This is a genomic window from Collinsella sp. TF08-11AT, from assembly GCF_003437035.1.
In the GTDB taxonomy this organism is placed as follows: Bacteria; Actinomycetota; Coriobacteriia; order Coriobacteriales; family Coriobacteriaceae; genus Collinsella.
Map to the genome: position 1 here is coordinate 26353 of NZ_QSRL01000008.1, position 57671 is coordinate 84023.

Annotated in this window: 47 protein-coding genes and 1 pseudogene (1 of these 48 running past the window's edge); 16 read left to right on the forward strand and 32 right to left on the reverse strand. The window is 60.9% G+C overall.

The genetic code is table 11. From position 1 onward, the window contains the following. Positions 1–73 precede the first annotated feature (73 nt). The 7 genes from DXC79_RS06380 to DXC79_RS06410 form a co-directional block, all read right to left on the reverse strand. Positions 74–967, reverse strand: coding sequence for an aldose 1-epimerase family protein (locus DXC79_RS06380; protein ID WP_117635556.1), 894 nt, complete (start codon positions 965–967; stop codon positions 74–76). A gap of 79 nt (positions 968–1046) precedes the next feature. After that, entirely contained in the window at positions 1047–1922 is an 876-nt protein-coding gene (locus tag DXC79_RS06385; protein WP_117635557.1) for a hypothetical protein, read from the reverse strand. Between the two features lie 195 nt (positions 1923–2117). Further along, positions 2118–2987 carry a MerR family transcriptional regulator gene (locus tag DXC79_RS10110; RefSeq protein ID WP_199408659.1) on the reverse strand — a complete coding sequence of 290 codons (870 nt, stop codon included), beginning with the start codon at positions 2985–2987 and terminating at the stop codon, positions 2118–2120. Positions 2988–3078: 91 nt separating this feature from the next. Next, positions 3079–3657 (reverse strand): UbiX family flavin prenyltransferase, encoded by a 579-nt coding sequence (locus DXC79_RS06395; protein WP_117582985.1) that lies wholly within the window; start codon positions 3655–3657, stop codon positions 3079–3081. Positions 3658–3690: 33 nt separating this feature from the next. Next, a complete protein-coding gene (locus DXC79_RS06400) occupies positions 3691–5178 on the reverse strand; it encodes a UbiD family decarboxylase (protein WP_117635558.1) in 1488 nt (495 codons plus the stop codon). A 143-nt stretch (positions 5179–5321) separates the two neighbouring features. Continuing rightward, the gene (locus tag DXC79_RS06405; protein WP_199408660.1) at positions 5322–6779 is read right to left on the reverse strand and encodes an SLC13 family permease; all 1458 of its coding nucleotides are present in this window, start codon (positions 6777–6779) and stop codon (positions 5322–5324) included. 244 nt (positions 6780–7023) lie between these two features. Next, on the reverse strand, positions 7024–7971 hold the full coding sequence (locus tag DXC79_RS06410; RefSeq protein ID WP_158550981.1) for an isopentenyl-diphosphate delta-isomerase: 948 nt from the start codon (positions 7969–7971) through the stop codon (positions 7024–7026). A gap of 152 nt (positions 7972–8123) precedes the next feature. Here DXC79_RS06410 and DXC79_RS06415 point away from each other — a divergent pair, with 152 nt between their 5' ends. The 3 genes from DXC79_RS06415 (at position 8124) to DXC79_RS06425 (ending at position 11432) form a co-directional block, all read left to right on the forward strand. Next, a complete protein-coding gene (locus tag DXC79_RS06415) occupies positions 8124–9386 on the forward strand; it encodes an MFS transporter (protein ID WP_233503032.1) in 1263 nt (420 codons plus the stop codon). A gap of 195 nt (positions 9387–9581) precedes the next feature. After that, entirely contained in the window at positions 9582–10952 is a 1371-nt protein-coding gene (locus DXC79_RS06420; protein WP_117635560.1) for an ATP-binding protein, read from the forward strand. 33 nt (positions 10953–10985) lie between these two features. Beyond that, positions 10986–11432 carry a low molecular weight protein-tyrosine-phosphatase gene (locus DXC79_RS06425; RefSeq protein WP_117635561.1) on the forward strand — a complete coding sequence of 149 codons (447 nt, stop codon included), beginning with the start codon at positions 10986–10988 and terminating at the stop codon, positions 11430–11432. A 226-nt stretch (positions 11433–11658) separates the two neighbouring features. Here the strand turns inward: DXC79_RS06425 and DXC79_RS06430 are convergent, their stop codons facing one another. Both DXC79_RS06430 and DXC79_RS06435 read right to left on the reverse strand, forming a co-directional pair. Then, complete coding sequence (locus tag DXC79_RS06430; RefSeq protein WP_199408661.1) at positions 11659–11988, reverse strand: TIGR04076 family protein; 330 nt, start codon at positions 11986–11988, stop codon at positions 11659–11661. Continuing rightward, on the reverse strand, positions 11981–12805 hold the full coding sequence (locus tag DXC79_RS06435; RefSeq protein ID WP_117635562.1) for a PfkB family carbohydrate kinase: 825 nt from the start codon (positions 12803–12805) through the stop codon (positions 11981–11983). The genes DXC79_RS06430 and DXC79_RS06435 overlap by 8 nt, the downstream gene beginning before the upstream one ends. A 221-nt stretch (positions 12806–13026) precedes the next feature. Here DXC79_RS06435 and DXC79_RS06440 point away from each other — a divergent pair, with 221 nt between their 5' ends. From DXC79_RS06440 to DXC79_RS06455, 4 genes are all read left to right on the forward strand, one after another. Next, positions 13027–14199 (forward strand): Fic family protein, encoded by a 1173-nt coding sequence (locus DXC79_RS06440; protein WP_117582978.1) that lies wholly within the window; start codon positions 13027–13029, stop codon positions 14197–14199. 247 nt (positions 14200–14446) lie between these two features. Beyond that, entirely contained in the window at positions 14447–14953 is a 507-nt protein-coding gene (locus DXC79_RS06445; RefSeq protein WP_117582977.1) for a MarR family winged helix-turn-helix transcriptional regulator, read from the forward strand. Continuing rightward, positions 14946–16790, forward strand: coding sequence for an ABC transporter ATP-binding protein (locus DXC79_RS06450; RefSeq protein ID WP_233503034.1), 1845 nt, complete (start codon positions 14946–14948; stop codon positions 16788–16790). Before DXC79_RS06445 ends, DXC79_RS06450 begins: the two co-directional genes overlap by 8 nt. Further along, on the forward strand, positions 16783–18702 hold the full coding sequence (locus DXC79_RS06455) for an ABC transporter ATP-binding protein (RefSeq protein ID WP_117635563.1): 1920 nt from the start codon (positions 16783–16785) through the stop codon (positions 18700–18702). Before DXC79_RS06450 ends, DXC79_RS06455 begins: the two co-directional genes overlap by 8 nt. A gap of 309 nt (positions 18703–19011) precedes the next feature. On the opposite strand, the gene DXC79_RS06460 is transcribed toward DXC79_RS06455, so the two are convergent. Next, positions 19012–19890 carry a LysR family transcriptional regulator gene (locus DXC79_RS06460; RefSeq protein WP_233503035.1) on the reverse strand — a complete coding sequence of 293 codons (879 nt, stop codon included), beginning with the start codon at positions 19888–19890 and terminating at the stop codon, positions 19012–19014. 233 nt (positions 19891–20123) lie between these two features. Here DXC79_RS06460 and DXC79_RS06465 point away from each other — a divergent pair, with 233 nt between their 5' ends. The 4 genes from DXC79_RS06465 (at position 20124) to DXC79_RS06480 (ending at position 25994) form a co-directional block, all read left to right on the forward strand. Further along, complete coding sequence (locus tag DXC79_RS06465; protein ID WP_117635565.1) at positions 20124–21005, forward strand: SDR family NAD(P)-dependent oxidoreductase; 882 nt, start codon at positions 20124–20126, stop codon at positions 21003–21005. 64 nt (positions 21006–21069) lie between these two features. Then, complete coding sequence (locus DXC79_RS06470; RefSeq protein WP_117564355.1) at positions 21070–22326, forward strand: MFS transporter; 1257 nt, start codon at positions 21070–21072, stop codon at positions 22324–22326. A gap of 68 nt (positions 22327–22394) precedes the next feature. Continuing rightward, complete coding sequence (locus tag DXC79_RS06475; RefSeq protein WP_117635566.1) at positions 22395–23435, forward strand: Gfo/Idh/MocA family protein; 1041 nt, start codon at positions 22395–22397, stop codon at positions 23433–23435. A 411-nt stretch (positions 23436–23846) separates the two neighbouring features. Beyond that, on the forward strand, positions 23847–25994 hold the full coding sequence (locus DXC79_RS06480; protein WP_117635567.1) for a Tex family protein: 2148 nt from the start codon (positions 23847–23849) through the stop codon (positions 25992–25994). Positions 25995–26374: 380 nt separating this feature from the next. Here DXC79_RS06480 and DXC79_RS06485 read toward each other — a convergent pair whose 3' ends face one another. From DXC79_RS06485 to DXC79_RS06505, 5 genes are all read right to left on the reverse strand, one after another. After that, positions 26375–27079, reverse strand: coding sequence for a transaldolase (locus DXC79_RS06485; RefSeq protein WP_233503037.1), 705 nt, complete (start codon positions 27077–27079; stop codon positions 26375–26377). A gap of 324 nt (positions 27080–27403) precedes the next feature. Next, positions 27404–28795 (reverse strand): PTS ascorbate transporter subunit IIC, encoded by a 1392-nt coding sequence (locus DXC79_RS06490; RefSeq protein ID WP_117635569.1) that lies wholly within the window; start codon positions 28793–28795, stop codon positions 27404–27406. A gap of 71 nt (positions 28796–28866) precedes the next feature. Then, on the reverse strand, positions 28867–29142 hold the full coding sequence (locus tag DXC79_RS06495; RefSeq protein ID WP_022094539.1) for a PTS sugar transporter subunit IIB: 276 nt from the start codon (positions 29140–29142) through the stop codon (positions 28867–28869). Positions 29143–29217: 75 nt separating this feature from the next. Beyond that, the gene (locus DXC79_RS06500; RefSeq protein WP_117564351.1) at positions 29218–29664 is read right to left on the reverse strand and encodes a PTS sugar transporter subunit IIA; all 447 of its coding nucleotides are present in this window, start codon (positions 29662–29664) and stop codon (positions 29218–29220) included. Between the two features lie 9 nt (positions 29665–29673). Continuing rightward, a complete protein-coding gene (locus tag DXC79_RS06505) occupies positions 29674–30384 on the reverse strand; it encodes a transaldolase (RefSeq protein ID WP_117564350.1) in 711 nt (236 codons plus the stop codon). Between the two features lie 348 nt (positions 30385–30732). Between DXC79_RS06505 and DXC79_RS06510 the strand changes: the two genes are divergently transcribed. Next, positions 30733–31524: a DeoR/GlpR family DNA-binding transcription regulator gene (locus tag DXC79_RS06510; RefSeq protein ID WP_158548938.1), complete on the forward strand. Its 792-nt coding sequence runs from the start codon at positions 30733–30735 to the stop codon at positions 31522–31524. A 45-nt stretch (positions 31525–31569) separates the two neighbouring features. Here DXC79_RS06510 and DXC79_RS06515 read toward each other — a convergent pair. The 9 genes and pseudogenes from DXC79_RS06515 to DXC79_RS06555 all read right to left on the reverse strand — a co-directional run. Next, positions 31570–31821, reverse strand: a pseudogene (locus DXC79_RS06515) (HAD family hydrolase); the annotation flags it as partial. A 191-nt stretch (positions 31822–32012) separates the two neighbouring features. Then, positions 32013–33092 carry an alpha/beta hydrolase gene (locus tag DXC79_RS06520; RefSeq protein ID WP_117635571.1) on the reverse strand — a complete coding sequence of 360 codons (1080 nt, stop codon included), beginning with the start codon at positions 33090–33092 and terminating at the stop codon, positions 32013–32015. Between the two features lie 2 nt (positions 33093–33094). Further along, positions 33095–34039, reverse strand: a complete 945-nt coding sequence (locus tag DXC79_RS06525) for an aldo/keto reductase (protein ID WP_117635572.1) — start codon at positions 34037–34039, stop codon at positions 33095–33097. Positions 34040–34136: 97 nt separating this feature from the next. Then, positions 34137–34973 (reverse strand): PTS system mannose/fructose/sorbose family transporter subunit IID, encoded by an 837-nt coding sequence (locus tag DXC79_RS06530; protein WP_117635573.1) that lies wholly within the window; start codon positions 34971–34973, stop codon positions 34137–34139. Beyond that, entirely contained in the window at positions 34970–35764 is a 795-nt protein-coding gene (locus DXC79_RS06535; protein WP_199408662.1) for a PTS sugar transporter subunit IIC, read from the reverse strand. Before DXC79_RS06535 ends, DXC79_RS06530 begins: the two co-directional genes overlap by 4 nt. Before the next feature lie 64 nt (positions 35765–35828). After that, positions 35829–36332: a PTS sugar transporter subunit IIB gene (locus DXC79_RS06540; RefSeq protein ID WP_117635575.1), complete on the reverse strand. Its 504-nt coding sequence runs from the start codon at positions 36330–36332 to the stop codon at positions 35829–35831. Between the two features lie 29 nt (positions 36333–36361). Next, complete coding sequence (locus tag DXC79_RS06545; protein ID WP_117635576.1) at positions 36362–36790, reverse strand: PTS sugar transporter subunit IIA; 429 nt, start codon at positions 36788–36790, stop codon at positions 36362–36364. Positions 36791–36800: 10 nt separating this feature from the next. After that, positions 36801–37655, reverse strand: a complete 855-nt coding sequence (locus tag DXC79_RS06550; RefSeq protein WP_117635577.1) for a class II fructose-bisphosphate aldolase — start codon at positions 37653–37655, stop codon at positions 36801–36803. Between the two features lie 114 nt (positions 37656–37769). Then, entirely contained in the window at positions 37770–38972 is a 1203-nt protein-coding gene (locus DXC79_RS06555; RefSeq protein WP_117635578.1) for an MFS transporter, read from the reverse strand. Positions 38973–39272: 300 nt separating this feature from the next. On the opposite strand from DXC79_RS06555, the gene DXC79_RS06560 reads away from it, so the two are divergent. Then, entirely contained in the window at positions 39273–40136 is an 864-nt protein-coding gene (locus DXC79_RS06560; protein ID WP_117635579.1) for a MurR/RpiR family transcriptional regulator, read from the forward strand. Positions 40137–40185: 49 nt separating this feature from the next. Next, positions 40186–41013, forward strand: a complete 828-nt coding sequence (locus DXC79_RS06565) for an HAD hydrolase family protein (protein ID WP_158550982.1) — start codon at positions 40186–40188, stop codon at positions 41011–41013. Between the two features lie 52 nt (positions 41014–41065). Here the strand turns inward: DXC79_RS06565 and DXC79_RS10050 are convergent, their stop codons facing one another. Then, positions 41066–41215 (reverse strand): hypothetical protein, encoded by a 150-nt coding sequence (locus tag DXC79_RS10050; RefSeq protein WP_158549343.1) that lies wholly within the window; start codon positions 41213–41215, stop codon positions 41066–41068. Positions 41216–41466: 251 nt separating this feature from the next. On the opposite strand from DXC79_RS10050, the gene rlmKL reads away from it, so the two are divergent. Next, entirely contained in the window at positions 41467–44025 is a 2559-nt protein-coding gene (gene rlmKL, locus DXC79_RS06570) for a bifunctional 23S rRNA (guanine(2069)-N(7))-methyltransferase RlmK/23S rRNA (guanine(2445)-N(2))-methyltransferase RlmL (RefSeq protein WP_117635581.1), read from the forward strand. A gap of 94 nt (positions 44026–44119) precedes the next feature. On the opposite strand, the gene DXC79_RS06575 is transcribed toward rlmKL, so the two are convergent. The 4 genes from DXC79_RS06575 to DXC79_RS06590 all read right to left on the reverse strand — a co-directional run bounded on the left by DXC79_RS06575 (position 44120) and on the right by DXC79_RS06590 (position 49659). Then, positions 44120–44833: a response regulator gene (locus tag DXC79_RS06575; RefSeq protein WP_199665671.1), complete on the reverse strand. Its 714-nt coding sequence runs from the start codon at positions 44831–44833 to the stop codon at positions 44120–44122. A 4-nt stretch (positions 44834–44837) separates the two neighbouring features. Then, a complete protein-coding gene (locus DXC79_RS06580; protein ID WP_117635583.1) occupies positions 44838–46463 on the reverse strand; it encodes an ATP-binding protein in 1626 nt (541 codons plus the stop codon). A gap of 136 nt (positions 46464–46599) precedes the next feature. Beyond that, a complete protein-coding gene (locus DXC79_RS06585) occupies positions 46600–48627 on the reverse strand; it encodes a KUP/HAK/KT family potassium transporter (protein ID WP_117635584.1) in 2028 nt (675 codons plus the stop codon). 159 nt (positions 48628–48786) lie between these two features. Further along, positions 48787–49659, reverse strand: coding sequence for a nitroreductase family protein (locus tag DXC79_RS06590; protein ID WP_117635585.1), 873 nt, complete (start codon positions 49657–49659; stop codon positions 48787–48789). Between the two features lie 213 nt (positions 49660–49872). On the opposite strand from DXC79_RS06590, the gene DXC79_RS06595 reads away from it, so the two are divergent. Further along, positions 49873–52173 carry an LTA synthase family protein gene (locus tag DXC79_RS06595; RefSeq protein WP_117635586.1) on the forward strand — a complete coding sequence of 767 codons (2301 nt, stop codon included), beginning with the start codon at positions 49873–49875 and terminating at the stop codon, positions 52171–52173. Between the two features lie 703 nt (positions 52174–52876). Here the strand turns inward: DXC79_RS06595 and DXC79_RS06600 are convergent. The 3 genes in view from DXC79_RS06600 to DXC79_RS06610 are tightly spaced (at most 2 nt apart) and all read right to left on the reverse strand, a layout consistent with a single transcriptional unit that may run on beyond the window. Then, complete coding sequence (locus DXC79_RS06600; RefSeq protein WP_117635587.1) at positions 52877–53575, reverse strand: hypothetical protein; 699 nt, start codon at positions 53573–53575, stop codon at positions 52877–52879. Positions 53576–53577: 2 nt separating this feature from the next. After that, positions 53578–54147, reverse strand: coding sequence for a hypothetical protein (locus DXC79_RS06605; protein WP_117635588.1), 570 nt, complete (start codon positions 54145–54147; stop codon positions 53578–53580). Position 54148: 1 nt separating this feature from the next. After that, positions 54149–57671 carry the 3' portion of a hypothetical protein gene (locus DXC79_RS06610; protein WP_117635589.1) on the reverse strand. It continues 1976 nt past the right edge of the window, so 3523 of the gene's 5499 nt are visible here — the last part of the coding sequence; its start codon lies beyond the right edge, outside the window; it ends in the stop codon at positions 54149–54151.

Consider the following 57671-nt stretch of genomic DNA (forward strand, 5'->3'; position numbering starts at 1 on the left):
GCCGTTCGTCAGAACGGCGGAACCTAAGGGCGCAGCGTCGACCGGTCCGCCGTTCGCTAGAACGGCGGAACCTCTAGAGCAAGGTGACGCTAAAGCTGCGGACGTCTGTCTCGCCCGGCGCCAGCGCAATGGTGTTGACCTTGTGCTCAAAGACGTCGTCCTCGGTGTCCATGGTGGTGTGGCCGGACCAAGGCTCAAGCGCCACAAACGGGGCGTCGTTGGCGGCAGACCACACGCCGATGTACTTAAAGCCCTCAAAGTCGATCTTGACGCCGTGGCCCGACTTGCGACCGCGCAGCGTGAGCGTGGAGCCCGGGGTATCGGTGAACATGATGGCGTCGTTATCGAAGCTGCGGTGCGTGATGGGCAGCACGTCCGAGTTATCGGGCGCCCTGTAGCTGCCTTCGAACGTCATGAGACCATCGGGCGTGATGATGGGGGCCTCGTTGGTCCAAGCCTCGGTAAATGCCAGCTCGTAATCCTCGAACGTCTCGTCCTCGGCACCGGGGGCGGGCACGTTAAATGCAGGGTGGCCGCCCACCGAGAACGGCAGGTCCACGTCGCCGGTGTTGGTGACGGCAAAGGTCTGGGTAAGCGTGGCGTCGCCGGTTAGGGCATAGGTCATGTTGAGCTTAAAGTGGAAGGGGAAAGCCTTGAGCGACTCGGGCGTGTCGGTGATCTCGTAGGTGACGGACGAGCCGTCCTCGGAGACCTCGACCAGCTTGTGCTCGACGATGCGCGCGAGTCCGTGGCGCGGCATCTCGCAGGTGCCGGCCGCAGACGTTGCCGTGTTGTTGCGCAGCGATCCCACGATGGGGAACAGAATCGGCGCATGCTTGCCCCAAAAGGCGGGGTCGCCCTGCCACAGATACTCGTTGCCGTTGAGGGCAAGGCTCGTGAGCTGGGCACCCATGGAATCGATGGCCGCGGTGAGGCCGCCGCGCTTGATGGTAGTGACGGTGGACATGTTACTTCCTCCAAAAGTAAACAATAGTGTCGAGGGCTATTGTCCCACTCTTGGCGGCAAGGAGAAGCGACAGGCACAGTTATTGAACGATTGCGTAAAGGTCGAACCCGCCCTGCGGCGTGCTGTCGACCGTATCGGGCGCCTGTGAATTAAAACTCACCGGAACCATGCGCTTTGAGGCACGGTAACGCGTGCCGTCGGTGGCGACGGGCGGCTCATCGACCGTGAGCTCGTAGTCGCCGGGCTTGAGCTCGATGCCGTCACCTTCGGAATTAACGTATTGATACTCGTCGATTGCTTGTCCCTTGAGCGTGCGGCCCACGATATGGATGAGCATTTGGCTATCGCCGCGCGCGGTATCCCACGTCGCGCCGTCCTTAACCTCGACCGACACATGCACCGAGCGCGTGCGGCTGAGCGATTGCTCGACAGACATCTCGACCTTGGCGGCGTCTTTGCGCTGTTGCTCCACGTGGCTCCAGACATTTCCGATCGCCGAGCAAGCGATGACGCCGGCCATGAAGGCGATGAGGATGGGGCCGAGCGGTGAGCGGCGGGCCGCGTCTTCCTCGCGAGCCAGGTTGGGGCGACGCGTGGGGGCGGGCGCCTGGGCACCCTGCGCGGGCACGTCGAGTATGCTGAAGGATGCCGTGCTGCCGGGGTCGATGGTGTGGCGCGGCTGCGGGGTCTTGGCCGGCGAGATGGACATGTCGGCTGGCTCACCCAGCGTGGCCGTGGCATCGGCCTTTGCCTCGTCGGCCTCGGCCTGGGCCCAGGCCTGCTCGAAGGTCAGGGGCTCGGCGGGGTCGGAATCGGCATCCGAGTCAAGCGCATCGCCAGCATCGGAGTCCACATCGGTCCCGTCGCTCAACTCATCACTTGGCAAGGGCTCGTCCCACACCTCATCCGGAGCCTCGCCCTCGCTGTACCACCATTCAAAGCTATCGATATCCATACGGGGCGCCCCCTTGGCCTCGCAAATAAACACTTGCTAGCCTTATACCCCCAGACGGCACGGCGGCTCGCCGGCACAGATAGGAAAACCATCACAACATTCGACGCTTTTCCTCGTTTTCGAGATTTTCATCGAATGTTGTGACGGTTTGGGCGGCAGCCATGCCGCGAATGTGACAAAGGGACTGTCCTCTTGTCACATCTGGAGGGCTACGGGGATTTGGATGCAGCAGAAGTCCTCTTGGTGGGACTCGTCGTAGCTGGTGGTATCGAGGTAGCAAAAATCGAAGGCATCGCCGATGGGCTGGAGTGCGTGCTCGTCCATGCAGGCCACGATGGCACGGATACCCTCGGGCTCATACGGCATGCCCCAGCGGCTCATGCACAGGTATGTGCCCTCGGGCAACACCTCGACGCCAATCTCTGCCAGCTCGGCAGGATCGCTCGGCAGCAGCTCCTCGGCACCGCGCGGCAGCACGGCAAAGGAGCCGGCACCGGCGATGGGGTCGTCGGAATGCAGCGCCTCGCGACGCAGCATGGCGCCCCAGCCGCGCATGGGGCGCGTGCCCGTGAGCGCACGCATGCGCAGAATCGCGCGCATGAGCGTGGGGTGCAGCATCGAACGGCCGCGCTCGATATCGGCCGGGAACTCCTCAAAAACCACGAAGCGGCGCTCGAACTGCTTGAGCTCCGGTTTGCCCTCGCGCTCGCGCCAATAAACCGCCTCGTCGTAAAAGCTCAGTCGCTCCTGCACGCTCGCACGCTCGGCTTTGAGCCCGGCAATCTGCCCATCGAGCGCCTGAACCCGCGAGCGCAGGTGATCGGTCATCTCGCCAATGTCGAACGTCGAGGTCAGGCGGTCAATCTCGTCGAGTTCGAGCCCTAGGTCGCGCAGCATGCAGATCAGACGCATGAGCGGGATCTGCGTGGGCGAATAGAAACGGTAGCCTTTTTCGTTAACCACGGCGGGCTTAAACAGGCCGATCTTGTCGTAGTAGATGAGCGTTTGACGCGAAACGTTAAACAAGCTCGCCATCTCGCTAATCGCATACATACCCGTCTGCATAGGTCCTCCCGACACATCCTTTGACGCGAAAAGCCCGCCGCCCACAGGGGCAGCGGGCTCAAACACTCCTCGTATCCTACCCTAAATGCGCCTATGACCAGCGCTTATAGTTTGCACATGACACGCCGACGGCCTCGAGCGCCTTGGCGGCGATGTGATGCACCGCATCGTCGAGCGTGGCGGGGCCGTTGTAAAACGTGAGCATGGGCGGCATGAGCATGACACCCGGCACACGCGCCAGGCGCGCCATGTTGTCGACATGGATCGCACTGAAGGGCGTCTCGCGCACCATGAGTACCAGGCGGCGTTGCTCTTTCATCTGCACGTCGGCCGCACGCAGCAACAGGTTTTCGCTGTAACCACTCGCGATGCCGGCAAGCGTCTTCATGGAGCAGGGCGCCACGATCATGCCATCGACCGGATAGGTGCCGCTTGCAATGGCGGCGCCGATGTTCTTGTTGTCGTAGACCACATCGGCATGCGTGGCAAACTCGTCGAGCGTCATGCCGAGCTCCTGCTCGATGGTGATCTCTCCCCCGCGCGTGACGACAAGCGCCGATTCGGCGCCGGCCTGGCGCAGGCATTTGAGACACTCGAGGCCCAGCGCAGCGCCGCTGGCACCAGATACGCCAACGACAATGCGACGGGGACGGACAGAAGACTCAGGCATGACAACTCCTTGACTACTTGGTAGGGCTACGTACTAGAAAGCGAGCTCTGCTGCCCACTTATCTGTATCGATCTCCATGAACTGCGAGCGGATGAAGTTCTTCTTGAGGTCGAACGGAACCGTGCAGTCGAAGATGGCCTTGCAGGCGATGCCGTGCTCGCGGATCGAAGGATCGAACGCGGGGTCGTTGGACGGGTCGAGCACGTGGCAGTGGCAGCCGGGGATGGTGATGAGGTCGACGTCGGCCTGGAAGCGCGTGGTCATGGCCCACATCACGTCGCTCATGTCGAAGATGTCGACGTCTTCGTCAACCAGGATCACGTGCTTGAGCTCGGAGAATGCCGAGAAGGCGAGCATGGCGGCGTTGCGCTGACGGCCCTCGTCATTTTTGCTCGACTTCTTGAACTGCATGATGGCAACGAACTTGCCGCCGCCGCAGGGGGCGGCGTGAACGTTGAGCAGGCGGCCCGGGATAGCGGTCTCGACCATCTTGTAGATGGAAGCCTCGGTGGGGATGCCCGCCATGGACACGTGCTCGTGCGAAGGACCGATGCAGCTCTCCATGATGGGATTGACGCGTGTGGTGACGGCGGTGATCTTGATCACCGGGCAGACCTTGGCGCCACCGGTGTAGCCGGGGAACTCGGGCATGGCATATCCGTGGCCGTTGACGTCCTCGTTGATGGTCTCGTCGTGCATGAGGTAGCCCTCGAGCACGTACTCGGCATTGGCGATGCACTTCTGCGGAACGGTAACGCAGTCGGCGAGCTCGACGGCATGGCCGCGCAGGGCGCCGGCGATCTGCAGCTCGTTGAAGCCGAGCGGCGTGGTGGGAGCCTCGAAGCCGCAGCACATGTACACGGCGGGGTCCAAGCCGATGGAGATGGAGATGGGCATGTCCTCGCCGCGCTGGCAGTACTCGTCAAAGAATGCGCCCAGGTGACGGCTGCCCGGGGTAATCCACATGGCGAGCTTGTCCTTGTCGACGCAGGAGAAGCGGTGGATGGTCACGTCGGACTGGGAGCCGTCGGGGCTCGTGCCGTAGGCGAGGCCCATGGTGATGTAGGGGCCGCCGTCGACGGGTGTGTTGGTGGGAGCGGGAACGATCTTGCGCAGGTCAAAGCCCTCGTCGGTCGCCTTGTACACGACCTCCTGGCAGTCGACGTGCGCGCCCTCGGCGATCTGCTTAGGCGCAATCAAGCTCTCGAAGCGCTTGCCGATCTCGAGGCCCAGGTGCTCCTCGTCAAGGTCGAGCAGGGCGGCAACGCGCTTGCGGCTGGCAAGCATGCCGATGCAGACCTTGGCATCGTCAAAGCCCTTGACGTTGTTGAAGACCATCGCCGGACCCTCTTTGGTCGGACGCATAACGGTACCGCCGGCACCGACGTGGCGATAGACGCCCGAGACCTCGGCGTCCGGGTCGACCTGGGTGTCGGTCTCGAGCAGCTGGCCCGGCATCTCACGCAAAAAGTCGAGCGCGGAGCGCAGGTCGTGGATCTGGGAAGCATCGGTAGTGGACATAGCGTGCTCCTTTCGGGAGAGTGCCCGGCGACGGGAGTGCCGCCGGACTGGGTAACGTAGTGGGGCCGCAGCGCTTATAGATGGAGCGCTTGGCAACTCGCGGTTCAAGCACTCGGCTGTTTACAGCCCAAGCGCTCGGCCGCTTACATCAGGCCAAAGAGATGGAACCAGGCGGCCTCGACCAGCACGACGATAAAGACGACCGCGGTGAGGGGAATGCCCATGCGCATGGCTTCTTTGGAGGTGTAGCCGCCGGCGTCCTTGCCCTCGCCGATAAGGATCGGCAGGTTATGGAACGGCAGGATGTAGTGGATGTTGATGGACGTGAAGACGATGAGTGCCACGGCGAGCGGGCTCACGCTGGAGCCGGCCGCGAAGCTGATGAACGCCGGCACGCACACGCCGAGTACGGCCATGACCGAGCCCATGAACATGTGGATGATCATGGAGAGCGCGGCGACAAGCAGGGCGAACAGGAAGATGTTCTCGGGCACGGAGCTGGGAAGCACGACGTCGGCGATCCAGGCGTTCATGCCGGTGGCACCGCCCACAGAGCCTACGGCCATGGCGGCCGTCAGGAACATGAGGGACTTGATGTCGACAGCATTCCAGCTGGCGGGGGTGAGGACCTCGCCGATGACGGGCATGGCGAGGCAGACGCCGATGGCCAGGGTGACCCAGCCGATGTAGTCGCCCGAGACGGTGAGCCACAGCGCAATGGCGATGACAAGCCACACGATGGTGCGGATCTCCTTGACGGAGAGCTTGCCGAGCGCAGCCTGCTTGGCCACGATCTGCTCGCGATCGTAGACGAGCTCCTTGCTGGGCTTAAAGAGGAAGAGGCCCAGGAACAGGGTGCACAGCAGCGCGACCAGCATGGGCACGCTCATGTACAGGAACCAGTCGACAAAGGACGGGCTCATGCCGCCGGCCTCGGCGCTGTACTGCGCGACGAGCGGGTTGAGCGTGGAGTCGCCCGTCAGGAAGAACATGGAGCCCGGGGCAGCAGCGGCAAACACGAGGAAGCCGAGCTTGCCGCGGTCGTCGTCACCGTAGCCGGCGGACTCGGCAATGACCGAGACGACGGCGAGGATGAGGAAGGCGCGGGGGAACGGATGCGGGATCAGCAGCGACAGCACAAAGGTGAGCGCGAAGATTGAGATGATGAGCGACTTGGCATCGCGCACGAACTTGAGCATAAACGCATAGGCGATGCGCTCGCCCAGGCCCGACTCCTTGACCGCGCTGGCGATGAGGTAGGCACCAATGACGAGCCACATGGTGGCTTTGGTCCACGAGCTAAACGTGGAGGCGACTGTCGCCGAGATGCTCGCGGCGCCCGTGTCGTCCACGCACACCTTGAACAGAACGAGCAGCGCGCAGTAGAGCAGGCCCACAAAGCCCGGCTGCGCCACGCCACATGCCCAGAACACCACCGTGGCGAGCGTCAGTGCCAGACAGGTCTGAGCGCCGACCGTGAGCTCGACCGTCGAGCTCAGCTCCGCCAAAGGAAGAAACTTCACCAGCAAAAAGACAACGATACCCAGCACAAAGCCAATTTCGCGCTTGGTGATCTTAAACGCCTTCTTTTCCGCTTCCATCTCCCCACCTTTCTTGTTGGGGGCGCTCCGGATTCGCGGCCACGTTGCCACTTAAAAAGGGGCGCCCGTTATCGGACACCCCTTACGTTGCGCTGTGTTGTGGCAATACAGTCAAGCGGGATTTTTGGATGAGAAGCGATCCTCTGGGCAAAAACCGTCACAACATTCGACGCTTTTCCTCGATTTCGAGATTTTCATCGAATGTTGTGACGGTTTGGATGTGGCAAAGGGACTGTCTTTTGTTTCACATAGCGAGATCCGTACGGATGGATGGGTCGCTGAGGGCCTCGCGGAGCCAGGGGGCCAGCTGCTCGGGGTGACCCTGCAGGTAGCCTTTAAGCTCGGACGGGGCCACGCGGCGCACTTCCGAGATCTCCTCTTGGTTGATATGCAGCTCGCCCGGCTCAACATGGGCAAGGTAGACCTCGCACCATTCGCACTCGCAGCGGCCGTCGCCGTGGTCCTCGCGGTAGGTCACGTGACCGAGGTGTTTGAGCTGGTCGGGTGCGCGCGTGATGCCGAGCTCTTCGTTGATGCGGCGCGCCGTCGCGGCGACAACGTCCTCCCCGGGGAGCGGATGGCCGGCACAGCTATCGGCCAGCACCCCGCCCCACAGGCGTTTGAGCGGACTGCGACGACAGAGCAGCAGGCGTGCGTCTTCGCCCTGGCCCTCGACCAGAAGCGTCAGAAATGCCTGATGCAGAATGCCCTCACCGGCATGGGCATCGATGCGGTCGACGGGGCTAAGCGTCTCGCCGGTCGCGGCATTGACCGCCACGACCTCGGCGCCCGCGCCGCCCTCATCCCAGCCGGCGCGCAGAATGCGGGCTGCGGCCTCCTCGAGCGCGGCGATGAGCTCCTTGGTGGTGTCGAGCACGCGCTGCAGGTCGCCCCCGCTCGCCTGTTCAACATGAAAGCCCGTGCTCGCAACGACCGGCACGCCAAAGCGCGTGGCCAGCGCCGCCGCGATATCGTGCGCCGGAATTTCGTCTCGATGGCACGGAACAGCCAGGATGCTCACTGTCGCCGTGCGGCCGGGCTCGGGGCGCGGAATGGCCTGCGCCGTGGCGCCCAGGTGCGCGAACTCCGGCGAGCAGGCGTACACCGCCATGCCTCGCGGTGTCACCGTCAGCTGGGCCTCGAGCGCAAACTTGCCCTCGCCCACTGCAACCTTTGTCGTGTGCATACCCATGGGATCTCCTGTCGCCCGCGATGTACCTGAGACCATCTTCGCCTGTATTGCGACTATACAGGCAAGCGCAGCCTGCGACAAAGGGGGCAGGCACCTGACACATTCTGTTAGAGTTGCAGGGATTGAATCCCGCTTATTCATGCGACATTGGAGTGACAACCTTGACCGCCGCCACCACGCCTAAAAGTAAGTCAACCGCCGCCGCGCTCTCCCCCGCGCGCACCAAGCTCTGCCTGGCGCTGCTCGTGCTGCTGGGCTTCTCGCTCGGCTGCTCGGAGTTCGTGGTCATCGGCATCGAAAGTGACTTGGCGACGGAACTCGGCATATCGCTTGCCACTGCGGGCCAGCTCATCAGCGTTTTTGCATTGGTCTACGCTATCGCGACGCCGGTGCTTGCGCTCAGCACGGGGCGCTTCCGTCGTTACCAGCTGCTCGTGTGCTACAGCATTATCTTTGTGCTCGGCAATCTGGTCATGGCGTTGGCGCCCAACTTCCAGGTACTGTTTATCTCGCGCATTGTCCTGGGATCCGTCTCGGGCGCACTGCTCGCCGTGGGCGTGACGTACATCCCCGAGCTGCTGTCCCCGCAGCAAACTTCGCTTGCCATCTCGGTGATATATGGTGCGTTTTCCGTAGCAATGGTCTTTGTCACTTCGATCGGCAAGTTTGTGGCCGACACGCTCGACTGGCACGTTGCCATGTACGGCACGCTGGCCTTTGCCGTTCTGATCTGCGCCGCGCTCGTGGTGTTTACGCCGCGCGCCGGACAGACCGACGAACCCGCCACCTTCCGCGAACAGGCGGGTCTGCTGCGCGAACCGAGTATCATCACCGGCATGCTCATCTTCTTGTTTGGCGTGGGATCGGTCTATGTGTTTTACGGCTATGTGACGCCCTATCTGGAGCAGGTGCTGGGCATGGGCACGGTCGAAGCCAGCACCACGCTCATGGCCTACGGCGCGTTCTGCCTGATCTCGAACATCCTGGGCGGATGGATTGATGCGCGCTTTGGCATGAAGGCGCTGCTCGTGACGTTTGTGCTGCAGGCTGTGGCGTTACTCGGGTTGTTTGCTGTGGGCGGCACCATGCCGCTCGCGCTGGTCTTTGTCTTTAGCTTGGCGATGCTCATGTACCTGTTCTCGGTGTCGTGCATCACACACTTTATGGACGTGGCGCGCAGCCGCCATCCCAAGTCGATGGTGCTCGCGAGTTCGGTTGAGCCCATGGCGTTTAACGTCGGTATCTCGTTTGGCACCGCAGTGGGCGGCGCCGTGGTAAACGGAATTGGCATTGCGTACGTGGGTGCCGTGGGCGCTGCGTTCTCGCTCGTAGCCTGGGCGCTTGCGCTAGTGACGATCAAGCTCGCCCGCTGGGAGCGCCGTCGTCAATCAGCACAGCCCCGGATGCAGGCATAGGGACGAACACAGCCCAAGGTGGCGAGCAACCAGTGAAAACCGTCCCATACTAGTAGTGTTTATCCGCCTGCAAGCTCCGGCAGTGCAATTTCGTGTATTTCAGATACACGCTTTTCTACGATTTCGTGTATTTTAAGTACACGAAATCGTACTAAACTATGTATCTGAAGTACACGAAATCGGAAAGGTGGCCCCATGCGCAGATCAATCGAATCCGTTATCGAATCATGGGCGACAAAGGACGCCTCACGCCCCCTCCTCATCCGTGGTGCGCGACGCGTAGGCAAAACGTACGCTGCCGAGGAAATCGGCAGGCGAATCGCCGGCGATGCGTTTGTCAAACTCGACTTTCAGACCGATCTTGAACTGATTGCTCCGCTGTTCGACTGTCCCACCGACGACGTTGACACCATCGTGGCGCGAATTTCAGACTATAAACGCACCCCCATTCGCAAGGAAACCGCCTTCATCCTGTTTGACGAGGTGCAGCTCTGCGAACGGGCGCTCAACTCGCTTCGCTTTTTCTCGGGTTCGGGCTGGCGCATATGCGCGACCGGCAGCCAACTCGGTGTCGCCACGCGCAAGCGCAAGTTGCCTTTTCCCAGCGGCGTTCGTCAAGAGACCATGCATCCCATGTCGTTCGAGGAGTTTCTCTGGGCGCTCGATGAGGAGCAGATGGCCGATGCTGTTCGTACCCACGCCGGCACGCTCGATGCTTACGCCGCGCACCAAGCCGCGCTCAGCCTGTTTCATCGATACCAGGTCGTGGGCGGCATGCCCGCCGCCGTCAACGCATATCGCAAGACGTTATCCATCGAAGACGCGCGCGTCGAGCAGCGCGAAATCGACGAGACCTACACCGCCGATATGACCGACCCCGAAAACGGGATCAGTGGCGTGGCGGCGCGCAAGGTATGGCGCTCCATTCCGTCCCAGTTGCTGAGATCGTCCACAAAGAAATTCAAGTACTCCGAGGTCGAACGCGGAGGCCGTCGCGCCAAGCTTATCGAGCCGCTCGACTGGCTCGAAGGCGCCGCCATCATATCGGTCAACAACCTGACCGAAGGCATCGAACCTCCCCTCGTTCCCTTCGACGACGAAGACGGAAGTTTCTTTAAGGTCTATCTTCTCGATACGGGCCTCATGTTCTACAAACTCGGTATCAACCCGCGGCTCTGGCTCGACCTCAAAGAGGATTCCGCCATAGCACTGTCTTCCGACTTTCGAGGTGCCCTGGCCGAAAACTCGGTCATGCAGGCATTTTCGAGCAATGGTTTGCGGACGTACTATTGGGTGCCGCCGTCGTCTTGGAAGACGAGCGGTGAGCTCGATTTTCTACTTCAGACCGACCGTATGGAAATTGTGCCCGTCGAGGTAAAGTCCGCACGCAACGTGCGCGCAAGAACCCTCGGGTCGTTTATGGACAAAGCCCGGTCGCCATATGCCTACATTTTGTCCGAGAACAATTTTGCCCGCAGCGAAACTGATGACGGGCGCGAGCTGCGCCACCTCCCCTTGTACGCAGCGGGTTTTATCGGAGCAAACTGTCTCAAGGGCAGCCTGTAAGCCCCGCGCGACCGCCCAGAAAGGAAACCGCTCATGCAACGCATTCTTTTTATCTGCTGTGGAAATATCTGTCGCTCGACGATGGCTGAGTCCGTGTTTACCGAGCTAGCGCGCCGCGCTGGACGCGCGGGCGAGTTTGTCATCGATTCTGCAGCAACCTCAACCGAAGAGATCGGCAACCCGCCGCATCATGGCACGGTCGCCAAGCTGCGCGAAGTCAGGATTCCCGTCGTCGCACATCGCGCACGTCAGGTGCGGCGCGCGGAGTATGGCAACTGGGATCGCATTGTCTATATGGATGCTGAGAACGCGCGCGGTCTGCGTCGCATCTTTGACGACGACCCCGACGGCAAGATTACGCGCTTGCTCGATTGGACCGAGCGCCCCGGCGACGTGGCCGATCCCTGGTACACCGGCAACTTCGATGCCACCTACCGCGACGTGCTCGCCGGTTGCACCGCTATGCTCGAGCAGCTGTAATCGATGAAATGCAGAGTTTTTAGAGCCACAAATCGGATGAAATGCAGAAATTTGACCTTACTCGCACGCAGAACAACGACGATAACGCCTAAGCACGGGCATAAACGAGATCGGGATTCCCATATACAAATCGAGCGTGGATTTTCTCCCACTTTGAGCGCGAAATTGCGTCCAAAACGGGAAAAATCCACGCTCATTATCTCGGCGGGAGAAAATCCTCGCTCGACTACTCGTCGACGATCTCGGCGAGCCAGACGTTCAATGTATCGACCTCGGGGCAGCAGAACTTTGCCGTGCCGGGCTCGTTGCCGGGCACGGTTCCGCCGTAACGCAAGATGTCAATGTAAGGAAAGCCCACATGGCAGGCCATAGCGCACATCTTGCCGCGGTCTCGGTCAAAGTCAAAGACATCGCCTGGCTTGTGACCATGATGGCAGCGGCACGTTCCCAACTGGTCCACGCAGCTAATGCGGATACGCGGACGCTTGCCACGCGGCGCGCCGAGCGGCTTGCTCTCGCCTGCAGGCTTGGCGCCGCCCTCGTCAGCGTTACTCATGGTCAATCACATCCAGGCAGGCCTCGATGGGAAGGCCAGCCGACTTGTCCTCTTGGTCGGCATTGCGCTCGATAAGCTCGGCCACCACACGCATGGCATCGGCCGTGGCACACTGGAGGCTCCAACCGTTCATCACGCGGCCCATGAGCACGGCCGAGAACGTATCGCCCGTACCCGGGAAGTACACCGGGATCAGCTCAAACGGAATCTCAAAGTATTCCCCCGCCACATGGTCGTAGCCGATGACGGCACTCGCCCCATCGACCTTCGCACTCGTAATGACAACCGACTTGGTGCCCAACGCGAGCATGGCGTCCACGAGCGTGCGGGCCTCATCGGCCGTAATCTCTTCGGCGATAGGCGTATCGGTGAGCAGGCACGCCTCGGTATAGTTGGGCACCGCGTAGTCGGCGCACTCGACCAAGCTGCGCATGAGTCCGATGGTCGACTCGGGCACGCCGGCATAGAGCTTGCCGTTATCGCCCATGATGGGATCGACGAACACCCTGGTGCCCTTTTGAGCGCGGCGGTGGCAAAAGTCCGAGATGATGCGCGTCTCCTCCTCGGTCACGATAAAGCCGGTCGAGATAGCATCAAATTCAAAGCCGAGCTCCTCCCAGATAGCGAGGCTCTGGCGCACGTACTCCGTGGTGTCGTGAATGTAGAACTTGGGATAGTTGAGCGTATCGGAAACGAGCGCCGTCGGCAGGTTGTGGATGCGATAGCCCATGTGCGACAGTACCGGCAGCATGGCCGAGAGCGCGACCTTGCCGTAGCCGCACATATCGTTGATCAGCAGCAGCTGAGTGTTCTTCATGAGTGTCCCCCTTGGGTCGGGCGCGGCGCGATGTCGCCATAATGCGACTAAGTGTAGCGCAGTGCAATCTAAGTCTTGCCTTCGGATGTAAGACCAAGTTTGGGCGTAATTTTGTTCTTAGAGTTTTTCTGACGCTTCTTATTGCAGAAACTTGGCCTTAGAAGGCGCTATAAAATTCTAAGAACAAGTTTTGGCTCAAATTTGTTCTTAGGACACTAACGATGCTCGCACCCATCACACCCGGACGACAGGGAAACGTCAGGCACAACCTTTCAGGAGCCCTCGCCTATGATTCGTTTAGACCCGCCAATATGGATTCATTCTTTCCAATCAATTTATCCGCTGATTCCATGCGGCTTGTCTCCGATTGCCGCGCCATACTCGGCGAGGTTGAGGGCATGTCTCGCTTTGTTCCGAACATCGACATGTACCTTTCTATGTACGTTCGCAAGGAAGCGCTCTTGTCCTCTCAAATCGAGGGTACGCAATGTACGTTCGATGATGTTCTTGACCCGTCAAACGAATCCAATGCGAGCCGGGACCTAACCGACGTCGTCAACTACACTCGAGCGGTGCAGCAGGCGACCACGCTCATGGAGGAACTGCCACTCTGTATGAGGCTGCTCAAATCCGTCCATGCCACATTGCTTGGAAATGGCAGAGGCTCCGACAAGACGCCGGGCCAGTTCAGGACGACTCAGAACTGGGTCGGACCAAACGGCTGCACGCTCAATGAGGCCCCGTATGTCCCTCCCAACACGGAGGATATGAAGGAGGCACTTGGCGACCTCGAGCTTTTCATCAACGAGCGTGACGACATCGATCCAGTCATCAAGGCCGCTTTGGTGCACTACCAGTTTGAAACCGCGCACCCGTTCCTCGACGGCAACGGACGCCTCGGGCGTCTGCTCATCCTCCTTTCGCTCATACATGATGGGGCGCTCACCAAGCCGGTCATCTACCCCTCGTATGAACTCAAACGACACAGGAGCGAATACTACGATTGGCTTATGCGCGTAAGGCAGAGAGGCGATTTTGAGGGATGGGTTTCGTTTTTCAGTACCTGCTTGCTTGCAAGCGCACGCGAGGCGCGGGATTCGATGCGGAAGCTTGTCGACCTCCATTCGGAAACCGAAAGGCTGATTCGCGAAAAGGCGGGAAGGGCTACGACGAACGCCCTTATGCTACTCGACCTTCTCGAGGGCAATCCGATCGTCGACACCGCCTTTGTGTCTGAACGAATGCAGATTAGCAGATCGAGCGCAAACAACCTTATATCCCAATTTACCGATTGGGGCATTCTTGTCCAACGTGATACGAGCAGGAAACGATACCGCACGTTTTCATATGAGCCATATCTCGCCATCCTCCGAACCGGCGACGAGCCGCTCTAAGTCTCGGAAAGCCAAGGGGCGAGACCGGCAGCTGCCAGTCTCGCCCCCTTAATGAACCTATCGAAAACTCCGGGATACGCCGTGGCCCGCTGAATCTACGCTGCGAAGACTGTCCAAGATTCCCCTGGCACCGGCACCCCAGCACTGCCACAAAATCGATTCGGTACCTTGACAATCAGTTAGGTACCTCTAGAATCACTTAGGTACAAAACAATTTCTCTACCTAACTAAAGAAAGGAGCAACACCATGTGCGACGAATGCATCGACCTCTGCCCCCATACGCCGGGCGGCGACCCCATCGAGCCTGCAGATTCGCCCGAGGCGCAATCGCAATCGGATGCACTTGCCAAGCGCATCCTTAACGGGCTTGGCTTCTGCGGCCATTACATGCACTTTCATGGCGGAGGCGTATCCGGCAAGGCGCCCATCATCTGCCTGCTGGCCAAGCAACCCGGCGGCGAGATGTCGCAGCAGGAGCTCGGCATGCACTTTGACCTCAAGCCGGGATCGCTTTCCGAGATCCTGTCCAAGCTCGAGCTCAACGGCCTCATCGAGCGCAGCCGTAACCCCAAGGATCGACGGCAACTCACCATTCGCCTGACCGAAACCGGCCGGGAAAACGCCCGCATCGACCAGGCGGCCCGCATCCGCTTTAGAGAACGGGCCTTTAGCGCGCTCACCCACGACGAGCGCGAGGACCTCGCCGAAATGCTCGATAAAATCCGCGTAACCTGGGAGGAACTGGATGATTAAAACCCTCATGGGAAGCATCCGCGACTATATGAAAGTCACTGTTGCCACGCCGCTGCTCGTGCTTGGCGAGGTGCTCTGCGAGATGCTGATTCCATTTATCACCGCCAACCTGATCGACGCCATCAAAGACGGCGCCACCGTAGCCGAGATGCTTCCCACCGCAGGCTTTTTGGTGCTCATCGCGCTGACGTCGCTTGCTTTTGGCGCCGCGGCTGGTGTCACCTGCAGCCATGCGAGCTGCGGATTCGCCAAGAACCTGCGTCACGACCTGTTCTACAAGATCCAGACGTTCAGCTTTGCCAACATCGATGAGTTCTCGAGCTCCTCGCTCGTCACGCGCCTGACCACCGATATCAACAACGTGCAGCAGGCCTTTATGATGATCATCCGTATCGCCGTGCGCGCGCCGCTGGTATTGATCTTCGCCTTTACCATGGCGTTTATCATGGGCGGCAGCGTCGCCATGGTCTACCTGGTCATCATTCCGCTGCTGGGCTTTGGACTGTTCTTTATCATCTTTAAGGTGCGCCCCATCTTCTCGCGCGTGTTCCACAAGTACGATGCCCTTAACGAGTCCGTCGAGGAAAACGTCACCGGCATGCGCGTGGTCAAGAGCTATGTGCGCGAAGACTTTGAGAAGGAGAAGTTCGCGACCGCCGCGCGCGACGTCCAGATGGACTTCACCCGCGCCGAGAAGCTGCTCGCCTTTAACAACCCCATGATGAACATCTGCGTCAACGGCGCGTTTGTCGTCATCATCTACCTAGGCTCCAAGCTCATCATCACGAGCCAGGGCACGCTGTTCGACGTGGGCCAGCTCTCCTCGACCTTTACCTATGGTTTCCAGATTCTCATGAGCCTGATGCAGCTGTCGATGATCTTTGTCATGGTGACCATGGCCGACGAATCGGCACACCGCATTGCCGAGGTGCTGGCCGCCGAGCCCACGATCGCCAATCCCGCCGAGCCCGTGCTCGAGGTTGCCGACGGTTCCATCGACTTTGACCACGTGAGCTTTAAGTATTCCGCGCATGCGAAACGCCAGGCGCTCGACGATATCGACCTGCACATTACGAGCGGCGAGACCATCGGCATCATCGGCGGCACCGGCTCGGCCAAGTCCACGCTCGTTAACCTCATCGCCCGCCTGTACGACACCACCGAAGGCGCTGTGCGCGTGGGCGGCGTGGACGTGCGCGACTACGACCTGGACGCGCTGCGTCACCAGGTCGCCATGGTGCTGCAGAAAAACGTGCTGTTTAGCGGCACCATCGCCGAGAACCTGCGTTGGGGCGACCCGAACGCCACCGACGAGGAAGTCCGCGAGGCAGCGCATCTGGCCTGCGCCGACGAGTTTGTCGACGGTTTCCCCAAGGGCTACGACACCTGGATCGAACAGGGCGGCTCTAATGTTTCGGGCGGTCAGAAGCAGCGCCTGTGCATTGCACGCGCCCTGCTGCGTCGCCCCAAGATCTTGATCCTGGACGACTCCACCAGCGCCGTCGACACCAAGACCGACGCAAAGATCCGCGCAGGACTGGCAAGCTATCTGCCCAACACGACCAAGCTCATCATCGCCCAGCGCATCAGCTCCGTGCAGGACGCAGACCGCATCATCGTCATGGAGGGCGGCCGTATCGCGCAGATCGGCACCCATGACGAGCTGCTTAAGACGAGCGAGATCTACCGCGAGACCTTTACCTCGCAAAACAAGATGTCTGCCGAAGGTACGCAAGACGCCGACGACGTCTCTGGCGACGCGAACACGGCGGCAGACAACACCGACATGACCGCAACGCAAGCTCAGACCCAGGAAGGAGGCGAGGCCCATGAGTAAGGCAACGACCGCCGAGCGCGCGCTCAACCGCAAGGGCGGCACCATGTCGCGCCTCATCAAGACGCTCTTTGGCTTCTATCCCGTGCTTTTGCCCCTTGTCGTCGCCGGCGTGGTGCTCTGCGCCATCATCAACTCCGTCGGCGCGACCTTCCTGCAGAGCGCCCTGCAGATTATTAGCGAATCGTGGCAGTCGGGCGATTGGGAAGCCGCACAGCCCAAGATTCTGCAGCTCGTGACCACCCTCGCCTGCATCTACGGCGTCGGTGTCCTGTCCTCGCTCTTCTGGAACCGCGCCATGGCTATCGTCACGCAGGGCTCGCTCGAGAAGCTGCGCGAGATGATGTTCAACCGCATGCAGGACCTACCGATCCGCTACTTCGACACGCACCAGCGCGGCGATATCATGAGCCACTACACCAACGACATCGATACGCTGCGCCAGATGATCAGTCAGTCGCTGCCCAACCTGCTCATGACGATCATCATCATTGTCACGGTGTTCTTTATCATGCTGTACTACAGCGTGTGGATGTGCCTGGTCATCATCGCCGGCGTCGCCTTTATGACCTTTATGACCAAGCTGCTCGGCTCCAATTCCGCGCGTTTCTTCATTGCGCAGCAGACCGAGCTCGGCGTGGTCGAGGGCCATATCGAGGAGGTCATGAACGGCCAGAAGGTCGTCAAGGCGTTCTGCCACGAGTCTGCCGCCGAGGCCGATTTTGACGAGCGCAACGAGAAGCTCTTCGAGGTCTCGCAAAAGGCCAACATGTACGCCAACATCCTCATGCCCATCCTTATGAACCTGGGCAACCTGCTCTACGTGCTGGTGGCCCTTGCCGGCGGCATTTTCCTGGCACTGGGCGTGCCCAACCTGAGCATCTCGGGCATGGCGCTGTCCATCGCCGTCGTGGTGCCGTTCCTCAACATGACCAAGCAGTTCTGCGGACAGATCGGCCAGATCTCGCAGCAGATCAACGCCGTGGTCATGGGCCTCGCCGGCGCCGACCGCATCTTTGAGCTCATCGACGAGAAGCCCGAGGCCGACGAAGGCTACGTGACGCTCGTCAACGCACAGGTGAACCCCGAGACTTGGGAGTTCGAGGAGGCTGACCACCACACCGGCATGTGGGCATGGAAACATCCGCACCGCGCAACCGGCGAGATCGAGTACGTACCGCTGCGCGGCGACCTGGTCATGGACAACGTCGACTTTGGCTACACGCCCGACCACGAGGTGCTGCACGGCGTGTCCGTGTTTGCCAAGCCGGGCCAGAAGGTCGCGTTTGTCGGCGCCACCGGTGCCGGCAAGACGACCATCACCAACCTCATCAACCGCTTCTACGACATCGCCGACGGCAAGATCCGCTACGACGGCATCAACGTCAACAAGATCCGCAAGGCCGACCTGCGCCGAAGCCTGGGCGTCGTGCTGCAGGACGTGAACCTGTTCACCGGCACCGTGATGGATAACATCCGCTACGGCAACCTGGATGCGACCGACGAGGAGTGCATCGCGGCGGCCAAGCTCGCGGGCGCGGACGACTTTATCACCCGCCTGCCCGACGGCTATGACACCATGCTCACCGGCAACGGCGCCCAGCTGTCGCAGGGCCAGCGCCAGCTGATCTCGATCGCCCGCGCTGCCGTCGCCGATCCGCCGGCAATGATTCTGGACGAGGCAACGAGCTCCATCGACACCCGCACCGAGGCTATCGTGCAGGCGGGCATGGATAAACTCATGGAGGGCCGCACGACGTTTGTCATCGCGCACCGCCTGTCCACCGTGCGCAACTCCGACGCGATCATCTGCCTGGACCACGGCCGCATCATCGAGCGCGGCAACCACGACGAGCTGATCGCCAAGCGCGGGTATTACTACCAGCTGTACACGGGTGCGTTTGAGCTGGAGTAGGAACGGTTACTGACGGAGGGTTCCCCGGGGACGGGCGGGGTATTTCCTCCGCGCTCAAACATTCTCGCTGCGCTGCGAAACTGCGCGCGGAGGAAATACCCCGCCCGTCCCCGGGGCGCCCTCCTGCGCGCAGTCAGCCCGTCGTTTAGAACGGAATAAAAGTTAGTGAGGCCCTGGCCGTTTGGCCAGGGCCTCGTTTTGTTAGTCTTTTTGGGACGGGGCTTTTTGACTACTTTGAGGGTGCGCAGGCAGGGCGGCGAAAGTAGCTAAAAAAGCCCCGTCCCAAAAAGACTACCCGCGCCAAATGAGCTAGTTGAGGAGTTGGGCCATGGCGTTGACGAATTTTTGTACTTGGAGGGTGGGCTCGAGCGGGTAGTGCAAGAAGACCGGCACCTCGCGGCCGCATAGGAACGGCACGCCCACAAAGGCCGGGTGCACACCCGACCATGCGCCGCAGGTGAGCACCGCGTCGCCCTTTTCCTCGGCTTCGTTAAAGAGCGCAAAGTCGAAGCTATCCACGTCGATCACGTCCACGCCGCCGTCGGCCAAAAGGTCAATGCGCAGGCTGTCCATGGCGTCGTTGCCGTGGCGCAGTACGCGCAGACGCATACCCTCCAAGTCGGCGATCGAAATACGGTTCTTGCGTGCCAGCGGGCTCGTGCGCGGCAGGTCGATATAAAACGGCACGTTGACAATGCGGAGCTTTTGGCAGGCATCACCCCAGCGCGGGGTCGAAAAACTCGACTGCACCACATCCACCTCGCGCCCCAGACCTCGCATGACGGTCTCGCGCTCATCGTAAAGGTCCCCCACCGGCACAATCTCAAAACGCAAGCGCGGCTCCATGTCGTGCACCTGCGGCCACAGCGCGAGCGTGTGGCGCCCCGGGCACATCATCGATACGCCCAGGCGCACCGCACCGCCATCGCCCGCCGCTCGCCGGGCGCGGCGCAACGCATCCTCGGATTGGCGCATAATCGAGCGCGCGTCGTCCACCAACAGCGCGCCCGCCGGCGTCACCTTGACGCCCGAGTGCGAGCGCTCGAACAACGTGATGCCAAACTCGGCCTCGAACCCCGACACCTGTTTGACGAGCGCCGGGGTCGACACGCGCAGCTTTGCCGCGGCACGCGAGAAACTTCCCAGCTCCGCGGCGGCCGAAATAGCGTCAAGTCGTCGATCGTACACGTCAATCTCCCGTTTTCGCACGCGCGGGCCCACAGCGCCGCAGGGGGTCGTTTTCGCAGGTCACACGCTCAATTGCGAACAAACCTCAATGCACAGTGTAAACCTACGGTTAACGCCATTCTAACAAATATGCAATTCACCTGCGCGAACGCTAAGCATACGATAACCAGCGAAAACCACGTGGGTCGGTTAATGGGAGCGACCCACAGGGAGGCACAAGAAGGGAAGTTCCTATGAGCAATTGGCTTAAGCTCGAGGGCGATGTCTGCGCCGTGACTGGCGCGCTCGGCGGTATGGGCGCCGAGATTTGCCGCGAGTTCGCCCGCAACGGCGCCAATGTCGTCCTGCTCGACCTGGACGAGGAGAAGGTCAAGGCCGCAGCCGCCGACCTCGCCGCCGAGTTTGGCATCCACGCCGAGGGCTACAAGATGAACGCCACCGACGAGGCCGAGGTTCAGGCCGCCGTCGACGCCACCATCGCCGAGTTCGGCCGCGTCGACGTTCTCGTCAACACCGCCGGCATCCTGCGCTTCGCCGCCATGGAGGACCTGCCGCTGAGCGACTGGGAGCAGGTGCTCAACGTCAACCTCACCGGCTACTTCATCACCTCGCAGCGCTTTGGTCGCGAGATGATCAAGGCCGGCCAGGGCCGCCTGGTGCACATCTCGACCGTCGCTAGCCACTCCCCCGAGACGTTCTCGGGCGTGTACAGCTCCACCAAGGCGGGCGTCAACATGATGTCCAAGATGCTCGCCGCCGAGTGGGGCCCTTACGGCGTGCGCTCCAACTGCGTCGAGCCCTGCTTTGTCAAGACCCCCATGTCGGCGAGCTTTTACGCCGACCCCGAGGTCGAGAAGAGCCGCAGCCGCCTCATCGCCACGCGCCGCATCGGCGAGGTCAGCGATATCGCCAACGCCGTCATGTTCCTGGCGTCCAAGCGCTCGGACTTTACCACCGGCGACGCCATCAAGGTCGATGGCGGCTTCTCCAATATGATGGGCGACCTCACCGCCAAGCCCGGCGGTCGCCGAGCCTTTGCCGACAACTACCTCAAGAACAAGGGTGTCGAGCTTTGGTCCGATGAGTCCGGCGTCGCAAAGCCGACTGACCAGTAAGCCAGCCCAACAGGGAGGCTCGCGGTGACGCCCGCTCCTCCCCGCATCGATTAGAAAGAGTCCAATGGCTTCCACCAACTCCAACAAGGGTCGCGCCGTCGTGCTTTCCGCCGCGTGCGTCACCATGTTCTTCATCAGCTCCATCGCGCTGTACTCCGTCGTGTCCAAGAACCTGCTCGCCGTCTACCCCGAGTGGTCCAGCGCCCTTACCTGGGCTTTCCCGGTCTTTCAGACCATCATGGCCGTGACGGGCATCTTCGCCGGCCGCATCTCCGATAAGATCGGTCCGCGCAACGTCGTGATCGCTGCCGCCGTGTGCTACGGCGTGGGCTGGTTCATGTCCGGCACCGTCACCGAGCCGTGGCAGTTCTACCTGTGGTTCTCGCTCGTCGCCGCCATCGGCAACGGCCTGGGCTACAACCCCGCGCTCACCACCGGCCAAAAGTGGTTCATCGACAAAAAGGGCCTCGCCTCCGGCATCACCCTGGCCGCTTCGACCGCCGGCCCCGCCGTGCTGTCCCCGGTGCTCGCCTCGCTGCTCATCCCGAGCCTTGGCATCTTTGGCGCCCTTAAGGCACTCGGCGTCATCTTCTTTGTGACGATCGCCGCCTCCGCCCTGTTCCTGAAGGCCCCCGAGGCCGGTTGGCTGCCCGAGGGCTTCGAGGCCCCCAAGGGCGGCGCGCACGCCGGCACCTTCGGCGACCTCACCCCGGGCGAGATGGTCAAAACCCCGCGCTTCTGGGTCCTCATCGCCACCTTCGCCTTCGCCGCCACCGCGGGCACCCTGCTCGTGGGCAAGGTTGCCTCCATCGCCGCTGTCCAGCTCTTCGCCGACCCCACGAGCGCCGCGGCCGTCGCCCTCGGCGGCGTGGTCGTCTCCGTCAACACCTGCGCCAACCTGGTCGGCCGTCTGTCTTTTGGCCAGATCATCGACAAGCTCGGCGCCTACAAGTCGCTGCTCATCAGCCTTGTCGTCACCATCGTCGCGCTCGTCATCATGTCGATGAGCTTTACGCAGAGCATGTTCTTTGTGGCGCTCGCCCTGCTCGGCTTTAGCTTTGGCGCTCTGCTCGTCATCTACCCGCCGCTCACCGGTGGCGCCTTTGGCACCAGCAACATCGGTGTCAACTACGGCATCATGTTCTTGGGCTATGCCGCTTCTACCTGGATCAGCCAGCCCATCACCGCCGTGCTGTATCACGCCGAGGCCGGCAGCGCCGCCTACCAGCAGTCCTTCTACGGCGCCATCGTGATCGCCGCCATCGCCGTCGTACTCACCGTCTACATGATGGTCTCCGACAGCAAGAAGAAGTCCGCCTAGTTATACCAATGTGGCAAAGGGACAGTCCCTTTGCCACATTCGCCAGCCACCAGCATTAAGGAGTCGAAATGTCTGAGCTCAACCCCGTCCGCATTGCCGTCATCGGCGCCGGCGCCATGGGCCGCAACCACATCCGCTTTGTCACCGAGGAGCCCGAGGCCGAGCTCGTCGCCATCGCCGACGCCTTTGAGGGCGCCCGCGCCACGGCCGAGGCCGCCGGCGTGCCGTTCTTTACCGATCCCGCCCAGATGATGGACGAGGTCAAGCCCGAGGCCGTCATCATCGCCACCCCCAACGACCTGCACCTGGGCGTTGCCCGCGAGGCCATCAAGCGCAACATCGTGCCGCTGGTCGAAAAGCCGATCTCCAACGATCTCGAGGATGCCCAGGCCTTCGCCGCCGAGGCCGAGACCGCCGGCGTGCCCGTACTCGTGGGTCAGCACCGTCGCCACAACCCGTTTGTGAACAAGGCCAAGGAGATCATCGAGTCCGGCGAGCTGGGCAAGCTCACCGTGTCGAGCTTCCACTACATGATCTATAAGAACGACGAGTACTTCGACGTCGAGTGGCGCCGCAAGAAGGGTGCCGGCCCGATTCTGGTCAACCTGGTGCACGACGTCGACCTGCTCCGTTACCTGCTGGGCGAGCCCGTTGCCGTCCAGGGTATGCAGTCCAGCGCCGCCCGCGGTTTTGAGACCGAGGACTCCGCCGTGGTCAACGTCCGTTTTGCCGATGGCGCGCTTGCGAGCATGACCATCTCCGACGCCACCGCCAGCCCTTGGAACTGGGAGGCAACCGCTCGCGAGGATCCGCAGTACCGCCCCTTCGACGCCGACGCCTACTTTATCGGCGGCACCAAGGGCGCCCTGTCGCTGCCCCGCCTGCACCAGTTCTCCTACGACGGCGCCTCTAACTGGCACAAGCCGCTGCAGATGGAGATTCCGGCCGTCGACCCGGCGCTTCCCCACAAGATGCAGCTCAAGCACTTTGTGAAGGTCGTCCGCCGCGAGGTCGAGCCCGTCGTGACGCCGGCCGACAACGTCAAGACGCTCACGCTTCTCAACGCCGTCAAGGAGGCCGCCGAGACCGGCCAGCTCGTCGAGCCGTAACGCCTTAAGAGCGGCCGCGACAGAAACCCCATGCCGAGCCCCTCGGTCCGCCACAAATAAGCCCCTCTTCTTTGCCCCGCGAGCAGCCTCCTGCCCGCGGGGCATTTTGCTACGTTTCCAATGATTTTCTGAGACGGGGGGCCTTTTTGCACCTCGGCTTGATTCGTTCGCCACGGAATGAGCCTATCTACTACGTTTAACCAATCACCCTCATCCATACCGAATTTCGCGAAATAAAAACCGCAGGTAGACGGGTTGCGCATTTTCGGTAAAACCAGGCATGGTCGACCCATACGGGTTAAACGTAGTAGATAGGCCGTTTTCGTGGCGCGGCCCCAAAACAGCCTTTTGGGACGGGTGGTATCCTTGGTAGCTCTGTGCTGCAAACGCACCTCAAACGCAAGGAGTCCCATGGATCTTATCGCCCAGCTCGCCCGCGAGCTCAACCTTAAGGCCGCCAACGTCGAGGCTGCCGTCAAGCTCATCGACGAGGGCAACACCATCCCCTTTATCTCGCGCTACCGCAAGGAAGCCACGGGCGGCATGGACGACGTCGCCCTGCGCGCACTCGACGAGCGCCTGTCCTACCTGCGCAATCTTGAGCAGCGCAAAGAGGACGTCATTCTGCTCATCGACGCCCAGGGCAAACTCACGCCCGAGCTCGAACAGCAGATCCGCGAGGCCACGCAGCTCCAGCGTGTCGAGGACCTCCATAAGCCCTACCGCAAAAAGCGCATGACCCGCGCACAGAAGGCCCGCGAGGCAGGCCTGGAGCCGCTCGCCAACATGATTATCATGCAGACCTCGGCCAAGGGCAGCGCACTCGACGCCGCCGCGGCATACGTCAACGAGGAGGCCGGCTTCGACACGCCCGAGAAGGCACTCGCCGGCGCCGTCGACATCGTGGCCGAGACTGTGGCCGAGGACCCCGAGAACGTCGCCGACCTGCGCGCCTTTACGCAAAACACCGCCGATATCGTCGTCGAGGCCACCGACCCCGCCGAGAAGACCCCCTACGAGCCGTACTACAGCTATGATGAGCCGCTGCGCCGTATTCCTAACCACCGCGTGCTGGCTATCGACCGCGGTGAGCGCGAGGGCAAGCTCCGCGTGCGCGTGAATGTCGACGGCGTCGCTGCCACGGCGCGCCTCGGCAGCCGCTGGCCCCGTCGCCAGGGCGTCTTTGCGCCCGTCTTTGACGCCGCTATCGCTGACGGTTACAAGCGCCTCATGGCCCCCTCGCTGGAGCGCGAGGCACGCGCCAAACTCACCGTCCGCGCCCAGACCGAGGCCATCAACGTCTTTGCCAAGAATCTCGAAGGCCTGCTCTCGGCACGCCCCGTGCGCGGCGCCCGCGTGCTCGCGCTCGATCCGGGCTACCGCACCGGCTGCAAGGTCGCCGTCATGGACGAGACCGGCAAGCTGCTCGACCACGGCGTGGTCTACCCCACCAAGCCGCGCCACGACGTCGCCGGCACTAAGCGCGAGCTCGCCCGCCTCGTCAAGAAAGACGGCGTCAACACCATCGTCATCGGCAACGGCACCGCCAGCCGCGAGACCGAGGAAGTCGTCTCGGAGTTCATTGCCGAGCAGGCGCCCAGCCTTCGCTACACCATCGTTAACGAAGCCGGCGCGTCGGTGTACTCGGCTTCCGAACTCGCCAGCCAGGAGTATCCCGACTTGGACGTCACCGTGCGTGGCGCCATGAGCCTGGGCCGCCGCCTGCAAGACCCGCTGGCAGAGCTCGTCAAGATCCCGCCCCAGTCCATCGGCGTTGGCCAGTACCAGCACGACCTTGACCAGGCCGAGCTTTCGCGTACCCTGGGCCATGTGGTGGAAGACGTCGTCAACCGCGTGGGCGTCGACGTCAACACCGCAAGCGCAAGCCTGCTGGGATACGTATCGGGCATCACGCCGAGCGTGGCCAAGAACATCGTGGCCTACCGCGAGGAAAACGGCGCCTTTACCGATCGCCGCCAGCTCAAGAAGGTCCCCAAGCTGGGACCCAAGGCATATCTCAACGCCGCGGGCTTCCTGCGCATCAGTGGCGGCAAGAACCCGCTTGACGCGACAAGCGTCCACCCCGAGAGCTACGAGGTGGCGACGGCCGTCCTGGAGCGCGCCGGCGTTGCGGCAAGCGAGCTCAGCCGCGGCGGCGTGCCCGACATCGAGCGCCGTCTGGGCAGCATCTCGGCGCTGGCAAGCGACCTGAACTGCGGCACCCTCACGCTCATCGACATCGTCAACGAGCTCAAGAAGCCCGGCCGCGACCCGCGCGATGACGCGCCCGAGGTGGTCTTTAGCCGCTCAGCACTTTCCATCGACGACCTAGAGCCCGGCATGGAACTCAAGGGCACGGTGCGCAACGTCGTCGACTTTGGCGCCTTCGTCGACGTGGGCGTGCACCAGGACGGCCTCGTGCACATCTCCAAGCTAGCCAACCGCTTTGTCAAGCACCCGAGCGACGTGGTGCGCGTCGGCGATACGGTCAAAGTGTGGGTCGAAAAGGTCGATCGCGACCGCAAGAAGATCTCCCTCACCATGGTGCAGGGAAAGTAAACCGCCAAGGCAAGGGTACCCCCTGTAGTGGCGTGCAAAATCGCGAGTATTCTGCAAATTCCACCGTTCCGGATGCCCCTCAGAGACGAAAAGCATGGAACAGCCCCCGTTTTAGCGTCGTCAGAGCCAAAACGGGGGCTGTTCCATGCTTCGGTTAACTGGTAAAAGCCTTTACCTTGCTGAATACTCTCAATTTTGCACGTCGCAGGCGGGGGTACCTTTGCCTACGGCAGGATATGGAAGCCGAGTGCTAACTTGCCGGCAAGCTCGTGTCGGCAGCCCCGGCCTTTCCTTTGCCTAGCGCGACCCTCGCGAAGCGCGTGAGCGATAGGGAAAGGAAAGGCCGGGGCGAACAACCCGCGGCGCAGCCAGTGTTCGCGTTACGGCAGGATATGGAAGCCTAGCGAGGCGATATCCTTGGCAAAACCGCGCACGGTATCGAGCGAGACCTCGTACGGATCGCGACCGATGTTCTTGCGCTTGGCCAGGATGCTGTTGGGCACCGTGATGATCTGACAGCCGCAGGCCTGCGCCTGGTAAATGTTGATAAGCTCGCGCGTGGACGCCCACAGGACCTCGCAGTTGGGCTTGGCGGCGGCCTTCTTGACCGACTCCGTCATAAACGGAATGGGATCGACACCCGTGTCGGCGATACGGCCGGCAAAGAGCGAGATGATGGACGGCGTCTCGGCGTCGACAGCGTCGACCATCTCGTCGACCTGCGTAGGCGTAAAGATGGTGGTGACGTTGACCTTGATGCCATCGGCCGAAAGCTTGCGCACCAGCTCGGCGGTGGACTCGCCCTTGGTAGTCACGCACGGAATCTTGACGTAGACGTTCTCGGCCCAGGTAGCGATCTCGCGGGCCTCGACCTCCATGGTCTCGACGTCGTCGGCAAAGACCTCAAACGAGACGGACACATCGGTGATGTGGGCCAGGACCTCCTTGGCAAACGCGCGGTAATCCGTCACGCCGCCCTTCTTCATAAGGGACGGGTTGGTCGTGAAACCCTGAACGTTGCCGTTCTCGTACATGTCGAGCATGCCCTCGAGGTTTGCACCGTCAGCGAACACCTTGATTGCCATCTGCCTGATTCCTTTCGTTAGCATACGGCCGATAAACTGCTAAACACTTTACCTACGTTTATCAAGGCGTGAGCTGCGGGTTTTCATCTTCTCGGCGAACGGTTTTGCAGTTTTACCATTTTTATATCGACACCCCAGCGGCAAAACGTTTTTGCTGATCATCGCGGTTGATTCCGTTCGCGGCGCAGAGACAGCGCTTCACCGGTGCGTTTTCACAACCAGTCCAAAACAAAAAGCGGTGACGCCTCATTTGAGACGTCACCGCTTCCGTGTAGGAGCCGGTTATCGGAGCTCCGCCCGATTAGGGCTTAACGTATGCCTGGATTACTCTTCCTCAACGTGATTGATCACAGCACCCTTGGTGTGGATGAAGTTGGGGACGAAGGCGACGATCAGAAGGACAGCAAGAATCGCGTAGACACCGGTGGTACCGAAGGCCTCGGCAGCGCGGCCAAGCGTAATACCAATGACGGAGAAATCGAAGTCGCCGAACGTAGTGTTCTTGAAGCCAAAGACGTCAAGAACGGGCAGGAGCAGGGCCGGGGCGAAGGTGATGAGCAGACCGTTGACGAAAGCGCCAAGAGCTGCGCCCTTGCGACCGCCGGTAGCATTGCCGTAGATGCCTGCGGTAGCACCGCAGAAGAAGTGGGGAACCATGCCCGGGATGATGAAGATGCCCAGGGTAGCGCCCACGATGAACATACCGACCACGCCACCGATGAAGGATGCGACAAAGCCGAGGATGACGGCGGTGGGAGCATAGGGGAAGAAGACGGCGCAGTCGACGGCGGGGATGGCACCGGGGATCAGCTTGTTGGAGATGCCCTGGAAAGCCGGGACCAGGTCGGCAAGGATCATACGAACGCCGTTATAGACGATGGTGACACCAACGGCAAAGGACAGGGCACAGGTCAGGGCATAGACAATCACGTTGTCGCCGCCAGCGGTCTTGGTAACGACCGCAGGATCTGCGATGTAAGCGGCGAAAGCGGTAACCAGGTAGAAGAAGGCCATGGTAAGAGCCGTGGAGATGGTAGTGTCGCGCAGGAAGGCGAACTTCTCGGGAACCTCGATCTTCTCGGTGCTGTTCTCCTCGGCGTCCTTAGCAAAAAGCGTACCGACTGCAGCGGAGATGTAATAGGCGAGTGAACCGAAGTGGCCCATGGCGATTTCATCGCCATCGGTAACCTTCTCGGTGAAACGCTGACCAACGGCGGGAAGCATAGCGCTCACGAGGCCCAGGAACATGCCGCCCACGATGACAAGCTGGACATCCTGGAAGCCAGATGCCTGCAGAACGGCAGACAGCAGGCAGGCCATAAACATGCTGTGATGGCCCGTCAGGAAGATGTACTTAAACTTGGTAAAGCGGGCAATGATAATGTTCACGACATAGCCGAGAATCAGGATCATCATGGTCTGAACGCCGAGGACGCTCTGAGCCATCGAAACAACGACCTCGTTGTTGGGCACGACGCCGGTGATGTGGAAACCGGTCTCGATGAAGGTACCCAGCGGAGCAAGGTTCTCCTGAACAACAGCGGCGCCGGCGGACAGCATGATGTAACCAAGAATGGGCTTCAGGGTGCCCGTCATCACCTTGTGGGCAGGACGCTTAAGCGCGACAAGGCCCACAAAGGCAAATAGGCCCATAATCCACGCTGGCTTGGTCAGAATCGATTGGATAAACTCAAGTATGGGAAGGATGGCTTGCATCTGCGCTTCCTTTCTCTCTAACGTGGGCGCGTTTCCCTCTTCCACAGGGAACCGCCCTTTTTTGTGCCGCTTTAGGCGTTAGCGGCGGCCGCCTTGATTGCCTCGAGGGCGTCTTCGCGGATCTTCTTCTTGTTCACATAGCTGCGAACGATCACAACGTTGCCGTGGAGCTCGGGGGCGAGTTCCTTAACGGTGATGAACAGATCCGGATTTGCGGAAGAAGCACCGTTCAGGTCCATAGACTCAACGTCGGCCTTGATGCCCTCCTCCTCGCAAAGCTCCTCGACTTTGCCAGCGAGCATCAGGCTGGACCCGATGCCGTTTCCGCATACGGTGATGATATGCATGGCAACCTTCCTCTCCTACACGTGACGGTTTTCCGTCTATCCAAAAGCGGCGACGCATCGCCGTGCCATTAAGGCCTAAAAGAATGAACGCATGGTCTCCAAAACCTGCTCGGGCGTATCGCATGCGCTGAGCTTGGCAACGCAGTCCTCGTCCTCGAACATCTGCGAAAGCTCCGCCAAGCAGCCAAGATGAGCCTTGGGGTCGGGTGCGCAAATACCCACGAGCACGTGAACCGGATCGAAATCCTCGTGTCCAAACGCAATGGCAGGGTCAAGCGTGACGATACAGATCCCCGCTTCACTCACATTGCCATCTGCCTGAGCGTGGGGCATGGCGATGCCCTCTTCCAAGACCATATAGGGGCCGAATTTGTGAACCGATGAAATCATGGCGTCAACATAGCTCTGGTCGCATTTGCCAGCGTCTACGAGCAACTTACCGCATGCCTTGATCGCTTCCTCCCAGTCGGAGGCCTCGACGTGGCAGGCAACAAGCTCGGGCTTAAGAAGATCGGTCAGCATGCTCGTCCCCTACTCCTCGGGCAGGATATGAAAACCAAGCGCCTGAATGTCGCGGGCAAAGCCCTTGACCGTATCAAGCGAGTACTCAAGCAAATCTTTCCCGAAATTCTTGCGCTTGGCAAGAAGGGCATTGGGGACCGTAATGATCTGACAGCCAACGGACTCCGCCTGGAAGATATTGAGGACCTCGCGCGTAGACGCCCAGAGAACCTCGGCAGCAGGCTTAACGGCAGCCTTCTTTACGGACTCCGCCATGAGGGGCAGCGGATCGACGCCGGTATCGGCAATGCGACCGGCAAAGATGGACAGAATAGAGGGGGTCTCAGCAGAGACGGCATCGACAAACTCGTCGACCTGCTCGGGCGTGAAGATAGTGGTGACATTCACCTTGATGCCGTCGGCAGAAAGGCGCTTGACCAGCGCGGCAGTGGACTCACCCTTGGTGTTGAGCGCCGGGATCTTAACGTAGACGTTGTCTGCCCAGGTTGCGATCTCGCGAGCCTCGGCTTCCATACCCGCCTCGTCGTCGGCGAATACCTCAAAAGAGACCGACACATCAGTAATGTGCTCAAGAACCGTCTTGGCAAAAGCGCGGTAGTCGGTCACGCCGCCGGCCTTCATAAGGGAAGGATTGGTCGTGAAGCCCTGAACGTTGCCATTGTCATGCATGTCAAGCATGCCCTCGAGGTTAGCGCCGTCGGCAAACACCTTGATCGCCATGTTCGGTCCTTTCTCATCTAACACTATTGCTATCGAAAGCCTTCTTCTTTGTTTCAAAAGCTTTTCGGTTTTCTTTTATAAACCATTTCAAAAGCTATCGAAAGCTCAATTGTCAACTTTCCGTGAACGGTCGAATATCGGGCGTGAACGTACTTCTTTTGGGCGGCACCTTCAGAATGAGACTCTTTATAGCCCGTTTACGTGCGAACTATCTGCTACGCATGCATTTGTGACATGCCATTCCGTTCTTTTGATTCATTCGAATTTGCCTTGTTCTTTTCATATCGATACGTTATATTTCGATTACGAAAGGCGCATCTTTTACCTTTTGTTCAAAAGGAGCGGCATATGGCATCTACTTCAGACCTTTCACCGGCCGAGCGTCAGCGATTTATCATGAATTGGCTGGCCGAAAAGCCAAATATCTCGGTATCCGACATCGTTCGCCGTTTTTCGGTTTCGGAAGTCACCGCACGACACGACCTCATCTCGCTGGAATCCGAAGGCAAGCTGCGTCGCGTACGCGGCGGAGCGGTATCGCTTTCTCGCTCCAACGCAATCTCGTATCCCGAGGAGCGCATCAATGTCCAAGTCGAGGCCAAGGAGGCCATCGCCGCAACCGCAGCAACTCTTGTTGATGATGGCGATGTTCTGGTAATTGATATCGGCACCACAGGCTTTTACTTCGCTAAGGCCCTCATGGACAAGCGTGAGATCACCATTATCACCGGCGATCTTGCAATCGCGAACTACGCCAGCTTCAATCTCCCCAATGCTTCGGTAGTGCTGCTGGGCGGCTCCGTGCGCAAGGGCCACCTCTATCTCGCGGGCGCACTGACGCTCGACTGCATGAGCAAACTACATGCCGACAAGGCGTTTGTCAGTGCTGACGGATTCCACCCCGACCACGGTTTTACCGTCGAGCACGACTTCTCGGCCATGATCAAGCATATGTACCTTACCAACTCAAACCAGGGCTACATGATGGTTGACCAGGGAAAGTTCAACAAGACCAGTTTTTATCAGTCCGCGCAGATCGATGACCTCGACGGCATCATCGTTGATGGAGACGACGAGGGCATCATGACGGCGGCGATCGAGAGCAGTCGCAGTCATCCCAAGCTCTATATTGCAAAATAGCTCAAATGGCCGGGTCGCCCCCACTGCGGGCGACCCGGCCATTTATTAAATCAACCCAAAATGCTGCATCGCTGTGACGGTGCCGTCGTGTGCGACGTCGTCGGTCACGTAGTCGGCGATCGCCTTGACCTCGGGCATGGCGTTGCCCATGGCGACAGCCGTCTCGACGGCGGCGAGCATGCCCAGGTCGTTGCCCGAATCGCCAAAGCCAAAGGTGCGCTCGTTGCCAGCGCGACCCAGATACGCCAGCGCCCGCGCCAGGCCCACGCCCTTGTCGATGCCCTTGGGGCTCAACTCGCGATTTGTTTGCTGGGCTCACTTGGAAGAGCGGCGGTAAACGCATCTCCCGGTTAATCCGGCACCGCCGAAGCGAACCCCACACACGCCCTCCGGCAAGCGGCACGCGCCCGTCAACGCAAAGGTCCGGCGGGACGCACCTAGCATCCCGCCGGACCGCCACTCGTCCAGGAGGCCGCCGCGACGAGCCCCTAGATCTTCGCAAGCTCCTCGGAGATGACGCGGCAGACGTCCTCAGCCTGAGGCATCACGCCGTACATCTCGAAGAAGCCGTGGTCGCAGCCGCGATAGCGAATCGCGGTGACGTCAACGCCCGCATCCTGCAGCCTCTTCGCGAATAGCTCGTCCTGATAGCGCAGGTAGTCATACTCGGAAGAGATGATGACCGTGCGGGGGAACGCGCTCACGTCCTCCGCGAACAGGGCAGACACCCTCGGGTCGAGCATCTCCTCCGCATTGCCGTTGGTATACATCACTGGCAGGTCGTCGTTGGCGTTGCGGATGCGATCCACCCTGCTCAGAGCCTCGGCCCTCTGGTCGTTCACGATCTCATAGAGGTCATAGGACCATTCCTCCGGAACAGGGCCGCCGTCGACGAGCGGATACAGCTCGGCCACGAGCTTGATCCTGTCCGCATGGGACCCGTCGAGGACGACGGCGTTGGTCAGGCTTCCGCCCGCGGAGTCGCCAGCCACGGCGACCCGCGTCGCGTCGACACCCAGCTCATCCGCATGCTCGACAAGCCAGTCGAGCGTCTTCACGCAGTCCTCGACACCACCGGGGAACATCGTCTCGGGAGACAAGCGGTACTCCGGGTAGATCGCGACGCAGCCCGTTCGCTCCGCGATGTCGCGCAGGCAGTTCTCGTACTGGCCAATGTTGCCCACCATGAAGCCGCCGCCGTGGATGAACACGAGCGCGGCGGAGCCGCACCCGTGGCCCTCGGGCGTGAAGACGTGCAGGGGAATGCCCCTGTCGCCAAAGTTCATGACGACGGTCTTCTTGGCGACGTTCGAGCCCCTCACGACATGGGTCTCCTTGTTGGGAGCGGAGCGCCACGCGATCACGTCCACCGGCCCCGCCGGCGCCGGGCCGGCGGCGAGCTTCGCATGGGCGCGCGCGTAGACGCGCGGATCGAGCACGCGCTCGCGCTCGTCTCCCGGCACGGGCTTCAGCAGGAGCTTCAGCCCGTTGGGCTCCACGACCTCCCTAGATCCACGCTCAAGCACTTCAAGCTCGGAAGTGGGGTACTTCCTCTCCTCGGTGCCCATGGCTAGCCGATCTTCAGCTCGTCAAGCTTGGCGTCAAGCTTGGCCATCTCATCGGCGGAAAGCTCCCACTCGAACGTCTCGCAGTTCTGAATCGCGTGGGCGTCCGTGCGCACGCCAACGAGCGCGGTGCCCACGTACTCCTTCTGGGTGCTCCAGTTCACGGCGACCTGTGCCACGGGCTTGTCATGAGCCTCGGCGATCTCGTCCATGACCTTGAGCAGCTCCTGGACGCGCGAGAACTTGGGCTCCTGGAAGTAGTCGTAGAAGCCGCCACGAACATCGCCCTCCTCGAACTTCGGCAGCTCGCGGAACTTGCCCGACAGGATGCCCGCGCCAAGGGAGCCATAGGTGAAGGAGTCGATGCCACGCTCGTAGCCCCACTTGATAAGGTCCTCGGAGGAGCGGTCGACCATGGAGTAGGGCGGCTGCTGGACGTCGACCTGAGCGACCTTCTCGCACTCCTCGATCATCTCGGTCGTGAAGTTGGAGACGCCGATGTGGCGAATCTTGCCTTGCTCCTTGAGGAGCTGGAGGGCGCACATCGTCTCGGAGAACGGGGTCTTGGCGTCGGGCCAGTGCACGAAGTAGAAGTCGATGTAGTCGGTGCGGAGATTGCGCAGCGAGCTCTCGACCTCCCTCATGATGTTCTTGAACGAAGAGTCGCGGTCATAGCCGGCGGCGCTGGTGATCAGGCCAACCTTGGTCGAGAGCAGGTAGCTCTCTCGGTCGACGCCCCTGAGCGCGTTGCCGACGACCTTCTCGGACGCGCCGTTGCCATAGCACGGCGCGGTGTCAATGAGGTTGACGCCGTGATCGAGCATGGTGCGGATGGCGGACATGCTGGCGGCGTCATCGTTCTCACCAAAGGAGTCGCCGCCGATCGCCCAGGTGCCCACGGCGAGCTGGGAGACGTCAACGTCGGAGTTCTTGAGGTGCGTGTAGCGCATATTCTCTCCTTCTAATGGGGCGGCACGCGTCGAATGTCCTCGATCGCGTGCCGCCAGGAATTGCCTTGAACAGGCTTCGGATGATCCGGAAACCGCCTTACACGATGCCCACGAGGCCGAGGACGAGCGCCAGAACCATGATGCCGACCAGGATGATGTTGACGTTCACGTTCTTCTTGCGCAGGAGCCAGAGGACGACGAGCGTAAGTCCCAGAGGCACGATGCCCTTGAAGATCGAGTCGAGGTAGGTCTGGATCATGACGGGGTCGGAGTCCTGAACCGGAATGGACAGGATCGTGTTGAATTGGACGTTCGCCGCGGTCATGGCGCCGATCATCACCAGGCCGATCGTGGAGGTCGCCTTGGTGATGAGCTTCATGAGACCACCCTCGTACATCTCGGAGATGAAGTTGGTGCCCATGCTGAAGCCGAGGTAGGTCATGAAGTATCGGCAGAGGATCGACGGGATGTTGTAGATCAGCAGGAACATGATCGCGCCGAGGGGCGAGCCGCTCATGGCGAGGTTAATGCCGATGCCGGCGGCGATAACACGCAGGACGCCCCAGAAGATTGCGTCGCCGATGCCGGACATCGGGCCCATCAGGGAGACCTTGATACCGTCGATGGACTCGGTGTCGAAGTCTTCGTGCTGCGAGTTCTCCCTCTCCATGGAGGCGACGAGGCCCATGGCGAACGTGCCGACGTTCTGGGTAATGTTGTACCAAGTCGTGTGACGCTTCATGGCGTCGGCACGAGCCTCGGGGTCATCGGCGTAGTAGCGGTTAAGCGCGGGCTGGACGGAGTACAGCCAGCCGTCGGCGCCAGCCTTGACGGAACCGCCGGCGCAGGAAGCGAACACGGAGAAGGAGCGCAGGAAAATGCTGTTGAGCATCTTCTTGTCTTCAGGGCTCACATTCTTGGTCAGGTTGCTCATGCGAAGAAATCCTCCTCGTCGCTGGTTACAGAGTCGCCGGAAACGGCCTGGGTGGCCACTCCCTTCTTGGTGAGATCGAAGATCTCCTTGTCGCGGAGGGCGGAGGCAACCGCGATGATGACACCGAGAACTGCGATGGCGATCATCGGGAGGCCGAGGTACTGGTAGAGCGTAAAGCCCAAGAAGAAGTAGATGCTGAGCTCGGTGCTCCACAGCATCTGGAGCAGGAGCGCCATACCAACGGCGGGCAGGAGGGCACCCACGGCGTTGAGGCCGCTCATGACATTGGCCGGAATCTGGTTGACAATGGCGGCAACGGGCTCGGCGCCAAGGTAAACGCCGAGGAAGGCGATGAGGCCAAAGGCGGCGTACTTAACGAACCAGAGAACGAAGTGCTGAAGCGCGAGGCCCTTCTCGTTGCCCTCGGCGGCCATCTTGTCAAAGGTGGCTGCGAAGAACGCGAGGAACACGTTGTTCATGAAGATCGAGAGAAATGCGGTGACGACGCCCACGGGAACGGCCAGTGTGATGGCGGCACCCTGGTCGATACCAGCGCCAACGGTGAAGGCGACGGCGAGGGCGGTCGCGGTAACAGGCTCGGCGGAGATAGCGCCACCAATGTTAACCGCGCCCATGAAGATCGCCTCGAGAGAGGCACCGATGATGACACCGGTCTTGACGTCGCCCATCAGGAGGCCCGCAACGAGACCTACCACGAGAGGACGCTCGATCATGCACTGACCGAGAACCCAGTTGCCGCCGTAGCAAATCAGCACGGTCAACCAGGCCATTATTGCCAACCCAACCATTTGACTTCCTTTCTTTCATTTCATTTGGCCGCCTGGCCAAATCCCCTTATTTCCCCGCCGCCTCGATCAGACTCTTGAGAGGAGTCTTGGGATTGGACGGGATAAGCTGATGGAAAACCGGAATACCCTGCTCGCAAAGCTCCTTCGCGGCCTCGAGCTCATCCGGGTTGAGCATGATCGTGGAGTTGAGGGCGACCTTGCTATCCGGATCGGACTTGTCGAAGCGGCCGACGTTGGCAACGTTCACGCCCTCAATCTTGCCCGGCGCGCCCTTAACGAGCTCAAGCACGTCACGCACGCAGTTGGTGAGCGCGAAGATGCGCATGGAGTCCGCGCGCGGATCGTTCGCGATGCGGCAGGCATCCGGAACGTCCTTGACGAGGAGTTTCTGGCCCGCCGGCGTACCCATGGAAAGCGTCATGCGAAGGGCGTCGCTCTCCACGGCGTGCTTGTTGGCGACGATGATCCTGGTGGTGTTGAGCTCCTTGGTCCACACCAGGGCGACCTGTCCGTGAATCAGACGGTCATCGACTCGAACCTGAACAATCATTGCTTCCTCTCTCTACTTGTTAGTACTCTCTAATCAAAGAAGTCTCCCTCGGACTCCTCGTTGTCCGCGGCCTTGCTCGGAGGCTCGACGACCTGCATCGTCGCCCTCGCCAGCTCGACGCTCTGCTTGATCGAATCTGCCGTGACCGGCTCGGCGCCGAGGAGCGTCTCGATCACGAGGCCGAGGTTCATACCGGTGACGTGGACGATTCCGCGCTTCTCCGGCTCCATAAGGACGACCTTCTGGAAGACGGAACCACCGTAGATGTCGGTGAAGATGATGGCCTCGTCCTCAGGGCCCACCGAGTCAATAAAGGCCTGGATGCGAGGGGTGAAATCGGAGTCGTCCACGTAGCAGTCAACTGCCTCCACCATGTCCGCCATGCCGGTCAGGATTCCGATCGAGCTCCTGATTCCGCTTGCGAGGTGGCCGTGCGACGCGACAAGAACTTTCTTCATCGAGTCTCTCCTAGAGCGAATAGTGGTTGGGGTTCAGAAGCTGGATCTTGCTGACGACGAACGCGCGCATGTCGGGGGCGGCGTCCATCAGGAGGCCTATGCCGTTGCCGTCGTTCTTACCGGAGTTGATGTCCTTCTCGAAGGCGCGGTACATGGAACGGAAGTACTCCGTGGCGATGTTGAACTTACTCATGCCGAGGTTCACGGCCTCCTGGAGCTGCTCGTCGGGGATGTCGGAGCATCCGTGCATGACGAGGGGGACGCTGACGGCCTCCCTGCAGGCCTTGATGCGCTCCATGTCGAGGTTCGGGACCTTGACATAGGGGCCGTGGGCATTGCCGACGGCGATGGCGAGCGAGCCGCAACCGGTGCCCTCGACAAACTCCTCGGCGAGGTTCGGGTCGGTGTAGTGGTCGCTGTTCACGAAGTCGTTGGCGTCAGAGCCGTTGCCGACATGGCCGAGCTCGGCCTCGATGTCGACGTCGAAGATCTTGGCGACCTGGACGACGTCCTTCGTGAGCTGGAAGTTCTCCTCATAGGGAAGTGAGGAGCCGTCGACCATGACGGATGGGAAGCCGGCCTTGACGCCCTTGACGGCGATCTCGTAACCAGCGGAGTGATCCTGGTGGACGGCGACGGGCACGCTCGCGCGCTCGGCGTAATAGCGGGCGGCGAAGGCGATGATGTCGAGGGCGCAGTGGTCCTCGAAGCCAGGCCAGTACTGGATGATGATGGGCATGTGCTCATCCTCGGCGGCCTGGATCGCATAACGGATGGTCTCCGTATTGATGACGTTAATCGCGGGCACGCCATAGTGGTGCTCGGTCGCATGTTGAAGAAGCTCGTTGACCTTGATGAGTGACATCTTTGTCTTCCTTTCACCTGAATAATCATTGGATCGGACAGTTCTCAGCTCGTCAGCTGGTTGAACACGAAGCGAAGCGCGAGGCAGGCAGGCGCTTGCGAGGCGCGGTGGAGCCTATGCGGCCGCCTGGCCCTCAGGCTGCGGCGCCGCGCTTCGACGCCATAGCACGTACGCCACAAGAGCAGCGACTGCAGCAATCGTTGAAGCGAGGGCGAAGGCCAGGAAACCCGCGTGCGTGCCGAGCGCATCGCACGCCCAACCGCCAAACAGGTTCGCAACCACGACGGACAGACCGCTCTGGACCATCGCGAAGGCGCTCTGACCTCGAGCGCGACAATCCTCGTAAGTGTGGTTGGCAATGTAGGTAACGCAGGAGTAGTAGACGGTCATGTAACTCACGCTCTGCAGCAGCTGGCCGCAGACCATGACCGGGACGATGCCGGTGCCCACAAGCACGAGCCTGAGCGCCGCCATGAAGCAGGAAAAGATCAGGAGGTTCATCTCGCCGAAGCGCCTGACCAGCTTGGAGGAAACGAGCAGGATGGGGATCTCGCTCGCAGCGGAGACCGCACTCAGGACGCCCACGAGGTTCTGACCCTCGCCAAGCTCGACCGCGTAGCGGCCCAAGAACGCCCCGATGAAGCCAATCGCGGCCGAACTGATGAAGGCGAAGACCAAGACGAAGGCGATCTCATTGCTGGTGAACAGCGAGAGGAGGCCCTTTCCGTGGGAGACCTTGGGATCGTCCGCGGCATTGGCGCGAATTCCCGCCTCGGGGAGGCGCCACATGTGAGCCGCGAAGACCACCAGCGCGGCGGAGACCACCGTGAACTGGATTTGAGGAGCCATGTCGAGCAGCCGACCGACGATCAGGACGACGATGGCATAGCCGATAGTGCCACCCATGCGAATGCGAGAAAAGTCCAGGCCAGAGCGATCCGCGAGCTCGATGACGAGGGAGTCGCTCAGGGGCAGGAGCCCCGAGAAAAACGCCGAGAATGCAAAGGTTACGAGAAGGACCGGGACGAACGTCGACGCCAGGTAATACAGCGGAGCGAGTACCGCCGCCGCAAGGCAGAGGGCCACGATGACCGCGCGGCGGCGCCCGAGCTTGTCGGCGATCGTCGACCAGAGCGGCTGGATGGCGAGCGCACACACCGGGGTCGCCGCGAGGAGAATGCCGGTCTGGGCCGCGCTGAGGCCGAGGCTCGTGTAGTGAGCGGAGAGAAACGGCGAGTACACACCCGCGCAGACCCAGTAGAGTACGTTCGCGAAGAACAGCGAAGTCATGCTTGCGTTTGTCTTGGCGTTGTGCATCGTGCTTCTCCCTTCTTGCTCGCCGGGTGCCTGTCTGGGCTTCGAAGTGATTCACCATCTAGCGTGAAACGGAGTTGCGAGGCGTTGAAACAATGTTCTGTTGTTTCATCGTTTTCGTGCCGTTGTTTCACGGCTCATAAGATAGCAGCTCAAGCTGAGATTGCGCCGAGGAAGTACCGATTTACCGTGAACGGTAGGAAATCAGCGGTGAAACGCTATTTCACCGCTGATGAAACATTTTGCTTATTTTTCACCTCTCTTGACCTAAGATACAAAGCAAGCTAGGACCAAGGAGTAACCATGGATAAGACAGGAGATGTGCTCAGCCACATCTGCGCGGTCATGAGCAGCCTATCCCCCTCGGAGAAGGCAATCGCAACGTATGTGCTCGACCACCCGTCGGATGTCGCAACGATGACCGTCCGCGAACTCGCCGCAGAAACCGGTACGTCACCGGCGTCTGTTTCGAGATTCGCAAGGACGCTTGACTACCGAACCTATTCGGACATGCGTCTGGCGCTCGGCATATCCATCAGCAGGGCATCCGGCGAAGAAAAGGCCACGGACGGCAGGATTACTCTGGACGACGTCGAGGGCTCCATCAAGTACGTCCTGTCTCACAAGGTCAAGGAGCTCTCCCAAACCGCCTCGCTCATTGACTCCGATGACTTTTCGGCAGTCGTCAATCTGCTCCACAACGCCAACCTCGTCCTGATCGCGGGCGTCGGCAACTCGATTAACATGGGCGTAAACGCGGCGTTCAAGCTCTCGCAGGTTGGAGTCAGAGCGTTTTGCCCCAGTACCACCGAAGCCATGGTCTCCGTCGCAACCAGCCTCAAGGAGAATGACGTTCTGCTCGTCATTTCGACGTCCGGATACTCGAAGCGCCTCGTCAACATATTCGACTCTGCCGAGGATTCGAACACCCCCATCATCATGATCACAGACAACCCGGATACGCCGCTCGCGAAGCGTGCCACGCATATCATCCGAGCCATCTCGCGAGATCAGGCCATCACCGGAACCGAGATCGCCTTCTCGCACAGCTCGATCAACTTCGTCATCGAGCTGCTGTTCCTCTTCCTGACCTCTTGCTGGGATGACCCGGTAGAGTTTAACAGGATCATCTCGAAGAATCTCATGGGAGACAAGCAATACAGCTAGGACGACGCACGCCGGCGCACCGATGCCCAGACCGAAACGGGAGGACCCCTTGATAAAGCTCATCCTCGCAGACATGGATGGGACCCTGTTGCCGTTTGGCTCAAGGGTCGTATCGGAGCGCACGCACAGCGCGATTCTTTCGGCGCTCGATGCGGGCATCGCGTTCGGCCCCGCAAGCGGGCGCGACTACGCCGACCTGGCCGATGCCTTTGACGGCGACGCGCGCTGTTTCTCGACCGGCATCATGGCCAACGGAAAGAAGGTCTTCTCCAGCGGCGAACTCGTGTTCAAAAAGACGCTCTCGACGGAGGCCCTCGTCAAGCTCGATAGCGCTGTACGCCCCTACGCGGGGACGTCACTCTGGCTAGTCGCCGATGTCGATGAGACAGGCAAGCGCTGCGAGCAGTTCCTCTGCGCCGTCGAGCCTGGCGACGAATTCGCCCTGGAAGTCGTTAAGGACTCCGGAAGAGACATGGCGCTCGGAGACGTGCCCACGAACCGTGACGTCATAACCGCCGGCATCTTCGTCAACGTCAGCTCCGCCCCGACGGAAGTCGTTCGGAGTCGATGCAAGGAAGCCTGCCCAGAACTTGATTCCCCCTCGCCCGTCCCATTCTTCCTCGATGTTGTTCCGGCTGGCTGGAGCAAGGTAAACGGACTCGACGCGCTTCTCGGCAGCCTTGGGGTCACGCTGGACGAGGTCGCTTTTATCGGAGACTCGGAAAACGACGTGACGCTCCTCGAAAAGGTGCCGAACTCCTACGCAGTCGCGGGCGCGATGCCAGAGGCGAAGGCCGCGGCCCATCACCTGATCGGGAACGCAGCCGAGGACTCCGTCGCGAAGCTCATCGAACAGATTGTCCAGCAGCGAGGCTAGGGTTCCGCCAGCGTGGCATGCGCCGCGTGCCTCGTCATCCGTTCGTGGCGCGCTACCTCGTGACGATCCAGAGCGTGGCCATCGTCGCGACGCCGATGCCTACGATGAGCGCGGCCCACAGGACGCGGACCACGGGGTTCATGTCGCCCGTCACCACCATGTCGTTCGCGTGCCAGAACCAGCTCTCGTTTCCCTTGCGCATGATGCACTCCCTTAGCCTCGATTACGCCATCTATGGCCGAGCAATCGCAGGTCACGTGCCATAGATTTGCCCTACGCCCAGCTTTCAGTTCTGTAAGGCGGCGGGAGCCTGTGCGAGGCCCCGAGTCCTGAGGCCGTTGCAATGAAAATGGGAATCAAGGGGCACGCATCAATCATATGGGTTCCTTTCGAGGGCGATGGCAAACGAAGCATCCATCATATAATGGAGCGACGCAACCAGAGAGGTCACCCATGGAATTTTATGCAAGCTGCCCCGAGGGCTTTGAATCCGCACTCGCCGACGAGCTCAAGTGGCTCGGGCTTTCGCATGTCCGCCGCCTGAAGGGCCGCGCTACGTTTGAGGGCGAGCTCGAAGAAGGCTACCGCGCCTGTCTGTGGTCGCGCCTGGCCAGCCGCGTGTTTGTGGTACTTGGGCGCTTTGAGGCGCAGGATGCCGATGCGTTGTACGACGGCGTTTACGACATTGCCTGGGAAAACATCGTCCGCCCCGGCGCCACCATTGCCATCACTGCCCGTGGTGTGACCGAGCAGCTGCGCAACACGCGCTTCTCGGCCCTGCGCGCCAAGGACGCATTGTGCGATCGCCTGGCCGAGACCACGGGCCGTCGCGCCGATGTCGATGCTGCCGACCCCGATGTCCACCTGCTGCTTTCGCTACGCCAGCGCCGTGCGAGCATAAGCCTGGACCTTTCGGGCGACCCGCTGTTCAAGCGCCTGCCGCCCGCCGCGACCCGCGCCGGCGAGGGCGCGCACGTGCTGCGCCCCGACTACGCCGCCCTGGTGCTGTCGCAGGTCGGCTGGACCGCACTGTGCGAGCGCGAGCTGACGGCCGACGACTACGAAAACGAAGCCCTGCCCACGCTGATCGACGCCTCATGCGCCGGCGGCGGTCTGCTGTTGGAGGCCGTGAACATTCTGACCGACCGCGCCCCGGGTACCGCACGCGAGCACTGGGGCTTTGAGGGCTGGCAGCTGCACGACGCCGCCCTGTGGAAGCAACTGCTTGCCGAGGCGCGCGAGCGCGAGACGGCAGCACGCGAGCGACAGGCGCGCATCGTGGCCGTAGACATCGACCCCGCCGCCCGCAAGACTGCCGAGCGCATGGTCAAGTGCGCCGGCTACAAGCGTTTTGTCGACTTTTGCGCTGCCAAGCCAGCCACCGTGTTGGACCATGCAGGCGCTGTCGCCGGCGCCGCCGTGGTCGCGGATACGACCGAGACGCCGCTTTCGCTCATGCACGATGCCATGACGCTGGTCGGCGAGCTGCGCCGCGCGCCCGAGCTTGCCGCGGCACCGGTCGCCGCACTCACCCGCGACGGATTGCTGGCCCGCGCGCTCCACGCCGAGCCCGAGCGCTCCATCGCCGTCATGCCCAACAACGAAGAGGCGACCGTCGAAGTCTGGCCTTCTCTCGACCACGCCGCCGCGGCATTCGAAGCTGCGACCAGTGCGAATGCCGAGGAGCAGACCGCGGATGCCCAAGACGAAGCCGCCAATACCCCCATGCCCGAGCCCGCTGCCACGCTCGACCTGGGCGACGGCAAGCCACTGCCCGTGCTCATCCCCGAGTCCGAGCAGTTCGCCAACCGCCTGCGCAAGAACGCCCGTCTGCGTCGCAAGTGGGCAAAGCGCGAGGGCGTTACCTGCTACCGCGTCTACGATGCCGACCTGCCCGATTACTCCGCCGCCATCGATCTGTACGAGGGTTGCCCGCAAACGCCGGGCCGCTGGCTCGTCATCGCCGAATACGCCGCGCCCAAGACCATCGACCCCGCACTGGCCCAGGCCCGTATGCTCGACATTCTGGCCATCGCGCCGCGTATCCTGGACGTGCCGGCCGAGCACGTGCACGCCAAGGCCCGCATGCGCTCGCGCGGCGGCTCGCAGTACGGCAAGCAGGGCGCCGGCAAGGGCGCATCGGGCGAACGCGCCAACATCGCGCGCCGTCGCCTGCCGCTCATCGAAGAGGGCGGCCTTACCTTTGCCGTCAACTTTGACGACTATCTGGATGTGGGCATCTTCCTGGATCATCGCGTCACCCGCAACCTAGTGCGCGAGCACGCCAAGCAGGCACGCCGCTTCCTCAACCTGTTTGCCTACACCGGCACCGCTACCTGCTATGCGGCCGACGGCGGCGTCGAGGAAACCGTGACGGTCGACCTTTCCAACACCTACCTGGACTGGGCCGAGCGCAATATGCGCCAGAACGGCTTTGTTGGTCCGCAGCATCATTTTGTGCGCGACGACGTGCTCGCCTGGATTCGCGACCAGCGCCAGACGCGCAACCGCTGGGACCTGATCTTTGTCGACCCGCCCACGTTCTCGAACTCGTCCAAGATGGGCCGTCGCACCTGGGATGTTCAGCGCGACCATGTTGAGCTTTTGGCCGGCGTATCGCGCCTGCTCGCGCAGGGCGGCCACGCCATCTTTAGCTGTAACCTGCGCGGCTTCCGCCCCGAAACGCGCAAGCTCGCGCGCGCGGGCGTCGTGTTGGAGGACATTACGGCGCAGACCATCCCCGAGGACTTCGCGCGCAACCAGAAGGTGCACCATTGCTACATCGTGCGCCGCCTGCCCATCGAGGATGCCATGGCCGAGGTCGGCTTTAGTGCCGAGGAGATTGCCGAGCGAACCGAGGAGCTGCGCAACCCCGAAGCCCGCAAGCCCCGTGCAGCGGCACCCGCGCATGCACAGGCCGGCAACGGCAAGTCCAACTTTGCCGGCAAGCCCTCCCCCACCGGCAAGCTCAAAAAGAAGAAGTTCTACGCCAGCAAGCCCAAGGGCAAATAACAAAGTTGCGGTGGAATACGGACTGTTTTGCCTGGAATTAGGCAGTTTTAGACCGTATTTCACCGCGGCTCATATTGGGATGATGGTTGGCGATCTAGCCTTGGGTGACCAGTCGGTAACCGATACCCACGTGCGTTTGGATATAGCGCGGGTGCGCGGGATCGGACTCGATCTTCTTGCGCAGCGTGCCCATAAAGACACGCAGGCTTGCCAGGTCGCTCTTGGTCGCCGTGCCCCAAATCTCGTGCAAGATAAACTGGTGCGTCAGCACCTTGTCGGCGTTGTGCGCCAGCAGGCACAAGAGCTTGTACTCGATCGGCGTCAGATGCAATTCCTCGCCGTCCATCGTTGCGATACCGGCATCAAAATCGATATGCAACTCACCGGTATCGAACGAGCCCTCGGAGGCAACGCCGCCCGCCTGCGCATACGAAAGGCGCCTGAGCGTCGTGCGAATGCGCGCGAGCAGTTCCTCGACCGAAAACGGCTTGGTCAGATAGTCGTCGGCGCCGGCATCGAGCGCGCGGATCTTGTCCGCGTCCTCGCTGCGCGCCGAGACCACAATGATCGGCATGCCCGACCATGCGCGCACCGACTCCACCACCTTGACGCCATCCATATCGGGTAGGCCCAGATCGAGCAGCACAATGCTCGGTGCCTGCGACGAGGCGGCGGCGATGGCGGCATGGGCGGTCTCCACAGCCATATGACGCAGGCCGTGCGCCTCGAGCGCGGCAACGATAAGGTTGCGGACGGCGGGATCGTCCTCAACGACCAAGATGAGCGGTTTTACGGCAGAGTTCGGCACGGCGCTACTCCTTATCAAACGAAACATCGGCGGCGGGAAGCTCAATCGTAAAGACCGAGCCGTGCGGGTCCGCCGCGGCAACCTCTATGCTACCGCCATGCGCCAACGCAATGGAGCGGCAGAGCGAAAGACCCAGGCCCACGCTGCGGTGGCTGTCGGCCAGACCATGGTTGGCGGTGTAGAACGACTCAAAGATCCGCTCGCGGTCCTCGGGCGCGATGCCCGGCCCGTCATCGGCCACCGAGCACGTCACGTGCCCATCGTCGACGCCAATCGAAATCACGATATGCGAGCCTGCGGGCGTATAGGTGATGGCATTGTTCACCAGGTTCACCACGAGCTGTACCATCAGACGCGCGTCGACGCTAACGAGCGCCGGCTCATCGCACGCCACCACCTTAAGGTCGTGCTCGCGCACGGCCGGACTTACGTGGCGCAGCGCCTCCTCGACGATATCGTCCATGAGCTCGAGCGTGGTCGACAGGTGCATACCGCCACCCTCGAGCTTGGTGATGGCGAGCAGGTTCTCAACGGTGGCGTTGAGCCACAGTGCATCCGAGCGAATGGATAGGAGCATGCCGCGGCGCGTCTGGTCGTCGAGCACGGCCGTGCCGGTCGAGCCCTGGTCGAGCAGCACGTCGGCATTACCCGAAATGCTGGTAAGCGGCGTGCGCAGGTCGTGCGAGATGGAGCGCAGCAAGTTGGCGCGCAGCTGCTCGTTTTTAGCGAGCACCGCCGCCTCCTCGCGAGCCTCCATGGCGCGGGCGCGATCGAGCGCCAGCTCGCCTTCGCTCACGATGGCATCGGCAAGCGTCCGCTCCTCGGGCGTCAGCGCATCGGGCTCGGCGACAATGGCGAACACCCCCACCACCGAGGCGGGATCGCCCGCGCGCACCATGGTGTCGCCCGAGCGCACGGTCAGGTATATGCCGTAGAACGCCGAGGCGCCATAGGTGGCATCGAGTGGCGTTCCCACATAGGCGGACGCCGAGAGCCGCAGCGGCATCTGGGGCGCCAGCTGGTGTACCGGCGCGGCATCGCCCACGGCCGTGTACGTCGTGCGCGGCAGCAGGTCATCGTTATCGGCATCGGCGCTATACCACACGACCGGACAGTCCGAAAGACGCGCCAGCTGCGTTGCCATAGCGTGCACAATCTGTTGCTGATCGCCACACCGCTGCAGCATGCGGTTGGTCTCGAGCACCATCTGCGTGCGACGGTCGCTGGCGGCAGCCTGCGCCAAGGCGCGGCGCAGGGCCAGCGCGATCGAGCTCGATACGAGCGAGACCGCAAACATGATAAAGAACATGCCGGGATAGACGCGGTCGATAAACGACAGCGCGTAGCGCGGGTCGACAAACAAGAAGTTGTAGAGCGCCACGGCGGCAGCCGAGCTCAGCAGGCAGTACAGGCGGCTCCAGGTAAAGAAAGCGCACAGCTGCACGGCGAACACATAGACGATCATGATGCTCGGCGCGAGCCCCGGATGGTCGAGCAGCGCGCCCACAATCGTCGCCGCGGCTAGCAGCCCCGCCGATACGCAGGCGTCATACAGAGGGCTGCGACGCGTCAGCGTTGTACGCCGCCACCAAAAGTTCTCGGCAATATCGCCGTCCGCACGGACGTCCATCAGCGCCCCGCCCCTCTCTCAAAAACAAAAACCACCACAAAGGGGACTGGCACCTTTGCGGTGGTGGCCTCCTTGTGGTGGTTTCAAGTGTATAGCCTTTGCAGCCTGCGGTCGCTAGACAAACAGCAGACGTCGACTACGGACGCTCGTCGGGAGGCAGGCGCTGCATCTTGCTCACGGCCTTAAACTTGGTGAACAGCGGCACGTACTCAAAGCTCACGTTGGAGTTCTCCAGGCCGTACCAGCGCGCAGGCGTGCCGGCGGCGCGGCGGATGATGTACTTGAGCGTGATGGCCGTACGCTCGCTGGGCTCCACGTCGCTTTCGGGCGCCAGCAGCTTGCGGATCATGACGAACTTAAACGTACCGATGTTGCCCGGGTCCTTGTAGACCGAGTAATCGTGCGTCTGCGCCGGCAGCTCGCCGCTGGCAGCCAGGTCCTGAACAACCTGGCGCAGGTAAGCATTGACGCGCTGGTTGATCTTATAGCCCAGATACAGATGCACGCGGAATACGTAGTCGGTGCCGAACGTCTCGACCGAGTAGGCAAAGGTATGCGGCTCCTCCATGGTCTCGACATTCACGAACCACCAGGCACGAGCGCGCTTGGGGTGCTTATCCAAAATCGAGTAGACGATATCGCGGTCGATATAGTCGGTGTTGGTGTCCTTGGTCAGGTACACGATGTTGTCGCTCATGAGCTCGTAGCGATCGTCGTCGCGCAGGCGTTTGAGCTGCGGCAGATAGCTGCGCAGCGGCAGCAGCGTAAACTGACGTTGCTCGACCGCCGTACCGTTGTACCAGCACACCATGATGCCCATGATGAGTGCAGCCATGAGGATGGTGAAGTAGCCGCCGTGGAAGAACTTGGTGAGCGAGCTCACAAAGAAGAAGCCCTCGAGCAAAAGGAAGAAGGCGGCAAAGATCCACGGCGCGACCTTGAGATTGCGCTCCACGTGCAGATAGAAGAAGAGCAGCATTGTCGTGCACATCATGGTCAGGGTAATGGCCAGGCCGTACGCGGCCTCCATGTGCGCCGAGTTCTGGAACAGCAGCACCACGACGACGCAGCCCACGAGCATGACGTTGTTGACCATGGGGATGTAGAGCTGGCCCTTGGTCTCGGCAGGATAGAAGACCTGCATATGCGGCATGAGGTCCAGGCGGCTGGCCTCGGACACCAGCGAGAATGCGCCGGTGATGAGCGCCTGCGAGGCGATGATGGCCGCGACGGTGGAAAGGCCGACGGCAAAGGGGCGCAGACCCGGGGCGAGCATCTGGTAGAAGGGGTTGAGGTCGGCGATACCCATGAGCTCCGGGTTGTCGGCGTTGTTGATAAGCCACGCGCCCTGGCCCATGTAGGACAGCAGCAGGCAGCACTTAACGAACGGCCAGGTGGCATAGATGTTGCCGCGGCCCACATGGCCCATGTCGGAATAGAGCGCCTCGGCACCGGTGGTAGCGAGGAAGCAGCTGCCCAAAATCATGATGCCCGCATGGTTGTTGGGGCTCAGCAGAAAAGCGATGCCACGCAACGGGTTGAGGCACAGCAGCACCGCGGGATACTGGCAGACAAAGAACAGGCCCGTGCCGCCCAGGAACAAAAACCACAGCGTCATGATGGGGCCGAAGGCGTGACCGATCTTGGCCGTGCCGATGCGCTGCACCAAGAAGAGCGCGATGATGATGGCAAGCGTGATGGCGACGACACGACCCTGGTCGTCACCGAGCACGGCATGGACCGCCGGGATGGTGCGCAGGCCCTCGATGGCCGTGGTGACGGTAACGGCAGGCGTCAGGATGCCGTCGGCGAGGAGCGCCGCGCCGCCCAGCATGGCGGGGATGATGAGCCACTTGCCGCAGCGCTTGACCAAGCTGTACAGGGCAAAGATGCCGCCCTCGCCGTGGTTGTCGGCGCGCAGCGAGATCAGCACGTACTTGACGGTCGTCAGCAGCGTGACCGTCCACACGACAAGGGAGAGCGCGCCGAGCACGAACTCCTGCGTGACGCTTCCGATGCCGCCGTTGCCGGCAACGAGCGCCTTGGTTACATACATGGGGCTGGTGCCGATATCGCCATACACCACGCCCAGCGTGACGAGCATCGCCGAGATGCTCACAGGAATCGCAGCGTGCGAGGCTACTTCCTTTGCCTTTTGTTCCATAAGCCGGTTTCCTCCCAATTTTAACGTTCGACGGGATTATATGTAATCAGCACATATTTTAATGGCACCGTTTTCCCAGCTAGATAAACATTTATGCGGCCTTTAGGCCACCGCGGCGATATGGAATGTGACAAAGGGACGCCCCCTTTGTCACATTCGTCATTTTCCGAGCCAGTTTTTGAACCACCACTCCATAGAGCGGCTCATCTCGGCCATAAAGGGGCTCGTGTGCTTACGGGTGTAGATGTCGATGACGCGCTCGCCCACCTCGCGGGCGTGCGGGCGAAACATCGCATCCATCTCGGCCACCTGCGCATCCATCGTCGCGGCGTCGGCGCGACAATAACGCTCCTCGTGCACCAGGTTCACCACGGGATGCGCGATTGCCGGGCGCTCCTTACGGGGCGTGCCGATGATGAGCATCGACAGCGGCATGGTATAGGCAGGCAAGTCCAGCAGTGCGGCAACTTCCTCGGCGTTCTCGACGATATCACCGATGTAGCAGCTCCCCAGCCCCAGGGCCTCGGCGGCAACCACGGCGTTTTGAGCGGCGATCACGGCATCCTGCGCCGCGATGGCAAAGTCGCCCAAACCCGGCGCGCGGCGGGGCGCCTTGCCCGTGCGCCCGACAAACTCGGGTTCAAAGCAGCCCACGTGCTCAAACAGATCGATCCACTTGGCATAATCGACCACAAATATAAGTGCCCAGGGCGCCTTGGCGATCATGGGCTGGTGATCGCACAGGTCGGCCAGACGGTCCAGCGTAGCCTGCTCGCGAATGCTCACGATGGAATACATCATCATGGCGCCCGCCGACGGCGCGCGACTCGCCGCATGCAAGATCGCCGCCCGCTGCTCGTCGGTCACCGCCACGGGACGGCCGTCGTCATCGCGCGCAAAAGCGCGCGTGGACGAGCGGTGCTCCAAAATGTCCAGTACCGCGTTGCCCGTAGTCTCGACCGGATAGCCGTACGTATCCACGCCCGCAGCTCCGTCGCCGCCCATGTCCGCCTCGCAAACCTGCTCGCTCATTGCCCTACCCTCGCCATTTCTTTAAGAAGCCTTTACGTTTCCGTGTAATTCCCGTCCATTATCGCGCAGGTCGCCACTACATTGCGCCACACCGCCACACGCGCGCGTTAATATGGCTGGTTGGTGTGCGCAGCCACCAATTGCTGCGCATATCTTGGTAACAATCGGGTAAATCCCCGCTTTCGTAGGTTTTAGTTTGTGAGGAGTCTCAGCATGTTCGCTGCCGCCATCTCGCTCGTCGGTCTTGCGGCGACCGTCTACCTTGTCTTGCGCGAGGCCAAGGCCATTTGCGCAAAGTCGGGCACCGTTGCCAAAAGCGCTCTTGGGTGGAGCGTCGCCTTCGGCCTGTTCCAGCTCTTTTTGACCATTTGGGGCGCCATTGGCCTCGTCGCTCAAAACGAGCCGCTCGCCTTTGTAATTCTCATCCTGACCAACGCCATTCTCACCGGATGCGCTTGGGCCAGCATCGCCCGCGACCGCATCGCACCGCGCGTCTTTGCGTTCGCCTCGGCCGACGCTCCCGCCCCCACTGGCAAGCTCGCCCGCCTGCGCGGCGCCTTTGTGGGCAAACCGCTCGTCGCCGCCGTCCTGTGCCTGCTGCTCGCCGGCGTCTTTGCGCTGCTGGGCATGGAGGTCTCGTCCAACCACGACTTTACCTGGGTCTACCCCCTGTGCATCCTGCTCGAGTGGGCCATCATCACCGTGCTCATGACCGGCCTGTTCTTCCTATTCCAGCGCCACGGCGCAGCTCCCGCGGTCCTGGCCTTTGCCCTCTTTGTCCTGGGCATTGCCGAGTTCTTCGTTATCACGTTTAAATCCATGCCCATCCAGCCGGGCGACCTTTCGGCCATCTCCACCGCCGCCGCGGTCGCCGGCAACGGCTACACCTTCTCGATCTCGCTGTTCTGCGTGCTGTCCATGGGCTTTACCGCCATCGCCATGCTGCTGTGCGAGTACGCCGGCCTGGTGGCACCGCACCGTCAGAAGGGTGCCGCCAGCGCCAAGCGCATGCTGCTCACCAACCTGCTCGTGGCAGTGCTATGCCTGGGCGGTGTGACCGCGCATGTCACGCTCATCGACTACTACAACACTCTCGGCATCACCGTCTACACCTGGCGTCCGCTCGAGAGCTACTGGCGCGAGGGCTACCTGCCTGCCTTTATTAGTGCGGCGCAGTCCATCAAGCCGCCCAAACCCGCCGACTACTCCGTCGACGATGCCAAGGCCACGCTCAAAAAATACGCCAAGGCCTACGACAAGTCCGACGCCGCCAAGAGCGACGAGCGCACCGCCGCAAAGGAGCAGTTCGACAGCGAGAAGCCCACGGTCATCGCCATCATGAACGAGACGTTCTCGGACCTGTCGATCTATCAGAACATGCGCGCCGGCTACGAGGGCCCGCAGTACTTTAAGAACCTGTCCAACTGCCTCAGCCGCGGCAAGCTCTATGTGAGCGCCTACGGCGGCGGCACGGCCAATACCGAGTTTGAGTTTATGACCGGCAACTCCATGGCCAACCTGGGTTCGGGCGTGTACCCCTACACCATCTACAACATGGAGACGACCGGGAACCTGGCAGAGCAGTTCAAATCGCTCGGCTATTCCACCACGGCCATGCACCCCAACCACGCCACCAACTGGAACCGCGAGAACGTCTATAAGGACTTTGGCTTTGACCAGTTCCTGTCCATCAACGATTTCCAGGGCGCCGATACCCTGCGCGGCATGGTGACCGACCAGGCTACCTACGACAAGATTCTGGAGCTTCTCGACCAGAACGCCGACCCGCAGTTCATCTTCGATGTGACCATGCAGAACCACTCGGGCTACGACACGGGCCTGCTGCCGGCAGATAAGCAGATGCACCTCAACATCGACACGACCGATCTGGACGCCAAGACCGTCGAGGACGGCACGCTGTCCGATGTCGACGAGTACGTCTCGTGCATCGAGCAGTCCGACCAGGCGCTTCGCTACTTCCTTAACGCCTTGAGCAAGCTCGACCGCAAGGTGGTCGTGGTGTTCTGGGGCGACCACCAGCCGTTCTTCCCGTCCAAGTTCAACGATAAGTGGTTTACCGGCGAGGACGACGCCACGCACCAGGAGCGCTTGTGGCAGACCGACTACATCATCTGGGCTAACTACGACGTCGCCGGCTGCGACCAGACGAGCGAGGTCGACGACCTGTCCACCAACTACCTGTCCACCCAGCTGATGCAGCTGATCGGCGCCCCGCTGACCGACTACCAGAAAGCGCACATGACGCTGCGCGAGTCGCTGCCCGCCATCAACTCGGTGGGCTACGAGGACGCCAGCCTGCGTTGGGCGCTTTCCTCCAACGTCACCGGTGACGACGCCGCCGCAGCAGCCGCCACCAAGGCGCGCGAGGATTACGCCAAGATGCAGTACTACGAGATGTTCCGCGACGGCAAGAACGTGTATACCGAGCACTTCCAGACCGAGGCCAACGAGACCGACCCCAACCTGGCACCGGGCACGACCAAGATCAAGTAGCGACACGTCTTAACTGGTTCGTCTGCCTGGCGGCGCGGAATGTAAGGTTCCCTGCTCGGACAGTCCTGCTCGCACGGAGAGCACATTAAGTGCTCTCCGGCTCGTGCGGAACTCGCGATGAACCTTACATTCCGCGTCGCCAGGCAGACGCCTCGGTGTTGAAGCGCGGCTTGTCATGAAAGCATCCGCAACATATATAAGTTGAAGGCCACATTAAGTGGCCTTCTTTATATTCGGAAAGTGTGTCCCGGAATCTGCCTTCGGAATGGGACGCAGTTTCCGCTTGAGGGCCTGTTGGGAAAGCGCATCCCACTTCAAGAGAAAATTCCGGGTCGCACTTTCCGCTAAGGCTCTCAACCGGAAAGTGCATTCCATTCCAAGCCTTAATTCCGGGACATAGTTTCCGGACAAGACATCAACCGGAAAGTGGGGACCACTCTGAGCGCCGATTCTGGGACACACTTTCCGAAACCCCGCCCATCCGGAAAGCCCGTCCCACTCCGTATACATCCAGGCATGAAATCATCAGCTTATTAGGCCTTCTATCAATAAAGAGACACCCTCCCGGGCGGCGGGCACGAAGTTCATCGCGAGTTCCGCACGCAAAGAAGACCACTTAATGTGGCCTTCGTCTTGCGCAGGACTGTAGAGCTGGGAACTTCGTGCCCGCCGCCCAGGAGGGCGTTGCGTTTAGAAGATGGACCTAGCGCTTGTTCCTCCGGGACAAGAGAAGCGCGGCTATAAAAGCGATGATGGCAAGCGCCAGCAACACCAAAAGCAAAGCGAGCGTGTTGTCGCCCGTTGCCGCCAGACCAAGCAAGCCGGGCTTCTTGCTGCCAGCAGGTTGTACGGGGATCTTCTCGCCATCGTCTTCGGCGGTGATTTCCCAGCGAATTGCCTTGTTTGCGTCGGCAAGCTCGTTGCCCACCGACGTCGGGACACTTAGTTGCAAATTGAGTACCGTGCTGCCATCGCTCGTAAACGTTGCGACCTGCGTGGGATAGGCAAACACGCTGCCCGGCGTTCCCGTCTGGAGCCAACCGGCAGACGCATCGGCCGCCGACGCCGTTAGGGTAATGGGCGACAGCAGATGTGCCGTCTCGTGATCGACAACAGCCCGCACAAACACACGTACCTGGGACTTTACACCCGTGGCACGAACCCCAATCTGTTGCTCGCGTACATCGCCGGGCATTAGATCTTTAAAGGCTGGAAACAGATCGGGCTCCCCCGAGGAGTCCGTCGCTCCCGATACCGTTAGCTGGCGTGCATTTCCGTCATAGGCAATCGAGGGCGTATCGGCGAACGCACGGGCAGGAACGGCGAGCGCGACCACGCAGAAAATGGCCGCGACCACACAACGCAAGGAACGCGCAACGTCTTTGAAAATCGGTAAAGCCATGCTTACGCACCTCCGTGCGGCGGCACCAGCACGCCATCTTTGACCGTACAGTTCCATGCCTCGGTGACCGCATCGTCGGGCGTAGACTGAATCGCTTGGGTCGAGATGTCAACAACTAGGTTTTTACCATCTGCCTTCTTCTCGGACACGCCCTTGATGAGCACGCCCGTCTTGTCGAGCGGCGCAACAGGAGACGTCCAGTAGTAGAACCCGTCGGCCGAGCGAACCCAAGACGAGGCGCTGCCAGTAGTTGAGGCATTGGACACGTTGCCCCACACAATGGCGTAGTCGGTACCCTCGACCGGCTCATCCCACAGGCGCGCGCCATCCTGGTCCTGCCAGTAGATATCCACCGCAGCACGCAGGTATGCCGGAGCCGAGCCCTTGTTTGTAATCGTGACGTCACTCTTCACGTTGCCATTGAGCTTCTCGTCTACCGAGGGCGCCACCGAACCAAAGCCAAACTCGTTGACCAGCACGCCCGTAACCGAAAGCCACGCAAAGGTGCCGGCAGCGCCAGCCAAAAGAAGAACGCCGACAAGGAGGGCAACGATCTGCTTGCGCTTACCCATCCTAGTCCTCCCTCCTTAGCGTGCCGTTTTCCCAAACATTCTTGGCACGCGAGCCACCATCGACCCATTTGTCCTTCGCGCGCGTGTTAACGCACGTCACCACGGCGTCGCCTGCGCTCGAAGCAGACGAAATCGTCAGCTCGGCAGTTTTACCGGGCGCCTTGCCCGGCGTGCTCAGCTCGCCCCGGTAGCGCCATGCCCAAGCCGTATCTTCCTCGACGGTATAGATGCCCGCCGGAGCGGCGAACTGCACGCTGCCGACATACCAGGTCTCACCGTTTTCCGGCTGCTGCTTATCGACTTTCACCTCGACCATGCGCGTCTCGGCAGGAGAATCCTGCGACATCTTTCGCGTTACCTTAAAGCGGAACGTTTGCCCCATAGCGCTGGCATCGGTCGTCTTTTTAACGATCGTCAGCGCATGAGTCTGGGCAAAGTTGAACACGGCTTTGCCGGGGCCCTGATCGCCCTCGCCCGTCTTCTTGGACTCCAGACGGTTGGCCAGGTCGAACGAGCCGCCACCCGAACCCAGACTGTAGAGCGAGACAAACTTGCCGTTCACAGGCTTTTCCGCCGCAGAAACGCCCTCTGCACCAGGGCCGTAGCTTGCCTGCGTTACCGTAACGGTCAGTTGTGTTCCCATAAACGGCTCGGCAAAGCAGACCTTAAACGGCGCCTGGTCGGCACCGTCATCGACGGTGTTGGCGGCGGCGGGATCGAGCAGCCATTTAAGCTGCGCGGTCATGGTTACGGGTTTCGCGGGATCAGACGTATCGTTGGCAACCACGCGATACGTCACGGGATACAGGTCCATGTCGCCCTTGACTGGCTCGCCCTTGAACTCATCCCAAGACTTTGCAGTGCCATCGGCACCCACATATCGCCACTCCAAGAAGAGCTCGCGCTTATCGCCATTGGCAGCAGCCTGTTCATCGAGCAGCGCGACGATCTTGGAGTGGGCGTCCGGATCGTACGCCACGGATTTTTGCTCCATCACAGGATTGCCGTCGTTGTCGTAGAAAGGGTTGCCGCTCTCGTCCATTTTGGGAACATCGACCGTGTAGACAAAGCCAGGCTTACCGTCCTGCGCGCGCTCGTCGCCCGAGTCGACCGTCGCCGTAAAGATGACCGCCCCGTCGACGCTGTGATAGCGCACCTTATACGGCGTGACCTTGTACACCGCGGTATACGTCGCGCCCTTAAAGGGTTCACTACCCTCGAGGGGATACTTATCGTCTTCGGTCAACAGGGTGTATTTGCCATCGGGTTCATAGTCGCGCGACCAGCCGACAAAGTCGTACTTGGTGCCGTCAATGCCGACAACCTCAGCTGTAGCTCTTACTTCCAGCGAAATTTGATCGCCAGAGTCGGTGCGCGAAAGAGAACGCACGGAATCGGGGTTATCCAGATTGGCATCGATATTCGATTGGACAATTACCGCGCTGGCACGGTAGACCGGGTACAGCTCCATGGGGGCGTTAACCACAGTGTTTGTATTCACCATGGGAAGGCCGTCCGACCAAACGACATAACAGTTGCCGGATGCCGGTTTAGTTTCCGTCCAGCCTACGAAGGCATTGTATGCGTTCGTTGCATCATCGATGTCGCCAACGTTATACGTCGGCAGCGGGATGCCGTCCTTAAGGCTGCCGAGCGTATCGCCCTGCTGGGCTACCTTGCCATCCACATCTTTGGCATTGAGATGGTACACGACCGCCAACGGCGAATAGTACGCCACAAATGTATAGGCTCCGCCGGGTTCCACCTGATAGGAATACGAGTTATCGCCGTTAGGTTCGAGCTTTTTAACCTCACCGTTCGGGAGTTCGATTTCGACCTTATTCAGCTTGTATAACTCGCCGCCGGACTTGTATACCGTCGTTTCGATATCAGGAGTCACCGTTGCCGTGGCGGGATCGTTGTCCGCATTGAGATTAGGGGTGATGTCATACCTAGGAACATTCACCTCGGAAGTGCCATTAAAACCGGCGCGGTGCAGGTTGGTGGTGTAGTTGACGTCGAACTTTGCGTAGACGGGATAGGCATCCTGACACTTGGTGACCTTGAAGTCATCCGTCGCCAAGTATGGCGCCGCCTTTTCCGGATCGCTCGTCACATAGGGGTCGTTGGCGACATCATAGATATAGTTCCAGACGGGAGAATCCTTCTGGACCTCGGCGGTCGAAATCCAACCCAAGAACTTATATCTCGGATCCGGCTCGCCCTTAGGATTCCGCACGGCCATTTCAGTATCGGTCGGAGAAGACTCGAGGGTCAGGGGGCTCTCATACGATCCCTTCTCACCATCTTCTGGCTTTTCGGCCACTTTAACCGACTTATTAACATGCGGGTAGTAATACGTGAACGTCGGATCCGCCCCGTTCACCTTGGTCTGCAGCAAGTTACTCTCATAGCGCCGCGTGGCAGTCCTCACGACATTATCGCCCTTGTTGTAGAAATTAACGTCCGTGGTAATCATCGCGCGAACGTAGTACTTCTTATCTGTACGCACCATGCTCTCGATGGGATTTTTCACATATGTCCAATATTCACCATCGCGCTCAAGCGTCCAGAAATTCAGGCGATAGCGATCATTCACCGGTTTGACCGTTACGTTCAGCGAAGCCGAAGTCCAAGTATCGCTTAGCGTTGCAGCGCCTGGAAAATCGGTATCGGCATAGAGGTTTTTTAGAGTATCGGCTCCCGTATCGTTTTTAACGTTGTGCGAGTACGCGTTAAGGGGACTCACGACAAGGGTTTCCTTCGTGAAGCGTGTGCCACACGTTTCATAACTATCCTTTATACCGTGGTCAACATGCTCCGGGCCCCAGTGGACGACGTTTTCACGCACGAAGGTACTACCGACGTTTTCCTCAAAGGGCGTTTGATAGCGATTCCAAACGGAACAAAGTAGCTTGCTGTCCGTAAACTCATGGTTGGTATAAGCCCGAACGTAATAATCCACTCGGTACTCAAAGCGGGCGATGTAGGTATGCGGCGCGGTTAAATCGACATCGGTGGGGAGCGTATAGCTGGGATCGCGGCTTACGCGCACCTCAAGCGGGGCATCCTCGGTTCCCTTGTTTTCATACCAACCCAGGAAACGGTAGCCGTCGGGCAGCGCACCGTCCTCTGATAAAGGCTTGTTGTCCACGTCGCACACCCGCACCGTGTACACACCGGTGCCATCCTCGTCAGTCTCAACCTTAACGTCAGTTTTGCCCACACCATCGCGCCGAGTCTGATCGTCGATTGCATCCTGCTCATTGCCCTCAAACACCGTCATGATGTTCGACACATAGTCGGTGTACACCGGATAAAAATCGGTAGGGCCAAGCACAGTGATCTCAGCGCCGGCAGGATAGAACGCACCGGCGTTTTTTAGCTCGGCAAGCTTAGGCGAGGTGATGGCCGCGTAACCGCCATGCATCCCGGCCTCGCCGCTCGGCTGCGTCGTCCAACCAATAAAGGTGGCGCTGGCAGATAGAGTGCCGCGGTCCGCAGGGGCAACCGGCGTTAAACCG

Excerpts from the sequence above, each read along its gene's own strand:
- DXC79_RS06380 (WP_117635556.1), bottom strand. The coding sequence starts at position 967 with ATGTCCACCGTCACTACCATCAAGCGCGGCGGCCTCACCGCGGCCATC.
- DXC79_RS06385 (WP_117635557.1), bottom strand. The coding sequence starts at position 1,922 with ATGGATATCGATAGCTTTGAATGGTGGTACAGCGAGGGCGAGGCTCCG.
- DXC79_RS10110 (WP_199408659.1), bottom strand. The coding sequence starts at position 2,987 with ATGCAGACGGGTATGTATGCGATTAGCGAGATGGCGAGCTTGTTTAAC.
- DXC79_RS06395 (WP_117582985.1), bottom strand. The coding sequence starts at position 3,657 with ATGCCTGAGTCTTCTGTCCGTCCCCGTCGCATTGTCGTTGGCGTATCT.
- DXC79_RS06400 (WP_117635558.1), bottom strand. The coding sequence starts at position 5,178 with ATGTCCACTACCGATGCTTCCCAGATCCACGACCTGCGCTCCGCGCTC.
- DXC79_RS06405 (WP_199408660.1), bottom strand. The coding sequence starts at position 6,779 with ATGGAAGCGGAAAAGAAGGCGTTTAAGATCACCAAGCGCGAAATTGGC.
- DXC79_RS06410 (WP_158550981.1), bottom strand. The coding sequence starts at position 7,971 with ATGGGTATGCACACGACAAAGGTTGCAGTGGGCGAGGGCAAGTTTGCG.
- DXC79_RS06420 (WP_117635560.1), top strand. The coding sequence starts at position 9,582 with ATGCGCAGATCAATCGAATCCGTTATCGAATCATGGGCGACAAAGGAC.
- DXC79_RS06425 (WP_117635561.1), top strand. The coding sequence starts at position 10,986 with ATGCAACGCATTCTTTTTATCTGCTGTGGAAATATCTGTCGCTCGACG.
- DXC79_RS06430 (WP_199408661.1), bottom strand. The coding sequence starts at position 11,988 with ATGAGTAACGCTGACGAGGGCGGCGCCAAGCCTGCAGGCGAGAGCAAG.
- DXC79_RS06435 (WP_117635562.1), bottom strand. The coding sequence starts at position 12,805 with ATGAAGAACACTCAGCTGCTGCTGATCAACGATATGTGCGGCTACGGC.
- DXC79_RS06440 (WP_117582978.1), top strand. The coding sequence starts at position 13,027 with ATGCTCGCACCCATCACACCCGGACGACAGGGAAACGTCAGGCACAAC.
- DXC79_RS06445 (WP_117582977.1), top strand. The coding sequence starts at position 14,447 with ATGTGCGACGAATGCATCGACCTCTGCCCCCATACGCCGGGCGGCGAC.
- DXC79_RS06450 (WP_233503034.1), top strand. The coding sequence starts at position 14,946 with ATGATTAAAACCCTCATGGGAAGCATCCGCGACTATATGAAAGTCACT.
- DXC79_RS06455 (WP_117635563.1), top strand. The coding sequence starts at position 16,783 with ATGAGTAAGGCAACGACCGCCGAGCGCGCGCTCAACCGCAAGGGCGGC.
- DXC79_RS06465 (WP_117635565.1), top strand. The coding sequence starts at position 20,124 with ATGAGCAATTGGCTTAAGCTCGAGGGCGATGTCTGCGCCGTGACTGGC.
- DXC79_RS06470 (WP_117564355.1), top strand. The coding sequence starts at position 21,070 with ATGGCTTCCACCAACTCCAACAAGGGTCGCGCCGTCGTGCTTTCCGCC.
- DXC79_RS06475 (WP_117635566.1), top strand. The coding sequence starts at position 22,395 with ATGTCTGAGCTCAACCCCGTCCGCATTGCCGTCATCGGCGCCGGCGCC.
- DXC79_RS06480 (WP_117635567.1), top strand. The coding sequence starts at position 23,847 with ATGGATCTTATCGCCCAGCTCGCCCGCGAGCTCAACCTTAAGGCCGCC.
- DXC79_RS06485 (WP_233503037.1), bottom strand. The coding sequence starts at position 27,079 with ATGGCAATCAAGGTGTTCGCTGACGGTGCAAACCTCGAGGGCATGCTC.
- DXC79_RS06490 (WP_117635569.1), bottom strand. The coding sequence starts at position 28,795 with ATGCAAGCCATCCTTCCCATACTTGAGTTTATCCAATCGATTCTGACC.
- DXC79_RS06495 (WP_022094539.1), bottom strand. The coding sequence starts at position 29,142 with ATGCATATCATCACCGTATGCGGAAACGGCATCGGGTCCAGCCTGATG.
- DXC79_RS06500 (WP_117564351.1), bottom strand. The coding sequence starts at position 29,664 with ATGCTGACCGATCTTCTTAAGCCCGAGCTTGTTGCCTGCCACGTCGAG.
- DXC79_RS06505 (WP_117564350.1), bottom strand. The coding sequence starts at position 30,384 with ATGGCGATCAAGGTGTTTGCCGACGGCGCTAACCTCGAGGGCATGCTT.
- DXC79_RS06510 (WP_158548938.1), top strand. The coding sequence starts at position 30,733 with ATGGCATCTACTTCAGACCTTTCACCGGCCGAGCGTCAGCGATTTATC.
- DXC79_RS06520 (WP_117635571.1), bottom strand. The coding sequence starts at position 33,092 with ATGGGCACCGAGGAGAGGAAGTACCCCACTTCCGAGCTTGAAGTGCTT.
- DXC79_RS06525 (WP_117635572.1), bottom strand. The coding sequence starts at position 34,039 with ATGCGCTACACGCACCTCAAGAACTCCGACGTTGACGTCTCCCAGCTC.
- DXC79_RS06530 (WP_117635573.1), bottom strand. The coding sequence starts at position 34,973 with ATGAGCAACCTGACCAAGAATGTGAGCCCTGAAGACAAGAAGATGCTC.
- DXC79_RS06535 (WP_199408662.1), bottom strand. The coding sequence starts at position 35,764 with ATGGCCTGGTTGACCGTGCTGATTTGCTACGGCGGCAACTGGGTTCTC.
- DXC79_RS06540 (WP_117635575.1), bottom strand. The coding sequence starts at position 36,332 with ATGATTGTTCAGGTTCGAGTCGATGACCGTCTGATTCACGGACAGGTC.
- DXC79_RS06545 (WP_117635576.1), bottom strand. The coding sequence starts at position 36,790 with ATGAAGAAAGTTCTTGTCGCGTCGCACGGCCACCTCGCAAGCGGAATC.
- DXC79_RS06550 (WP_117635577.1), bottom strand. The coding sequence starts at position 37,655 with ATGTCACTCATCAAGGTCAACGAGCTTCTTCAACATGCGACCGAGCAC.
- DXC79_RS06555 (WP_117635578.1), bottom strand. The coding sequence starts at position 38,972 with ATGCACAACGCCAAGACAAACGCAAGCATGACTTCGCTGTTCTTCGCG.
- DXC79_RS06560 (WP_117635579.1), top strand. The coding sequence starts at position 39,273 with ATGGATAAGACAGGAGATGTGCTCAGCCACATCTGCGCGGTCATGAGC.
- DXC79_RS10050 (WP_158549343.1), bottom strand. The coding sequence starts at position 41,215 with ATGCGCAAGGGAAACGAGAGCTGGTTCTGGCACGCGAACGACATGGTG.
- rlmKL (WP_117635581.1), top strand. The coding sequence starts at position 41,467 with ATGGAATTTTATGCAAGCTGCCCCGAGGGCTTTGAATCCGCACTCGCC.
- DXC79_RS06580 (WP_117635583.1), bottom strand. The coding sequence starts at position 46,463 with ATGGACGTCCGTGCGGACGGCGATATTGCCGAGAACTTTTGGTGGCGG.
- DXC79_RS06585 (WP_117635584.1), bottom strand. The coding sequence starts at position 48,627 with ATGGAACAAAAGGCAAAGGAAGTAGCCTCGCACGCTGCGATTCCTGTG.
- DXC79_RS06590 (WP_117635585.1), bottom strand. The coding sequence starts at position 49,659 with ATGAGCGAGCAGGTTTGCGAGGCGGACATGGGCGGCGACGGAGCTGCG.
- DXC79_RS06595 (WP_117635586.1), top strand. The coding sequence starts at position 49,873 with ATGTTCGCTGCCGCCATCTCGCTCGTCGGTCTTGCGGCGACCGTCTAC.
- DXC79_RS06600 (WP_117635587.1), bottom strand. The coding sequence starts at position 53,575 with ATGGCTTTACCGATTTTCAAAGACGTTGCGCGTTCCTTGCGTTGTGTG.
- DXC79_RS06605 (WP_117635588.1), bottom strand. The coding sequence starts at position 54,147 with ATGGGTAAGCGCAAGCAGATCGTTGCCCTCCTTGTCGGCGTTCTTCTT.